This is a genomic window from Fischerella thermalis PCC 7521 (genome assembly GCF_000317225.1).
GTDB classification, from domain to species: domain Bacteria; phylum Cyanobacteriota; class Cyanobacteriia; order Cyanobacteriales; family Nostocaceae; genus Fischerella; species Fischerella thermalis.
Genome location: NZ_AJLL01000022.1, coordinates 1 through 57,671 on the forward strand (window position 1 = coordinate 1; position 57,671 = coordinate 57,671).

Consider the following 57,671-nt stretch of genomic DNA (forward strand, 5'->3'; position numbering starts at 1 on the left):
CTCTATTTTTTAGTAGCTTAAAGCTGCTTGCAGTAACGACTTTAAGCAACAATGGGTTAGGCAATATTGACTTTACGGAAGGATTGTTGTGAATTTTCAGTCGGTAATAGAGGTTTTGCATAAGTTTTGGAGCAGTCGCGGATGTTTGATTGCCCAACCATACGATATAGAGAAGGGAGCAGGAACCAAAAACCCCCATACATTTCTAAGAGCCTTAGGACCAGAACCTTGGGCTGTAGCCTATGTTGAACCTTGTCGTCGTCCTACTGATGGGCGCTACGGCGAAAATCCAAATCGATTTCAACACTATTATCAGTACCAAGTACTGATTAAACCTTCGCCTGATAATATCCAAGACATTTATTTAGACTCTTTGAGGGCTTTGGGTATCCGTCCGGAAGACCACGATATCAGGTTTGTGGAAGATAACTGGGAAGATGCAACTGTAGGTGCTTGGGGTACTGGTTGGGAAGTTTGGCTAGATGGAATGGAAATTACCCAGTTTACCTACTTTCAACAGTGTGGGGGTATTGATTGTCGTCCAGTCTCGATTGAGATTACCTATGGTTTGGAACGTTTAGCAATGTATCTCCAGGGAGTGGAGGCTATGGTTAAAATCCACTGGACAGACAACATTACCTATGGTGATGTTCACCTTCAAGGCGAGATAGAACAGTGTGTTTATAATTTTGAAGCCTCTAATCCTGAGATGCTACTGACTTTATTTAATATGTATGAGCAGGAGGCACAGCAACTAACAGAAAAAGGATTGGTTTTACCTAGCTTGGATTATGTAATGAAGTGTTCACACACATTCAACTTGCTGGATGCGAGAGGGGTCATTTCAGTTACCGAACGAACTCGCTACATTGGTAGAATTCGACATTTGGCACGCAAGGTGGCACAACTGTATGTAGAACAGCGAGAAAAACTAGGTTTTCCACTGTTAAATAAGACAGGTGGTTAAATAGGCATCTAACAGAGATTAAATAGCTCAGTGGCAAATGTAATTAAGTTATAACTTACGCATATATTCCCCTAATCTTATACCAAAGAGGTGATGTGAGGGGAAACTGGGAAAACTAAGTGATGGTGTGAGATTAAGATGGTCAACCTTACTGAGATTTTAGAACCGATCGCAGCTTGGTTCCGTTCTTTGGGAGTTCCCGAACCGATTGTACATTGGGGACATCCGGCGATGATGGGTATTGTCATTTTTGTTATGGGCAGCTTTGTGGGGTTCAGTGGCTGGCGGGGACGACTTGCTGAAGATAAAGAAGTAGCCTCGAAAAGTCGCAGTGATCATCGCAAACTTGCACCGTGGATGTTTTTGTTTATGGCGTTGGGTTACACCGGAGGAGTGTTATCCCTGGTGATGCAACATCAGCCAATTTTTCAAAGTCCTCACTTTTGGACTGGTTCAATTTTGCTGTTATTGCTGGGGATCAATGGTGCAATTTCTTTAAGTAAATTTGGTGGTAATAATCCTGGTTTACGCGCTCTTCATGCGTACTTGGGTAGTAGTGCGCTTTGTTTAATGCTTGTTCATGCCTTACTAGGATTACATTTAGGTATATCTTTGTAATCTAAATTAAGTTAAGGCGATCGCAATCGAGTATTACAAGTCCACATCAGTGGACTTTTTTACATCTATACTTAGTTTCATCTTTGTAATGCGTGGGGCCCTAACTTTTACAAAAGTCTCATGATTCAGACCAGTGGTGTAATTATTTGTCTAGCCTATATTCTTGGGTTGTTGTTTACAGCAATTCCTTGGGGCGGAGTTTGGATGCTGCTTTTAGGTATAGTAGGAGCAGTTTTTTTGCAAAGACGACGCCTACACTTACAGAAAATTTTGTCAAAAACTAAGACAGCACCACAGTTGTCTAATATTCCCCACGCCAGAGTATGGTTAATTGCTGGGGTAGTTGGCTTATTGGCGACTTTATATTTTCCACTTCGGGTTCCCCAAGTAGGGGAAAACGATATTAGTAAATTTGTTCCGCCAGAAAGTAGTAATCAAGAACAACTTTTGATTGTTCGGGGTGAGATAATCAGTACACCACGCCTCACTCGTAGTCAAAGAGGACAGTTTTGGTTAGAAGCAAACAAGCTAGATGAAGTTAAAAACGATAAAGGCCCAGTAGGTTTAGGTAAAGGTGTAACGGGTAAATTGTATGTAACAGTACCAATACTTCAGGCTACCGGATTGTATCCTGGTCAGGAAGTAGCAATTACTGGAATTTTATATAAACCCAAACCGCCATCCAATCCAGGCGCTTTTGATTTTCAGAAATATCTCCAACAGGAAGGAGCGTTTGCTGGTTTAGTGGGACGATTAGTAAATGTGTTGGATGAAGAACAACCTCAATGGGGATGGTGGCAAGTTAGAGAACGCATTGTGCGATCGCAAGTAAAATTATTGGGTGTTCCAGCAGGACCGCTTGTGAGTGCAATGGTGTTAGGTAGCAAGGCTGTTGATTTACCTTACAATACACGTGATACTTTTGTTCAAGCTGGTTTAGCTCACGCCTTAGCAGCATCTGGGTTTCAAACTTCGTTGCTTTTGGGTGTAATCCTGGGCTTAGCAAAAGGCTTTAAAAAATCAACGCAAATTACTCTGGGTAGTTTAGCTTTAATTCTATTCTTATGTTTAACAGGTTTCCAGCCTGCGGTATTAAGAGCTGTAATTATGGGATTTGCAGCTTTAATTGCTTTGGGATTAAAACGCAAAGTCAAACAATTGGGATCATTACTAGTTGCGGCAACTATATTATTGTTATTTAATCCTTTATGGATTTGGGATTTAGGATTTCAGTTAAGTTTTTTAGCAACACTGGGGTTAATAGTTACAGTCCCGGCTTTGACTGAACGTTTGCAATGGCTACCGCCTGCGATCGCTTCTTTAATTGCTGTTCCCCTAGCTGCGATGATTTGGACTTTACCACTCCAACTTTTTGTTTTTGGAGTTGTACCAACTTACAGTCTGCTATTAAATATCATTAGCACGCCTTTAATTTCAGTAATTAGTATAGGTGGAATTATTAGTGCAGTAGTTGCCTTAATTATTCCCGATGCTGGGAGTACTTTAGCTGGATTATTAAACTACCCTAGTGATTGGTTAATTAAATTAGTAGAATTTTTTAGTAGTCTCCCAGGAAATTCTTACGCTGTCGGTAAAATTGGCATTTGGCAACTACTTACTGTTTATGCACTTATTATCTTGGTTTGGGTAACAACTTGGTGGCAAAAAAGATGGTGGTTTGCCAGTTTTATTGCTTTTGGTTTGGTATTGATTCCGGTTTGGTATTCTGCTAGTACATTATTTCGGATTACAGTTTTAGCAGCTGATGATCAGCCCGTGATCATAGTGCAGAACCAAGGTAAAGTGACACTTATTAATAGTGGATATGAAGGAACAGGACGCTTTACAATATTACCATTTCTACAACAACAGGGAGTCAATCAAATTGACTGGGCGATCGCTTCAGATTTTCAACACAATGGCAATAGTAATAGTTGGTTAGAAGTAATGCAAGCTCTACCAATCAAATTTTTCTATGATTATGCCCCCTCACAAGAAAATTTTCTCATCAGTCAGGTAATTCAACAGTCAGTACAAAAGCAGAAGGGAGTTTACCAAGCTTTACCAGTAGGTCAAACACTCACTACTGATATCATCGTGGCTCAATTAATTAATCAAGAATCACCCATTTTACAAATGCAAATTCAAGGTCAGTCTTGGTTATTAGTAGGCAATATTAAATCTACAGAAATATATCAATTAATTCAAACAGGAGGACTACCTCGTCCACAAGTTTTATGGTGTTCCGGTGAATCCTTAAAAGAACTAGTGAAAGCTCTGCAACCACAAGTAGCGATCGCCACTAACGCTAATCTTGATCAAAAAGCTTTGTCAGAAATTAATCAAGGTAAAACAAAACTATACTTTACAGGAAAAGATGGGGCAATTCAATGGACTCCTCAAAGAGAATTTGAGCCATTTATCCAGACGACAGAAAATAAAACTTCTGTATTGTGAAGTTTAGGAATTATGGAGATCAATTCTCTACTTAAAGTTAAAAATACAATTAATTTTATTAAAAACACCCTGGTTCAAACTAAAGCTTTGATAGAAATCTGAAAAGACTTATCAAGTCCTCTATTTTTTTTGGGTGTAAATAAATCAATTTATGCACTTTAATAAAACAAATCACCCCACCCGCTTAGTAGTATTCTGCCTTAGTCAGGAGGATTGCAGAGGGATTTTATCTATGTGTTGTATTTTTGCAAATTTGGTATTAAGATAATATAGTGCTATAATAGAAAAGGCGTAGCTATAATTACGCTATAAATTAATGAATAATTTTTGGAGAGGTGTCCGAGTGGTTGATGGTGACGCACTCGAAATGCGTTTAGGAGAAATCCTACGGGGGTTCGAATCCCCCCCTCTCCGTTTTACCAACTTTAACTTACCAACAATTTGATTGCGTTCCTGATTAACATTTGCGCTCTGAAGATATCTTTCATTTTTCCTGGTAATACCGCCAAGTCTCGTTCCATCTTGAGTAATGCTCGTTGACTATCCGTAGCTTCCCAAATTAAATCTAAGACTTGAGTAAGCTTTTCATATGCTTCTTTTCCTGGATGGTGTAATCCTATACCATCTCGCATTTGATCAATAGCTTTGTATGGGAAGCGTGCGAGAGCATTTATCCATACTTCTTTTATTTTGAATTTCCAATAATGGGAGTTATACCAAAATCCCGTGCGATCGCTTGCAAGTCTTCCAACGATAGCTTTTCAATTTGCTCTCTTGATAACATAATGATTGTCTATCTTTAAGTAGGTGGATGTTGGTGTTGTCAGCTTTGGCGAGTCAGCAACTACAAACCATAATCATTTGATATATATACATATCAAAGAAATATATTTTTACTTTTATTAATAAATGCCCAATCCTAAAGGTAATCCAAAAAATTTACAACCATTAAGCACAGATAGAGAACAAGCTTTAACTAAAACATTAACTATCAGGGTAGATGAGACAACATACCAGGAAGTAAAAAGTAAAGATAATCCTGCTGAATTTTGTAGAGAAGCGATTAGAGAAAAATTGGATAGAGAGAAAAAAGAAAATTCCTAAATGTAATTAGTTAGTTTTGTTGGCTGCGGTGGGGGAATAATGCTACTTGGGAGTTGAGAAAAAGTAGGAGAGGAATTTTAAGGGAAGAAGCGCGATCGCACAACTGAAGTGGAACATAAAGAAAGAAACCTTTGCAGCTAAGTTGCAAGAGATGGAAATTGAAGTAGTGTTAAGGGTATTATTTAAAATTACCGGAATAGGACATGAGGCTATTAGACTTCGAGGTGAGCTAGACAATTTCTTCAAATGGTTAATACAGAAAGTCCAATCTCAACCTATTGACCAAGCTGTAAAAGATAATATTGGCAGGAACATTAAAATTGTTAATTATCATGACAAAGATATAGTAGTCTTTTGTATAAAAGCAGGGAAGAGTCCCGTCATGTATGACAACAGATACTATCAGCGAATTAGTTCAAACGTTGAAGAAGTCAAACCCGCAGGCTATCTAGAATTTTTTCCGCAGGTTTACATGAGCTTTTAAGAGGAAATATAAAGTGATTAACAAGTATTAAGTTTGGGTAACTCTATTGTGTGGGAAGTTGTAAAACTCCCACCATTCCCCCAGCAACGATAAAATCACTAAGGAATCACCTATCCTGCCTTAGTACCGATGAAAGCCGATCGCCTACAAACTTCCGAAACCACTTCACCCAAATTCCAACTTCCCGAACTCCTCGCCCCAGCTGGTAATTGGGAATGTGCCAAAGCTGCTGTCGAAAATGGTGCAGATGCAATTTATTTCGGTTTGGATCGGTTCAACGCCAGAATGCGGGCGGAAAACTTTACTGAGGCGGACTTGCCAGAATTAATGGAGTACCTGCACAGTCGTGGTGTTAAAGGTTATGTCACCCTCAACACGCTGATCTTTCCCCAAGAACTGAGAGAAGCACAACAATATATTCGCTCGATTATTGCAGCTGGTGTGGATGCGGTAATTGTGCAAGATATCGGTATTTGTCGTCTCATTCGTCACCTCTCACCTGATTTTCCGATTCATGCTTCCACTCAAATGACCATCACGAGTACTGCTGGTGTGGAATTTGCGGAATCGCTGGGGTGTAATTTAGTTGTGCTTGCCCGTGAATGTTCTCTCCACGAAATCAATAAAATTCAAAGCCAACTAGCATACAGAGGCAGTTCGCTACCTTTAGAAGTGTTTGTTCACGGCGCGTTGTGTGTTGCTTATTCCGGGCAATGTTTAACAAGCGAAGCACTAGGAGGACGTTCTGCTAACCGGGGTGAATGCGCCCAAGCTTGCCGGATGCCTTATGAGTTAATTGCTGATGGGGAAGTGGTGAATTTAGGAGATAGAAAATACCTCCTCAGTCCCCAAGATTTAGCAGGGTTAGAGGTTTTGCCTGATTTGGTGAAGTCCGGTGTAGCTTGTCTCAAGATTGAAGGGCGGTTGAAGTCTCCAGAGTATGTTGCAAATGTGACTCGTGTTTATCGGCAAGCGTTGGATCGGGTGATGGAAGAAAGGCAGAAGGCAGAGGGCAGAGGGCAGAAGGAAGCGCTTCATAATAGGGAAAAGGTTAAAGGGGCAGGGGTAAAGGAAAATATCCTTTCCGTGTCTTCTGAGGAACGGTACAATTTGGAGATGGCTTTTTCGCGGGGAATTTATACTGGGTGGTTCCGTGGAATTAACAATCAAGAATTGGTTCATGCCCGCTTTGGGAAAAAGCGAGGAGTTTACCTGGGACAAGTAATCCGCATTAATAATGAAAAGGTGATCCTCAGGCTAGAAGCACCAGTAAAACCAGGCGATGGTGTTGTGTTTGACTGCGGACATCCAGAAGCTAAGGAAGAAGGCGGACGCATCTATGCAGTAGAACAAAAAGGAAAAGAAACCATCTTAACCTTCGGACGACGGGATTTGAATTGGCGGCGACTGCATGTAGGCGATAAGGTTTGGAAAACCAGTGATCCGGAACTTGATAAGCAATTGCGGCAGAGTTTTGCCGGCGACATACCACAGTATCAGCGTCCGATTAAGATTGAGGTATACGGAGAAGTTGGACAAAATTTAGTGGCGATCGCACGTGATGAACTCGGTCATGTCGTTGAGGTAGAATCTTCTACACCACTAGTCGCAGCCCACAAAAAACCTCTGACTCCAGAACGTTTACAAGAACAATTCGGTCGTCTCGGTAATACTCCTTTCCGTTTGGGTGAATTGACAACTAACCTCACTGGAGAATTGATGCTACCCGTGAGTGAGTTAAATCGAATGCGACGAGAAATAGTCACCCAATTAGATAACCTGCGAAGAAAACCCAAGCGTTGGCAACTAAATCCCAATGCTTCCCTTTGTGACCTACTCCCCTCTCTATCACCCCACCATCCCACAACTCCATCTCTCATCGTACTAGTACGTAATCTTCAGCAACTACAAGCAGCACTCACAGCAGGCGTTGATACTATCTACTGCGAATTTGAAGATCCCCGTAAGTATCGCCAGGCGGTGGAGATGGTACGCCAACAGAGAAGATGGGGAGAAAATTTCACCCCACCACCCTATCTCAAAAGCGACTCTCCCACTCCTACGATCTGGGTTGCACCACCCCGAATTACTAAGCCTGGAGAAAATTGGATTTTACAGCAAGTGCGTTCGTGTAAAGCTGATGGCTACTTGGTACGGAATTATGACCATCTAGAATTCTTTGCTGATGAACGTTGCATTGGAGATTTTTCTCTCAACGTTGCTAATCCTCTCACAGCAGACTTATTTAAAAACCATTTTCATTTAGAACGCCTTACTGCTTCCTACGATTTGAATATAAACCAACTGGAAGACCTACTTAAAAGTAGTCCCCCTGATTGGTTTGAGGTGACTATTCATCAACATATGCCGATGTTTCATATGGAACATTGTGTATTTTGTGCTTTTTTATCTAGCGGTACAGACTTCCGTAATTGCGGGCGACCGTGTGAAAAGCATGAAGTGAAATTACGCGTAGACGCAAAGGGGCTGGTCGACAGACATCGCATTGGTGCAGAACACATTCTTCATGCTGATGCTGGTTGTCGAAATACAGTATTTAATGGTACAGCGCAAACAGGGGCAGAGTATGTACAACCTTTAATAGAGTTGGGCTTACGTCACTTCCGGATTGAATTTGTCAATGAGTCTCCTGAGTATGTCACTCAAACCATACACCAGTACCAACAATTACTGGAAGGCAAAATCACAGGTTCCCAACTTTGGCGCGAGTTGAAGTTGCAAAATCAGCTAGGTGTAACCCGTGGTTCGGTAATTCATTAGGTTGTTTCACTTAGTATTCCTAAACACAAATAATTGAAAATTTCTTTGGATAAGTGGCTTAATTTGGAAATTTCAGCAAGTTCCTAAGGAATGGTTTTTTATTTGCATTTAAAAATCAATAACGAATTTAGTTATTAAGTTATGTTATTGTTTTTGAAATATAAAAGAAAAATCATTCTAGGGTATGATGCCAAACTCGTTCAAGCTGACTCTCAACCTGGAAGCAGAGTTTTTTTTCCAGCAAGGACTTCGACGCAATAGGGTTCAAGAATTTGAAGTGGCGATCGCCAATCTCGATACAGCACTCAGGTGTAAGCCAGATTATCCAGAAGCTTGGTTCCAAAAGGGTTTTGCGTTGGGTTCGTTGGGTCGTCACGAAGACGCGATCGCTTGTTTTGACGAAATGCTGAAATTACGCAGCAATGATAGTTGGGTTTGGCATAACCGAGCTATTGCTTTAGGGAAGCTAGAACGACATCAAGAAGCACTCGACAACTTTGATCGTGCCATCGAGTTTAACCCCAATGCTGCCACTATTTGGCATAATCGCGGATTGACTTTGTGTGACTTACAGCAGTACCAACAAGCAATAGTCAGCTTTAACCAATGTTTGAAGTTACAACCAGATGCCTATTGGGCTTGGAACAACAAAGGTAATGCTCAAAGAGAACTCAGGCGTTACGAAGAAGCTCTCAACAGTTATGATCGCGCCATTGAATTCCATGTTGATAACGTCATGGCTTGGTTTAACAGAGGCGTAACATTGAATGAATGGAAACATTATCAAAAAGCAATCAAGAGCTTTGATCGTACGTTATCTATTCAGCCTAATTACTATAAAGCTTGGTTAAACAAAGGTATAGCGTGGGAACATATAGAAAATTACGATGAGGCGATCGCTAGCTACAATCAAGCTGCAAAATTGCAACCAAACGACCCTGTGATTTGGTACAACACAGCTCGTTGTTATGCCCAAAAGCATAATATCCCAGTTGCAGTTGCCAACCTAGAACAAGCAATTAGCCTTTGTCCAGAATATTTAGAAACCATCAAAAGTCACTCAGATTTTGACAAAATTAGTTCTGATCAACGCTTTCAAGCTTTGTTTCAAAGTCCTTAGTGGAAAAATTTTGAACCACTAAGACTCCAAGACACGAAGTGGTGTATGAAATCTACGTTTATAGTCTCTGTGTTGGCATCTGTTTACCTCGGTTGGTTTCGCCGAGGTTTTTTGTTGCTGTTATGTAAGCATCTAACTCTCGCTTCATTAGTTGCAATTTATAGTCATTATGACTATTTTGTTAAAAATGGCAACACTCTGCGTCCCTCAGTGCTTTCCTCAGCTACCTGGTGCGTTTTAATAAAATTACAAACTTATGCAACTTTGTACTTAGTGACGCTCAAGTAAATAATTTTATATGTTGAAATGAGCAACAATCAACAGATTTTATGCGCCAGCTTGCTCTGATTTTAGGAACCTGCTTAACTACAATTTCTTGCTTAATTACCCAACCCTTACTAGCAGAAAGTCCATCAATTCCCTCTCCTTCTGATGCCCCTTTAGAATTAGATTTGTTGACTAATCCTAGAGGCTCTATCATTACAGCTAATATCATTGACCAAGGAAAGTTGAGTGTTCCAAGTTTATGGTGGATTAAAGAAATTTCTGAAAACAAACTTCTAGATAACTGGATAGCTTATCCATTCAAAAATCAGCAAACCGCGCGAGTAGATGTGATTGTGAATCAACAAATATGGAGTTTATTAGATTATCTGGAGCGATACGATTTTGTCAATAATTTGGGAGATATTGCTAGAAGTTATGGCTATAACATTCGGGTTTTTAATTATCAAAAGGAAAGTTTAGCAAGCTATACATGCAATTTTGATACAAATCCATTATCTTGTAAGATAAAAATCAATTCTCAAAACAACTTTGGTTTAGGAAATTCTTTGTAGGAAAGTTGGTTTTTGGTTGTTGATTTTTGGTTTTTGTTTAGAATAATCATTGACAATGAATTACTAACTACTGTAAATTACAGCGTTTGTACGAAGATATTTAAACTTAGAAAATGTACTTACACAAATTACACTCTGCGAAAAGCCGCTTATGCATCTACGCCCATACCCACTAACTAATGTAGAGACGCGCTGTTTGAAGCGTCTCTACAACCAACTACTAACTAGATTTTGATTTTGGCAAAAATTGATTTATATTGAGCAGCTACAGCAAGAGGCAAAGGTTGCAAAAATTCACTTTTCCCTAAAATTTCATCGTTATTTAGTAAGAAATTACGTATTTGTTCTTGAATATTAGAAGCTCGAATATTTGTAGGAATCGGTGAATTTGTTTTAGTGAGTATAAAAATTTGCTCAGCAATGTTTGGTTGCCAACAAAAATCAATCCATTTGTAAGCTAAGTTTGCTTGGTTAATACCCATAGGTTTTACCCAAACATCTGCCCACAATGCTGTTCCTGAGAGAGGAGTGACTACAGCAAGTTGCGGATAGCGGGTTACTACCGGCAATACATCATCTGACCAACCAACCGCTAGCCAAGTATCACCAATAATCAGTGGCTCTAAATATCTTGTAGAATCGTAAAACTTTACTTGTTGATTTAAAGCACGTAGTTCTGCTTCTAAACCGGGAATTGCATCTAGATTTTCTGTATTATAAGATTTTCCCAACTTCTTTAAGACCAAACCAATGACCTCTCGAGGGTGGTTCAGCAAAGAAATGCGATCGCGTAGTTCAGTTCGCCACAAATCACTCCAGTCTGTTGGTGTCCACCCCAATTGTTGAAATTTATCACGACGATAAACTATCACTGTACTACCCCAGCGATAGGGAGCTGCCCACACTTTTCCTTGGGTATCCAAAAAACCTTGTTCGTTGCGTGTCACTAATTCTCGCCAACGTTGTGGTAATACAGCCCACTGTTTTAGCTGTTCTACTTCTAGTGGTTGAATCAGTTTCTTTTCTATTGATGTTTTGAGCCAGTAATCTCCTAATGTCACTAGGTCAGCAATATTAGGTTTTTGTGATGAGCCAAAAGGTAGATTAAACCTCAATCCCTTCTGATGATTAGCTTGAGGCTGATTGTACCAACTTTGTAATTCTTCAAATAAGCTTTGTAACTGCTCTACAGGGGCAAAATTTAAATTTACTTCCTTTTCCAAATTACGGCGGAATTGATCAACCACTTGTCCAGGAATTGAACCTTTTAATAACTGAACGCTCAAGCTAGTTTGTTTGTTACCACCACACCCAAGCAACATCTGCGCCAGAGCAAATGTCGTAGCACCTTGTAAAAACGACCGTCTGTACATTACGATTTAGAATTTGCGATTTTGATTAGATAATTTTATTAATTGTTTCAACCTCAGCTATCCTAGCTGGTTAGACAATTTGTCAAGTTTTGATCATACATCTTACTTATTTCTTGCTTTGATGCTGGCGAAAGCTAGTCTAATCAAACTAAATAGCTATTTTTTGGCTAAAACTCCTCGATATTCATCTTTCTCAATAAATAATTTTAGTTGCATTCTTAAATATATTGAGATTTATTGCTAAATGAGTACTTAAATATTTTATTTAAAAAAATAATATTGAAGCTTAAAAAATTCATAAGTATGTTTAACGTTGCCGCTATATTGAATACCATAGAGAAAAATAAGTGAATGAGCATACTAAATGGAGCCATTACAGAAGCAGATGCTATCTCTAAGTTCTAAGTTAGATTCCTTATATCAAGTAATAGAACAGCTTGATAATAAGGTATCTCAAGCTTTGTCACTTTGTCGCTTAGATGTCAAAGACGAGGATAGAGAGAATGTTCTAGAAAATAGCAATTCTAGTCGCTTTCATTTTAAAGGGCATATCAGCTTTAATCCAGAAATGGAACATAAGGATGTGATAGCAGACGAAATTTATTCAGACTCGAATCTTCAGGGAGGAGATAAGCACATTGCACCAGAAATTCAAATTCAAAGACTGACAGCCCAATTAACAGCAGCATATAATCGAATTGCTGCTTTAGAAGAGCAATTATTACTAAAGAGAATTCATTAATTTTAGTTATTGGTCAATAGTCATTTATCATTAACTTTGAATAAATGACATAAAGACTAATTACTATTGATTTAGAGCATTCGCTCAATTTGAGTTTCAATTGCTGATAAAAGCTGATTTTGCTGCCAGTTTTGATATAAATGAGCGGCAATTACCGCACCCCCAGCCCCCATACCCTCTTTGACAAATCCTTGCTCATAAGCTTGGAGTTGGGGATAACGAGAGTTAGAAAAAGTTAATTCAGTAGCGAGTAAAGGGACAGGACTACCACTACAGTTAATCAGTTGAGCTAATTCGACAGTACTACCTGTGGGATCTTCGGCTACCCAGCGAGTTGTACCCACTACTACTTGTTGCGATCGCCAAGGTAACGCATAAGTCATAGCGATCGCTCTCATGAGTGCGTATACTGCTAGCATTTGTGTTCCCCCAGCCAGTAAAACACCACAACTGCGACTTAGGGCGATCGCCATTGCTGCCGTACTTATTTGCATCGGATCGCCAACTGCGGCAACTAGTTGGAGGGGATCTACATGGGATGGGGAGATGGGGAGATGGGGAGATGGGGTGGATTCTCTGAACCTTCCCAACGCCTTACCTCCCCATCTTTCCTTCATCTTCTCAAGTCCCGCCTGTACCACTGCCAATTTTTGTGTGTGGTTACAAACAGGGTGGCTACTGTTGACTTTTCCAGCTGCGTTTATTCCCAAACCAAGTAAAATAGCCAAAGCCGTTGTCGTTCCACCGACTACACACTCACCCAAAACCACATAACTTCCTTGAACTTTGGCAGCTAAGCGTTCACCCCAAAGTAGTCCTACTTCCAATAAATGCTCTACTGTTGCTGGTTTCAAAGCATTACCGTGACTTAAACATTTAGCGGCTGCACCACCCAAATCAATAACTGGGATATTGGGAAAGTAGGGCAAACCAGCATTAAAGAAATAAACTGGAATGTGCAACGCCTCTACCACAGCCCGAGAAATTAATACGGGTGATGCTCCAGCACTCAAAGGTGGCAAAGGATACTTAGGCTTGTGTTCTGCACCGTAGTAAAGAAATTCAGCATCAGCAACGGCTGTGAATTTGCGATCCTCACTCGTGCGACCAGCTGCGGAAATTCCTGGGATTAAACCAGTTTCGGTAAAACCTAATACATAGGCAAATAAAGGTGGACAGCCACGATATTGGGCAATCCATTCCTTACCCTGCTCTATTTCGGTATAAATGCGAATCATAAAGTTTAGTTGTTAGTTGTTAGTTGTTAGTTGGTAGGTACAAACAACCAACTAACAACCAGTACTAACTATTATTCATAATCCATTAGAACTTGTACCCAGCGAGGAGGACGAGGGATGGGATTACCAAGGCGATCAAGTAATAGCCAGGCTGCTATATGGACGATAAATAGGTACAAAAAATTGTTGAATATAATTAACGCGATCGCTCCCGAATTAATCAACGATGTACTGGGGGATGCCAAAATTCCCAGCCTCAAGAAGATCCACTCCACAATTTCTGTAACTTGGTTAATAACATAGACCCAAAGGTCTTCCCCTGATAACAAAGACAGCAACCACAACCGAAAAAACACCCCTAAAGTACCCAACACAGCACCCAAGCTGATAGAAACAATCCAGGGAACACGGCGATACCAAGCAGCCCCTAAAAGTACGCCCATAAAGGCAAAGGGCATGACAAACAACAAGCTGCGGATTGGCCCCATTAATACCGACAACAGCAACCCAGAAGTTACAGCCCCCATCCATGCGGCTCTTTTGCCCCAACGTAGATAGACCAGAGCGATCGGCACTGGAAAAAATATCCGCAGTAATGGTCCTAAAGGAAAATAAAAATTAATAAACCAAATCAAGCTAGCAGTACTTGCTAAAAACGCCGTTTCCATCATCCGCAAAGGCGCATCTAGCTTTAATTGTGGTTGTCTTAAATTATTTTGTTGATCTACGGGTTTTTCTGTCATTAGTAATTAGTCCTTGGTCAATTGTCAATGGTTAATAGTTTGTTGCTAATTACTAATTGTTTACTGCGATTAACCATTAGCCATTCACAACTAACTTCACACAATCATTTTTTCTAAGGCTGACAAATCTGGGATACAAATTAGTTCCTGATCTCGTTTGATTAAACCTTTCTTTTCTAACTTCGTTAATACTCTGGTTACAGTTTCCCGCGCCAATCCACTTAAACTACTCAATTCCCGGTGGGGTAAATTAGGAATTTCGGTTCCTGTTTGCCCTTTTTTCCCCTGCCCCTCTGCTAAAAACAATAATGTATCTGCTACGCGAGACTGGCTGTCAGATTCCCGCAACCGTAAACGCCGATTTACTTGCCGTAGGCGTCGTGCCATTAATTGCGCTAACCTTACTCCTGCTAAAGGTTCTGTTTGAAGTAACTTCAGAAAATCTTGGGCAGGCATACTACCAATCACGGTTCCAGTTAGAGTAATTACATCTGTAGAACGAGGCACTTCATCTAGTGCAGCCATTTCACCAAATAATTCCCCCTTGCCGAGAATATTCAGCGTTACTTCTTTACCTTCAAGATTGTAGGTGCGAATTTTTACCCATCCCTCGATGATAAAATAAACAGAGCCTCCCCAGTCATTTTCCAGCAAAATCACCTGATTAGCTGGGTGAGTGCGAGTAACAAGATGAGTTAAAGCTACCTCGACAACAGTTTCAGGCAACCCTTGAAAAAAAGGAGCCGAATAAATCCACGGATTGACGGGTGTTTGCACGCTATATCGCTCTTCCATTACGACATCTTATTGATCATTGATCAACACTGCAATCTACACAATAGACTGCATACAAAAAGTCAGTTATTTTCTCTTTTCCTGCTTCTGCAAGAAGTTTAATACACAAAAGCATGATTTTGAGCCTTAGCTTTTTCAACACAAGACTATCCAAGATCAACAATACTCAAGCTACTTAATTTTTGCTAGCTTAAATTTTTTGGTAAATATGTCTAAGACTCAAAGTCCTGTCTTGAAGCTAGAACCCCAGGGGTAATAGCCCACAACGAGGAGATAAAAATCTCTTCCCCAATACCTGACCGATCCTTGTAAAGACTCGCCTGATGCGTAACATAATGGCAGTAGTTATAACAAAGTAAAGTATTCGCGTACCACCAGACGTGACGTACAGTTCTAGTTAAGGTGAATCAACGTGACTTTCCGCACAACCGAAATTCAAACACTAATCGCAGACATTGACAGTTTACTTTCCAACAAGCGCCTTTCCCGGTTTCTGGCCAGCGAGAAGGAACAGCCAAGACAGATATTAGAAAGAATTCGTAACTTTCTAGTGAACTGTGCGGAAACAGAGGAGAGCATCACCCCCAAGGAGGAACAGCCAAAACCACAGTCATCACCTTTATTAACAAAATTTATTAATCAAAATAATTACTCTTTGGGGTCACAACCAAATCAACCCAGCCAACAAGCAGGTAGTGAGGCAGATATACTATCGTCCTTATTGACACCATTGCAAGCAGAGTTACAAACACTTTTGCAAGAACGAGCAAATCTTGTTCAGGAAATAAAAGAATTAGAGCAAAGGCGGCTACAAAACTTTTCTTTAGCACAGCAGTTGGCAAATCAAGAACAGCTCATAGCAAATTTTTTGCAGGTGCTGACCAATCGTCTTGGGGGTAATCTCCAACCCAAAATGCCAACAAATATTCTCAATTCAACACCACAAACACCACTAGCGCTAGGGGAAGCTAGTTCTGCCAAGACGACGAACACAGACAATACAGAACAACTTGCTTTTGCTACTTCACCTATATTAGAGCCACAGGAGCAGTTGGAGCGATTAACACGTCTTGCTAGTGAATTAGATCAAAAATTACTTGCACTCGATGGAACTGTTAATGTTGTCTTTGAAGCTTTACAACGTAATATTCACACATATCATGAGTCTCTTTCCCAAGCGCTAGCAAGGATGTATAGCCAAGGCTTGCAAGGAGAACAGTTATTTGGCAACTTGATTAATAATTTGGCACAACAGGCACAACTACAATTTGCTTCTAAAGAACCATTTACTATTGATATTCAAAAACAAACACTAGCTAATGACTCAAGAACTTTACAATCCAGCAATAAAATTGAACAATTCAAAACTGATGCTCAAACAGCAGAACTTGATACAGAACTTGACCAGCTTAATCAGGATACGCCAAAATCTCCAGGCACTGCTAATGAGTTCACAATTGATCAATTACACCAAGATAATTCTGTATCAATTAGCGACGAAGTAGACCAATTATACGCTAGTTTGTTTGGGGTTGATAATTTAGCTACAACCAACTCGGAATTTTCTTCCCAAGATACAAATTTTAACGTCTTAGATTCAATTGAAAATTTACCCGGAGAAGAAATAGCAACTAATCAAGAAAAATCAGAGTTCATAGTTTCAGATTTCACAGAATTATTATCTGTGGATGAGGTAAAATTTGCAGATCAAGAAGAAGCAGATACGTTTATCCAAGAAATCTTGTTTGAAGTTGCAGACCCCACGGAATTACCTGTAGATCAACAAGCAACAATCAATCAAGATGAAGAATCAATTCTCCAGGAAGTTCTGTTTGAAGTTGCAGACCCCACAGAATCACCTGTAGATGAACAAGCAACAATCAATCAAGATGAAGAATCAATTCTCCAGGAAGTTCTGTTTGAAGTTGCAGACTCTACAGAATTATCTACAGAGGAACAAGCAACCACGAATCAAGAAGAATTAGATTTAATTCTCCAAGAAGTGCTTTTGGAATTTGCAGACCCGACGGAAGAATTACCTGTAGACGCTGCTGCTTCCGAGAGTGTGAGTATTATTGATACTTTATCTGCACCGACAATTAATCAAACACAACCAGATCAGCATTCTATTCCTACATCTGATCCTTGGTTTGACGAGCCAGATGCAGGGCTTTTAGAAAGTGGAAATATTCAAGTAGAAGATACACAAAAAGCTACTACTGAAAAGATTAGACAGCAATTATTAGAATTATGGGAAAAAATCACCTTTACGGAAGCAGATAGTGAAACTCCCTCTTTAGCAGTTGAAGAACCAACGACTGATAAAATTACGAGTCTGAATAATTTGTTATTTGATACAAGCAATGCTCAGCAGCCTTTAGCAGTAACTTCCTTTGACGAATCTGTAAGCACGACAAAATCAGAGCTAACTCCAACAGAAGTAAACAGTGGCGATCGCAGTTTAAATGATTCTTCAGATAACTATATTCCGGCTTCACCAAAAGAAAATTTATTAATACAAGCAGAAAACCAGAATGCAGCTATCACAGAAATTGAATTAGATGCAGAACAATTGCTGCAATTAGATCAGGATTTAGCTAACTTTGGTGAACAAACTAATCCTCAATTACAACCTCATACTGATTTAGAAATTCCAGACTCTGCTCATAACGCTCAATTAGCTGAAACGGAAAAAAAAGAATCTACAACAGTTTCTTCAGAACAGATTTTGCCTGGATATTCTAACTTTGTAGACGATACGGAAATTAGAGCCAATATAGGAGACTATGTTTGGTATCTGGGAATTGATATAGGGACAACGGGAATTTCTGCAACTTTATTAAATCGTTCCACAAACGAGGTTTATCCTCTCTATTGGTCAACGGAAAATCCAGCAGAAACTGTATCTCAAACACGAACATTCCGTTTACCCGCAGAAGTTTATTTACCACCTGCACAGGAACAAGATACTACAAACTCACATCTTTTTTCCGCGCAGTTAAAACCTTATTTAAAAATAGCCCTTCCCTATAAAAATGAGCAGCAAAAATGGGAGCCAGCATTACAATTTAATGAAGTTGCTACAGTTCCTCTGGTTTGGGTTGTACGATCGCTCTCCAAATTGCTGTTAACCCTAAAATTAGACCGCAGTAGCACTACTTTAGGTTTAACTGCGGCGGGAGTTGGTTTACACCAACAAATCTTCCACAGCGCCATCAACAATTTGGCTGGCGTGATCTGTACCTGTCCGTCTGACTGGTCAGAACAATATCGCTTTAATATCCGTGAAGCTTTGCTACTAAGCAAAATTATTCAGCATCCCCAACAAGTATTTTTTGTTGAAGAAGCGATCGCTAGTTTACTTTCTGAACTTGATGGCGCTAATGGTGAAATTATTCAATTCGGTAATAGCCAAGAATCTCATTGTGCCAAAACTAGTGAGCATCCTTTAGTTGGTAATACCCTTGTGATGAATATCGGTGCAGCAGCAACAGAAATGGCACTAGTTGATTTACCAGAAAGTCTGGAAGAATTAACTCACAGCGATTTTATGCTGCACAATTTTGCTTACGCTGGTAAGGGAATTGAGCAAGATATTATTTGTCAGTTGCTACTACCAACTAAATGGCGCAAACCACGTAATTCTTCCCAGGAGGGCAACAACACTACTATTACCAGTAGTCCCTTGCAATGGCAACCAATGATTGCTGGTATAGAGCAGATGAGTTTTGCGAGTTTGGGGTTGGAAGAATTAAAATTACCAAGACCAGGAGAACCTGACACGAGCGATCGCATTAAGTTACAGCAACGCCTAGAAAGTTCTGTTTTGGGTAAAGCTATTTTGGACGCAGCAGTAGCCCTCAAGTTAATTTTACAACATCAAGAATCCTTTACTTTGGAATTGGCAGACCAATGCTGGGTCTTGCAAAGGCGAGATTTAGAGAGCCAGGTATTTGTGCCATTTGTGCGGCGGCTTAACCGTGAACTCAACAAATTATTAGTAGCAAAAGGCATACCTACAGAAGCAATCAATCAAGCAATCTTGACTGGCGGGACATCTAGTTTAGCTGCTGTTTCTCGTTGGTTACGACAAAAACTCCCCAACGCAAAAATCATTCAGGATTTGTATTTGAATGAGAATGGTACTCCTAGTTGCAGTCGTGTAGCCTACGGCTTAGCTATGCTTCCTTTGCATCCCCAAGTTTTAGAAGTACCTAGACAACAGTACACTGACTATTTCCTGTTTACGGAATTGCTGCGACTCATACCAGATCGAGCCTTATCTTTTAATGAAATAATTCAGTTATTTGAGGGGCGTGGTATCAACACCCGTAGTTGTCAACAACGGCTGTTAGCATTCTTGGAAGGTGAACTACCTCCGGGTTTGCTCCCCAGCAATGTGGACTTTTCCTGGCTGAGTCTCACTTCCCGAGAAAATTTTGATTATAAAGCGATCGCTAATGCGCCTTTATTTGAAAAACAAGGAAGTCTCACATATCGCCCCAATCCCTCGCAATTACAATCTCTACGTCGTCATCTTGATGCCATCAAGGCTAGTACTCAACAATCACTAGAGGAACCCTATACTGTAAATTTCGTGATCAGCTTTTCTTCACAAAGTGTTCTCTGAATGCTTGTATCTCGGTAAGTACTCTAATTTAATGGTATGGTTTCATTGCAGACACTCAGGCTTGATAAGAAACTAAGCGAGAGAGTTTTCTCGCTTGGTTGAATTTTTGGGTGTGATGCTTTTTCTGTTTTCTTACAGTGTTCCCCGTTCCCTTTTAAGTTTTAGAAATCGACCACCGATGCACACAGATAAACACAGATGAACATCAATGGACATTGATAGATTATTTGTTGGGATTATAATCCATAATTCAATTTATCCTTTCACGCCGCTACCAGTTTCTGTCGGTACGATGTAGCGTTGTAGAAAGACAAATAATATCATTACTGGCAGAATGGAAATTACTGAGCCAGCAGCTACTAAGCGCCAATCGAGAGAAAAAGTACCTGCTAGTTTTGCTACGCCTAAAGGTAGGGTGTACAAGCTTTCATCTTGAATCACAATCAAAGGCCACAAAAAGTCACTCCAAGAACCAATAAAAACGAAAATTGCTAGAGTGACTAGTGCAGGACGAACTGCTGGTAACATTACATGCCACCATATACCTAACTCTGAACAGCCATCCATACGTGCTGCTTCTTCCATCTCTTTTGGCACACTCATAAAAGCTTGTCGTAATAGAAAAATACCAAAGGCAGAAGCTAGGCTAGGAAAAATAATGCCTAAATAAGTGTTTCTTAAACCCAACTGGACTGTCAAAATATATAGGGGGATCATCACAATTTGAAATGGAATCATAATTGTGGAAATAATTGCGATAAAAATCCAGTCTCTACCTGGAAATGAGAGTCTAGCTAAAGGATAAGCAGCCAAAGCGCAAAACAGTAAATTTAATCCCACAGTTAGCACAGCAACCAAGGTACTGTTGAATAAGTATTGTCCAAAAGGATTAGATTGCCAGACACTGACAAAGTTCTCAAAAGTTGGTTGACTTGGAAATAATTGTGGTGGTGACTGAAAGATATTTTCAGTTTGAGATTTGAGTGCAGTACTTACAAGCCAAAATAAGGGGAAAAGTGTCACTATTGCGATCGCAATTAGTATAGTATACGTCCCTATGTTTTTTACTTGTGAGTTGCGACTAGAAAAACTCATATTATTGATTGCGAATGAAGTTCACCGATATTTGATCTTATTCAAATTTTATTCACAACAGGCAATTAGACCCAGTACGCAAATTAAACCTGTTGATAGAGTCATAGCAGCTGATGTTGGATAGAAAATGAAGTGGTAGTTTCTATGACTATGTATTTTATGTCAGTCAGTACGATTGAGGTTGTTGTAACCCAAGCTGCGATCACATCACCTAGCATTAGGGAGTAAATATAAAGCAAAAACATGCTTTTATGCTTGGACGTGAGTAAAAACTCCCAGAATCCATTACAAAAATTTATGAGGAATTTTATTAATAAAAGTTAAAAAATATAGTCAAAAGAAAAATACCAGTCGTTACACCGAAAAAATCCGCAACCGCACTTTGCTTTGCTTTTACCTAACTTCTGTAATAATTTTTAGTTGGGTTGTAAGACTCTAAGCCAGAAAATTTCAAAACAAAGATGTATAATCGCATACCACTTTTCTGTGAACTTCCGCAGTAAGTAGGAAGACATTAGACACTGATTAATTATATTTATAAAAAAATAGAAAAAATGGTTTCTCTTGCAGATTTTACTTGAAGTCAAAAGGGAAGGGAGGCGCGGGGATAAGAGGACAAGGCAGACAAGGGAGACAAGGGAGATACAACTAATCCTCAATCCCCAATGTCCAATCCCTGCTCCCCGACCTGAATTTATCAAAAAGCGTGTAGCGAGGAGATAAAAAAAATGCGAGCTTGGTTGTCCAAATTCATCCAGCGCAAACGTCGTCGGTTTTGCGCATCTTTGGTGCGAACATATCGCGAGATAAGTTCTGCTTCTGTTGATGAACTCTGGCAAAAGCTAGTTAACTTGGCAGATGTCTCCTGGCATCCATTGCTTAAGAGTACCAATGTTCCTTATGGGTTAGTACCCAAACCAGGGCTTATTTACAAAGCGGTGACACGGTTATCACCCATTCCCATACATATTTTTGTAGAACGTGTCAATCCTAGAGAATTATTAAGCATCAGAGTACTAGCAATTCCTGGTGTTGAAGAACGGGTCAGTTACAAAATAGAGTCTACAGTTTGTGGTACTTATTTGTCGTATTCTGTAACATTACGTGGTTGGTTATCACCATTGATTTGGTTATTCTCTCGCCCTTATACCGATCGCGTTGCCAAAGCTTTGATTGAGGCAGTAGAAAAGGGCACACTACCAACAGTTCCAGGGAAGAGAAAATCTCTTAACGACAGTTGTTTTGATTTTTAGAATTTGGTTAGTGGTTAGTGGATAGTGGTTAGTGGTTGATGACTAATAACAATTACCAGTCACCCATTACCAATTACCCATTACCTACTAACTACCAACACTTTCAAATTAAGATGCAAGTAGATAATCATTGCAGTTTGTTAAAAATGATTGCGGCAGTAAGCGTGAAATAAATTTATGAACGATGTTCTCGATTCTCAGTCAGTCTTAGAAGTGTTGCGACCAGTTCAAGATCCAGAACTTCGCAAAAGCCTGGTAGAAATGAATATGATTCGTAACGTCAAAATAGATGCAGGCAAGGTCAGTTTTACTTTGGTATTGACTACACCTGCCTGTCCGTTACGTGAATTCATCGTAGAAGACTGTCAAAAAGCAGTCAAAAAGCTGCCAGGAGTTACAGATGTATTTGTAGAAGTCACAGCGGAAACTCCTCAGCAAAAAAGTTTACCCGATCGCACTGGTGTGACTGGGGTCAAGAATATTATCGCTATATCCAGTGGGAAAGGTGGCGTCGGTAAAAGTACAGTGGCTGTGAATGTAGCAGTTGCTCTAGCACAGGCAGGAGCCAAGGTAGGTTTACTGGATGCCGATATTTATGGCCCCAATGATCCAACTATGCTTGGTCTAGCTGATGCTCAGATTGTAGTACGTACCTCTGATCAAGGGGAAATACTCGAGCCAGCTTTTAATCATGGAGTCAAACTAGTGTCAATGGGCTTTTTGATTGACCGCGACCAGCCCGTAATTTGGCGTGGGCCAATGCTGAATGGCGTGATTCGTCAGTTTCTCTATCAAGTGCAATGGGGAGAACTGGACTATTTACTCGTGGATATGCCACCAGGAACAGGAGATGCTCAGTTAACATTGACACAAGCAGTCCCAATGGCAGGGGCAGTAATTGTAACAACACCACAAACCGTTGCTTTGTTAGATTCTCGCAAAGGTTTGCGCATGTTTCAACAGATGAATGTACCTGTTTTGGGTATTGTAGAAAACATGAGTTATTTCATTCCTCCAGATATGCCAGAAAAGCAGTATGACATATTTGGTTCTGGTGGTGGCTCTAAAACAGCAGCAGAATTGGGAGTACCCTTATTAGGATGTATACCTCTAGAAATCTCTACTCGCATTGGTGGTGACAACGGTGTACCAACAGTAGTAGCCGATCCAGATTCAGCGAGTGCCAAAGCATTCAAAGCGATCGCTCAGACAATCGCAGCCAAAGTATCAATTGCTGCTCTAACGTAAAAAATGGAAAACATAAGAAAATGTAATTTTTGTCTGGGTAGAAAACTACGGGTCGGAATACAGATTTTTAGTACTCAGTAAATTTAAAATCTAAAAACTAAAGTCTATAGTCGCCCAATGTTGTTAAAAAGGTCACGTTCTTCACTTTTACAAATTCGCTGGAAATATTGGTTTAAGCCTTGGCAGCAAATGGACTGGTTGTTGTTGTCTTTGCCAGTCGGCTTGACAATATTCGGCGGCATTATGATCCGTAGTACCGAATTGAATCAAGGACTCACTGATTGGTGGTGGCACTGGTTAATTGGTGGGATTGGTTGTGTAATTGCTTTATTGCTGGCCCGTCTACGTTATGAAAATCTGCTGCAATGGCACTGGATTACTTATACACTCACCAATATCAGTCTCACTGCTGTAATGATAGTTGGTCACAGTGCCAAAGGCGCCCAGCGATGGGTGAATATCTTTGGTTTCAATGTCCAACCGTCAGAATTTGCCAAAATCGGGGTAATTATCACCCTAGCGGCGTTATTACATAAACGTACTGCTGCCAACCTGGATAATGTATTCCGCGCTTTGGCAATTACTGCTATTCCTTGGGGATTAGTATTTATACAGCCAGATTTAGCAACATCACTTGTGTTTGGTGCGATCGTCTTAGGGATGTTGTACTGGGCAAACGCTAACCCAGGCTGGCTGATATTAATGATTTCTCCCATTATTGCCGCAATTTTGTTCAGCATATCTTGGCCCTTTACGATCGCTTTTTCAGAAGATCTCAAATTTGGACTATTGGGACTAATTTGGTCAGTAGCAATGGGCATTGTGGGTTGGCGCACCCTCCCTTGGCGGCGATTTTATCTGAGTGCGATCGGCGCATGGGGTTTGAACATGTTTGGTGGTGAATTAGGGCTATTCGCCTGGAACCACGTATTGAAGGACTATCAAAAAGATCGACTCACTTCATTTATTAACCCCAATGCTGATCCCCTTGGTGCTGCTTATCACCAAATCCAATCTCGTATTGCCATCGGTGCAGGAGAATGGTGGGGATGGGGCCTTTTTAAAGGGCCTATGACGCAACTGAATTTTGTCCCTGAACAGCATACAGATTTTATTTTCTCTGCCGTAGGTGAAGAATTTGGTTTCATTGGCTGTTTGGTAGTGTTGGCAGTCTTCTGCTTAATTTGTCTGCGCTTGTTACACGTCGCCCAAACTGCTAAAGACAACTTTGGCTCTTTGTTGGCTATTGGGGTTTTGTCTATGATCGTTTTTCAGATGATAGTCAATATTGGCATGAACGTTGGTTTAGCACCAGTGGCAGGAATTCCCCTCCCTTGGATGAGTTACGGGCGTTCAGCAATGTTGAAAAACTTCATTGCTTTAGGGATAGTCGAGTCAGTGGCGAATTTTCGTCAAAGGCAGAAGTATTAGTTAGTTGTTTGTTGTTTGGAACAATCAACAACCCACAACCAACTATCAACTACTAACCAATCACCAATCACAAGTATTAAGCTAATAACAGGAAACAAGCGAGGATAAAAACCATGATCCTGCCTGGAGCAACTGTTCGTGTCAAGAATCCAGCAGACACCTACTATCGATATGAAGGACTTGTACAGAGAGTCAGTGATGGCAAGGTTGCTGTACTGTTTGAAGGTGGTAACTGGGATAAACTAGTTACCTTTCGTCTCTCTGAATTAGAAGCTGTAGAAACAACCGCCGGACGTAAAAAAGCAAAATAGTCAAAAGTCCAGAGTCAATGGTCAATAGTCCACAACTTTTCGACCATTGACAATTGACCATTGACAATTGACCATTGACCACTATGCGCCTTCCCCTGCCACAATTTAATCGAGGCGATCGCCATCCTAACCATTTTGCAGAGGTGGTCGCAACCAGTACATGCGAGTTTTTAGCGCAGTGTTTGGAACCGGAAGACTTAAGTTTTCCCCCCATGCCTCCCTTTGGTAGCTGGGTTTGTTCTGTGGATGAAGAGTCGGGCAACCAGATTTATGCTGTGGTATATTATGCCACAACTATGCCGATAGATTCTGTACATAGACCAGTGGCTTTGGGATTATCGTTGCAGGAATTGCGGGAGGAACAACCCCAAATTTTTGCTATGCTCAAAACAGAATTTCGTGCTGCGATCGTGGGTTTTGCAGTCACATCAAATGAACGGAATTCTAGTAGTAATTTGTATCAATATTTACCACCACGTCCACCACAAATTCATCAACCAGTTTATAGATGCGAACCAGAAGCAATCATTAAATTTACAGAACAACTAGATTTTTTGCGGACTCTACTTACTGTAAATGGTGCGCCAGTAGATTCTTTAACCGCAGCAGCTATTCGGGAAGTGTATTGGTTACGCAAAGCTGACCGACAATGGTTAGTTCAAGCTGGACGTACTCTCAGCGTGCTGCTGAAAGATGACTATGATCGCCTACGGTTTATTTTGAATCAAATCAACCCATAGGTAGTTTTCCAATCATTAGCTTAGTTAAGCATAGTAGAATTTTTATATTTGTCTTCTGAGTAGATTTTGATCAGTGATCAGTTATCACTCTATTGTTATAAGTACAGTAAAAAGCATTTGTTTATATCTGAATTCTTATCTCCAGGGGCTTACAACCTTTTTGATAAATCTAAATCTTTGATAACTGATAACTGTTCGTTGTCTCACCATCACCCCTGCTAGTCCTACCTATGGAACTAATGTTACACGTTCTTGCTGTTGAACCTACTGCCCAAGTTCTCGCTAAAGAACCCATTATTCCTTTTGCTATTCTGCTAGTAGTCATCTTAGTGGTCCCAATCATCTTTGAGCGACTACGACTACCTGGTTTAGTTGGTTTGGTGTTATCAGGGATATTACTAGGTCGTCATGGCTGGAATGTATTTCCCACTGAAACACCAACCATGAGTTTGCTCTCAGACATTGGGTTAGTTTACTTGATGTTTGTAGCGGGTTTAGAAATTGACTTAGAAGAGTTTCGCCGCAAAAAGATTCCTGCTTTTGGCTTTGGCAGCTTAACCTTCAGTTTACCTTTGGTAGTAGGAGTGTTCCTCAGTCGGAGTTTTGGGTATGAATGGAATGCTGCTATATTCATTGGCTCGATTGTGGCATCCCACACCCTTTTAGCATATCCTCTGATTAATCGCTTAGGAGTCACAAGCAACGCAGCAGTCAGGACAACGATTGGGGCGACAGTGATTACTAACTTAGGTGCATTACTGGTATTAGCTTTATGTTTAGTTGCAAACAGCGATAATTTGAGCTTTTGGCAAGTTCTTCCTTTTTTTAACTCGTTGATTGTCTACACAATCGTTGTTTTAATTGGCTGCAATTGGATAGGTAAAGAATTCTTTCGTCGTGCAGGAGATGACGAAGGAAATCAGTTTTTGTTTGTCTTATTATCTGTTTTTCTTGTTGCTTTAGTAGCTCAATTTCTCGAGATAGAAAAAATTGTCGCTGCTTTTTTAGCTGGTTTGGCAGTAAATGAAGCTGTTGGCGAAGGGCCAGTCAAAGAAAAGGTTGTTTTTGTTGGCAGTATACTATTTATTCCTATTTTCTTTGTTCACCTGGGCTTACGCATTGATTTGCCTACTTTTTTTAGTAGTTTGATCACACTTCAGTTCACAATTTTATTGGTGGTGAGTTTATTTGCTAGTAAATTTATTGCTGCTTTCGCGGCAAAATTACTTTACCACTACAACTTGCAGGAAACGTTAACTATGTGGTCGCTGTCATTACCTCAAGTGGGTGTGACATTAGCCGCAGCTTTAGTAGGGTATGAAAATGGCTTACTCTCACCAATATTATTAAACAGCGTCGTTGTCTTGATGTTGGTGAGTTCAATTGTAGGCTCATTCATGACTAGTCGGTTTGCTGTTGGTCTAACTGCTTCAGTTATCAAAGAACTACCATTTACTAATCAAACTCACATCGATGCTGGAAAAACAGACAGCAGCCCTTCCACTATAGTTGTGCCAGTTTATAATCCTCAAACACAGCAATATTTGATTGAAATGGCGGCTTTATTGGCACGTCAGGCAAAAAATGCGAGGATTATACCATTAGCTATTGCTACGGCTGTGGCCCATATGGATGCTCCCCAGTTAGAAACGTCTATAGAACGTGGTGAACGTTTACTGCTAAAAGCTACAGCCTTAAGTAGAGTCTTGGGTGTGGAAGCACAACCACTACTGCGAATTGATGATGCTTTTGCTCAAGGAATTAGCAGGGCAGCACGTGAACAAAAAGCTGATTTAATTTTGATGGGTTGGGGTAAGCGAACTGGGTTAAGGGCACGTTTGTTTGGGAATGTAATTGATAGTGTTCTATGGTCTTCCCATTGTCCAGTGGCTGTAACTCGTTTGCTGGAATCACCGAGAAAAATTCAGCGGATTTTAGTTCCGGTAGAAAATTTTATGGCACCAGCATTGCAACCTATACAATTTGCACAAATTCTTGCAGAAGCAAATCAAGCACAGGTAACTGTGTTGAGTGTCTGTGAACGCCGTACTAGTTCCAGTAAAATTGCATCCAGGCGATCGCAGCTTTCTCAAATAGTATCAAATGTATCTTCAGCTCATCCACCAGAAATTCAAATTATCGCCCATGAAAATGTTGCTCAAGCAATTTTACAGGCTGCACGATTATATGATTTAGTTGTCCTACCTTTTGTACGTAATCGTACTAGTCCGGGTGGGTTAGCAATTAGTGATGTGACAACTTATTTAGCTAGACAATTAACCTGTTCTATTGTCATGCTGGGAGAACCACAGCGTACTGAAAAATCAGTAACTGTACCAGTCGGTGTTCCTAGCCCTATCCCTGTAACTTAAAATATTTTGCTCCCTTCTGGGCTTCAAAGGCAGAACCTATACAGGAATGAACCAAAAGCTTACTTTAATTGAACCACCAAGACGCCAAGACGCCAAGGGTTCGTACTTTAAGAGAAATAGTATTATTGAAGATTGTGATTAGTAATACTTAAATAAACTAAGTAAATTTGTATCGAGATCACCTTCAAGGTGTGATTTTGCGCAGTGCAACCACTTGTTTATTCCATTAATTTTTATGGTGGTTGATAAGTTTGTAGTTAAGACTTTAGCCCTATCCTCCAAAGGTGCTTGAACGCTCACTACCTAGCACTAAATACTGTGCAGTCGAGTTTTGATATTCATATGGTTATTAACGCCAATACATACATTTTGCGGCTCTTACCTACACCAAGTACCACAGAACAGCTGCCCTACTTTAAAAATCTTTATCTTCTTGAAGATTTCATGAAATATTATCAGTGGCTTCGGTATTCTTGAAAGATGTTTGATAACTTTGCATAAAGAATTGTTTAGCATTTGAATAAAATAAATACTCACGTACAAAAATTTTTACCAAAAATATTTCTGTGAGTACTACAGCTTGTGCTGTATTTTTATTCCCATTATGGGTACTCTAAGCACAAGCGCGATCGCGACTAATAATATCGTAACTACCTAGAAGACTATGAGAATTTTGGTGACGGGCGGTGCTGGGTTTATTGGCTCACATTTAATTGACCGATTAATAAATGAGGGACACGAAGTCATTTGTTTAGATAACTTTTATACAGGTCATAAGCGCAATATCCTCAAGTGGATGGATCATCCGTATTTTGAATTGATCCGTCATGATATCACTGAACCAATTCGGTTAGAGGTAGATCAAATCTACCATTTAGCTTGTCCAGCCTCCCCAGTGCATTACCAATACAACCCCGTCAAAACCGTGAAAACCAACGTTATGGGTACGTTGAATATGTTGGGGTTAGCAAAGCGGGTGAAAGCACGCTTTTTGTTGGCTTCCACCAGTGAAGTTTACGGCGATCCAGAAGTTCATCCCCAAAACGAAGAATATAGGGGTAGTGTTAATCCCATCGGGCTACGTTCATGTTACGACGAAGGCAAGCGTATTGCTGAAACTCTAGCATTTGACTATTACAGACAAAACAAAGTTGATGTTAGGGTTGCTCGCATCTTTAACACTTACGGTCCTCGAATGTTAGAAAACGATGGTCGGGTAGTAAGTAATTTTGTCGTTCAAGCTTTGCGGGGTATTCCTTTAACGGTGTACGGAGATGGTTCACAAACACGTAGTTTTTGTTACGTATCAGACCTAGTAGAAGGACTGATGCGGCTTATGAATAATGAGTACACAGGGCCAGTTAATTTAGGAAATCCTGACGAATACACAATCCTAGAATTGGCTCAGGCTGTGCAAAATCTCGTCAATCCTGATTCACAAATTAAATTTGAGCCACTACCCGCTGATGACCCGCGCCGCCGTCGCCCCGATATTACTCGAGCGAAGACTTGGTTAAATTGGGAACCTACCGTTCCGCTGCAAGAGGGGTTAAAACTGACTGTAGAAGATTTCCGCGAACGTATAAAAAATGGTCAATAGTGATTGGTTGTTTGTTGATAGTTGATTGTTGGTTGGAACAACTAAACAAATAAAACAAACAATGAAGGGAAACTTCTTTTTGAACATTTAACCCCAAACTAAAGCGAGGAATTAAGTAAAATGCGTGTTTGTGTAATTGGTACTGGTTACGTTGGTTTGGTTACAGGCGCTTGCTTGGCTCACATTGGTCATGATGTAATTTGTGTAGATAACAACGAAGAAAAAGTTAAGTTAATGAAGTCTGGGCAATCACCTATTTTTGAACCTGGGCTTTCAGAAATCATGCAAAGTGCCATCAGTGCTGGTAAAATCCAGTTTACGACCGATCTTGGTGCAGGAGTCAATCACGGAGAAATTCTGTTTATTGCTGTAGGGACACCACCCTTACCGACTGGCGAAAGTGATACTCGTTATGTGGAAGCTGTGGCTCGTGGTATTGGCACTCACCTTAATGGTGGCTATAAAGTAATTGTCAACAAATCTACTGTACCGATTGGTTCTGGTGACTGGGTAAGAATGATTGTTTTGGATGGTATTGCTGAACGGCAAAAAACACTCGTACCTGCTGGCGGGGTGCGTGATGATGAACAGTTACCAGAAATTACAGCCCAGTTTGATGTCGTCAGTAACCCAGAATTTTTGCGGGAAGGTTCAGCAGTTTATGATACTTTTAACCCAGATCGCATTGTTCTAGGTGGCAATAGCTCCAAAGCGATCGCGATGATGGAACAATTATATGCTCCAATTGTGGAGCGTAAATATGCTGAGGATCAATCTTTACCTCCAGTACCAGTGTTGGTAACAGATTTGAGTTCAGCAGAAATGATTAAATATGCTGCTAATGCCTTCTTAGCAACCAAGATAAGTTTTATTAACGAAGTTGCTAACATTTGCGATCGCGTCGGTGCTGATGTTACCCAAGTCGCCAAAGGTATCGGTTTAGACTCCCGGATTGGGAATAAATTCTTGAATGCTGGTATTGGCTGGGGTGGTTCCTGCTTCCCCAAAGATGTTGCAGCCCTGATTCACACCGCCGATGACTACGGCTACGAAGCCCAGTTACTCAAAGCCGCCGTCAGCGTCAACGAACGTCAGCGCTTGATTGCTGTGGAAAAACTCCAACAAGCCCTGAAAATTCTCAAAGGTAAAACTGTGGGACTACTCGGTCTTACCTTTAAACCTGATACCGATGACATGCGCGACGCCCCTGCACTCAACTTAATTGAGCAGCTTAATAGACTAGGAGCAAAAGTCAAAGCATATGACCCCATTGTTTCCCAGTCTGGTTTGCGTGATGGTCTTACTGGTGTGTTAGTTGAAACCGATCCACAAAGACTAGCTGATGGTTGCGATGCTTTAGTGATTGTAACCGAATGGCAGCAGTTCAAAACTCTTGACTACGCTCAGATGGCAAAATTAATGAACCACCCCGTCATGATTGACGGTCGTAACTTCCTCGACCCAGAAATGATGCTGAGGGCTGGCTTCCAATATATTGGTGTAGGTCGATAAACAGTCTTTCCAAGACTTTTTGTTGCGTGTCTTTGGAAAAAATAAATATTCTTTCAACACTCCCATCTCTTTCACCGAGGTGGGAGTTTTAATTTTGGTGCAAGATATTTGACTGCAGCTTTCATAATCATGTCCAGCAAAAATCTCCTGAAATTATAGTCAGGAAATTATCAATCTTTGGCAATTACTATGTCTGTAGATTTAATTACAGCATATGCTTCTCCTCCGACAGCCAATTCTAATTCTTCGCTTGAGACTTTCGTGATCACAGAGGTGAGCTGGACTTTGTGAACAATCTCTAGTGTGACTTCACTGTTGACTGGCCCATTCACAATTTTAGTAACAACTCCTTTAAGAACATTTCGGGAACTTACTTTTAATGGTTTCTTTTGAGTAGTAACTTCTGCTGAGTTAGTGCTAGCATCTTCTTCTTTGGGCATAGTTGGTAATGAAGCTAGAGAAACTGAAGACACTGGAGACTCTTTGTTCAAACTGCGTACAAATTCCCGTAGAACCTCTGTCTTTGTGCGTTGAGATTGCTGACAAAACTCCTCCAGCATTTTTCGTTCCTCCTCAGAGGTTTGAAATGTAATCCATCCTTGTTCTTTTCTTGGCATAACCTTACCAAATCAGTTGGTATTTTGTTGGTAATTTTGGTAGTATCCTACCAACCGTTGATTTTATAAAAAATCTCTCAAGCTGTTGTCCTATCAAAGGAAAAGCTTTTTGATTTTAATTTTCGCAGCATTTATTAATTTACTGCTGGCAATTTGTTTGCGATCATTTACTCTGTTCACATTATTAGCATAATCAAACACCAACTTAACTTGTCTGTGCTGGCTTCTCAATCTTGGTAAGTGAAAAAAGATGAGCCAGAATACCGTCAGTCTTTATACTTATCGTCAGTACCAATTCCGTTAAAATTCGGGATCTCCACCTCTCCCAATTCCCGATCAGCAATCTCTAATCCCCAATCCCTAATCCTCAATCCTATTACATTGTTTAAAGTTATGTAGCCTTTTGATTACGACAGCTAAGCCACTGCGGTAAACTAAGCCTTGATATATGATTCTTTCGCGGAGAAGAACACCTCATTTAGGAGTTTTTTAATGTCTCATACCGTAAAAATCTACGATACCTGCATTGGCTGCACCCAGTGTGTCCGCGCTTGCCCAACAGATGTGTTGGAGATGGTTCCTTGGGATGGCTGTAGAGCTGGTCAAATAGCTTCTTCCCCCCGTACAGAAGATTGTGTGGGTTGCAAGCGCTGTGAAACTGCTTGTCCCACCGACTTCTTGAGCATCCGGGTTTATCTAGGAGCTGAAACAACTCGCAGTATGGGTCTGGCTTACTAAAAGCCAGAAAAAGCCCACACCATACCTGATTGTGTCAGGTCGGTGTGGGAGCAGTCACTTTATTAATTAGCAAACTTTTTTAAAAGATAGGGTAGACATTAGGCTTCTTATAGAGGTTTAATGCCTACCCTATAAATTTATCGTTTTTTTATAAAACTTAAAAAATCTTAGTATTTAATCAATAGTCATTGGGGATTGGGTGGAGCAAATTTTGGGAAAGGCGATCGCATCTTATTTGATGTGTGCCTACGGTCGTGGGGAACGGTGAGTTTCCCAATCTCCGATCCCCTGACTTAGCATCTATACTGGAATTTAATCATCCTGAAAATTGTAGTGGTGTGAGTAATGTGCGGTATCGTCGGTTATGTAGGGACTCAAGCGGCGACAGAAATTCTCTTATCTGGGCTGGAAAAACTGGAGTATCGAGGTTACGATTCAGCGGGAGTTGCTACGATTTGGGAAGGAGAAGTTAATTGCGTCCGAGCTAAAGGCAAACTATCTAACCTACGTTCCAAGTTAGAACATTTACAAACTCCTGCCCAAATTGGCATTGGTCATACTCGCTGGGCTACTCACGGCAAACCAGAAGAGTATAATGCTCATCCGCATATGGATACAGCAATGCGCGTGGCAGTGGTACAAAATGGCATTGTGGAAAACTACCGCGAACTACGCGAACAACTCAAAAACCAAGGACATCAGTTTCGCTCAGATACAGATACAGAAGTTATACCCCACCTAATCGCTCAATTTCTCAAAGAAGAAATGGCCCTAGGACAGATTAATTCTGATTCTCTGTTCTTGGAGGCTGTGCGAAAAGCTGTTAACGAATTACAAGGTGCGTTTGCGATCGCGATCATCAGTGCTGACTACCCCGATGAATTAATTGTCGTTCGTCAACAGGCTCCCATAGTCATTGGTTTTGGGCAAGGAGAGTTTTTCTGCGCCTCCGATACTCCCGCGATTATTTCTCATACCAAGGCGGTGCTACCCCTGGAAAATGGCGAACTGGCCCGTCTCACTCCTTTGGGCGTAGAAATTTATAACTTTGCTGGTCAAAGGTTGAAAAAACACCCCCGTCTACTCAGCTTGAATCCGATGATGGTGGAAAAACAAGGATTCAAGCACTTCATGCTCAAGGAAATCTATGAGCAACCAGGAGTAGTGCGGGCAACTTTAGAAGCATACTTTAACACTGATTGGCATCCAGAAAACAGTAGCAGTTCTCCAATCAATATTGGTTTACCAAGTGAACTATACGCAGATATAGAACAAATTCAAATTGTAGCTTGTGGTACTAGTTGGCACGCTGCTTTAGTCGGTAAATACTTACTCGAACAACTAGCACAAATTCCCACTCAGGTACAGTATGCCTCTGAATTTCGCTATGCTCCCTCACCCTTGACACCTAATACTTTAACTATTGGCGTTACTCAATCAGGTGAAACTGCTGATACACTAGCAGCCTTGGCAATGGAACAGGAACGCCGCCAAGGTCGAGAACCAAAGTATCAAGCACGACTTTTAGGTATTACCAATCGTCCCGAAAGTAGCTTGGGGCATATGGTTCCCCATATTATTAATACCCTTGCTGGTATTGAAATTGGAGTAGCAGCCACCAAAACTTTTATTGCGCAATTGATGGCGTTTTACGCTTTAGCCTTGGATTTGGCTTATAGTCGCCAAACGCTTCCCTATGAAAGCTTAGAAGATATCCTCAAAGGATTGCGGCAAATTCCCAAAGAAATAGAAGCAACTTTGGAAAGTCAGGAAAAATTAACCGAACAATTAGCCCATGAATTTGCTGAAACCACAGATTTTATCTTTTTGGGTAGGGGAATAAATTTCCCCATTGCTTTGGAAGGAGCATTGAAATTAAAAGAAATCAGCTACATTCATGCTGAAGGATACCCAGCTGGAGAAATGAAGCATGGTCCCATTGCTTTACTAGATGCAAAAGTGCCAGTAGTAGCGATCGCTATGCCTGGTAGTGTCTATGAAAAAGTAATCTCCAACGCCCAAGAAGCAAAAGCCCGTGATTCTCGCTTAATTGGTGTTACCCCCGTCAAAGATGGAGAAGCAGGAGAAATTTTTAACGATTTAATTCCTGTCTCTTTTGTAGATGAATTACTTTCTCCCATCCTGACGGTAATTCCCTTGCAATTACTGGCTTATCATATCGCCGCCCGGCGTGGTTTGGATGTTGATCAGCCTCGTAATCTTGCTAAGAGTGTGACCGTAGAATAGTATGAAATTATACTGATATACAATTGTGGAAAGATAATATAGTTGTAAAATTTATCCTGTAGGTGCATATGCAAACATCTACAGGAGTTTTTCTAGCTAGAAAAAAGCAAGATTGCACACAAGCCAAATATGAGCGTTACTGTAAGGAAGGTCTCAACGGAACCGTATTGCTTTATCTTTCCATTATTCTTGTTTATCGAGCAGTGATTACTCGTGTGAATAGAAGAATTGTCTATGACTAATACAGTCTGATTTTTTAACGTTTCACAAAATTTATCAATACAAGCTATGACAAAGTGGATTCAGTTGAAAAATTATATCAAAGCTCGAACAGTATTAAACATCTTCATCTGATGAAAAAGAATGTAGAGACGCGCCATGAAAAGAATGTATAGACACGCTGTTTGAAGCGTCTCTACAAGAATTTTGGATAACGCATAATTAATGTCTATTATTTAGACCTGTTTAAAAATCAGGAAATGGCTGTACAATCTGCATAATAATGTAATCTATATAAAGATGAGAACAGTGTGCAACAAGCACTGGAAATTACAAATATGCGATCATTAGCAGAGCAAAAATTAGATACTTTGTCTGGTGTAAAACGACAGCAAGCCTGGATTGCAATAGCGCTGACGCAAGATACAAATATTTTGCTTTTGGATGAGCCGACTACTTTTTTGGATTAGGCGCACCAGATAGAAATTTTAGATTTTAGGTAACTACAAACAACAAACAGTCGTGACAACAACATCAAAACCTCCTAGAGTATCTAACAAGCGTAGGAATTCAGCCCATCCTTTACATCGCTTGCTAGACTATGGAAGCCAATATCGCCAACAAATTTGGCAAGCAACAACATTTTCTATCATCAATACGATTTTAGACTTAGCGCCACCATGGTTGATTGGGACTGCGGTAGATATTCTCGTAAAGCAGCAAGATTCTGTACTTGGCAAGTTGGGAATTCAAGATATATTTTGGCAATTTTTGTTCCTGTCATTTCTGACTGTCATTATTTGGATATTCGAGTCACTTTCTCAGTACGCCTATGATCGACTTTGGCGGAATTTAGCACAAAATATTCAGCATCGTTTACGCTTAGATGCCTACAATCATGTACAAGAATTAGATTCAGCTTACTTTGAAGAAAGCAGCACAGGCGGTTTGATGTCAATTTTGAATGATGATATCAACCAACTAGAAGACTTTTTGAATTTTGGAGCGCATGAAATTATCAGCATTAGCACATCAATCATCATTTTAATTGGTGGTGCTTTCTTGATTTTGCCTCCCTTCATTAGCCTAGCAGCAATGTTACCAATGCCATTTATTGTTTGGGGTTCCTTTAATTATCAAAAGCGTCTGGAAGATCGTTATGCTGAGGTACGAGAAAAGGTAAGTTTTCTCAACTCACGACTAGCAAATAATCTCACTGGTATTAACACAATTAAGAGTTTCACTGCTGAAGAATATGAAAGTGCTAGATTGGCAGGAGAAAGTGAAGCATATAGAAGAAGTAATATCAAAGCAATTAAACTTTCTGCTGCATATATTCCTTTAATCAGAATGCTAGTTTTATTAGGGTTCACAGCCTTACTATTTTGGGGAGGTATGGCAACATATGCTGGTGTGATATCTATTGGTAACTACAGTGTTTTACTAGTTTTAGTACAGAGATTATTGTGGCCCTTAGTAGAACTAGGAGAAATCTTTGACAAATATCAAAGATCAATGGCTTCTACCAATCGTGTCATGGATTTATTAGATACTCCCATAAATATTATTAGGGGAGATATATCTTTACCAATTGATAAAGTACGTGGTGAAATTGAGTTCAAGGAAGTCACTTTTGCCTATAAAAATAGAGAACCAGTCATTAAAAAACTATCCTTACATATTCCAGCAGGAAAAACGATTGCCATTGTTGGTTCTACAGGTTCCGGAAAAAGTACTTTAGTTAAATTAATATTGCGATTTTATGACATTTCTTCTGGAACTATTACTATTGATGGAATTGATATTCAACAATTAAATTTACGTGACTTGCGTCGTAGTATCGGCTTGGTAAGTCAGGATGTATTCTTATTTCATGGAACCGTTGCAGAAAATATCGCCTACGGAACTTTTGACGCTACCCATGAACAAATAATTGCAGCTGCAAAAATCACCGAAGCTCATGATTTTATTATGCAACTCCCTCAAGGTTATGAGACAATAGTTGGAGAACGAGGTCAAAAATTATCTGGAGGACAACGCCAAAGAATTGCTATAGCCCGGGCTGTTTTAAAAAATCCCCCTGTATTAATTTTAGATGAAGCTACATCTGCGGTGGATAACGAAACGGAAGCTGCCATTCAGCGTTCTTTGGAACGGATCACTTTGAACAGGACGACGATCGCGATCGCCCATCGTCTTTCTACTATCCGTAATGCTGATTGCATTTATGTGATGGAATATGGGCAATTTATAGAGTCAGGAACTCATGAAGAATTGTTGGATAAGAATGGGGTTTATGCTAGTTTGTGGCGAGTGCAGTCGGGTGTGAGTTAACAGTCAATAATGATTGAATCCCAGCAATAAATGTGAATTAGGGAAAATATCTAGCCAGGAATAAATTAACCAAAATAGTAAGAGTGATTGGATAATTAGGCGTTGCTGAATCAAAATATGAATCAAGCGATCGCAATAATTCAGAGGAGTAAGGGGCATCTTGAGTGTGACTGAACCATACTTAAGATAATATTTCTAAACATGCGCGCTTGGTTTGTTGCAAGTAACCTTTTGGAAGCATCAATAAACTGACGACCACATTTCACACAAATGTAATCTTGTTTACCTCTTTGTTTTCCGTTTTTGCGAATGTGGGTTGATGCACACCTTGGACATTCCATAGCGATCCCACTAATTCATATTTCTATGAACTTCATCATCACTGACTTCTTCTATTGCACCCACAGTTGCACATCCGGCATGGTTGACAAGTACATCAATGCGTCCAAACTTGGCGATCGCCTTTTTCGGCGTTGCTGAATCAAGATATGAATTTACAATTCACGGGTATGACCAGACGTAGACCAGACGTTGTAGAGACGTAGCATTGCTACGTCTCTACAACGATTTGGTATCGAACTACAAAAATGTATGCACACATAATTCATGACCAAATTCAGCAACGCCCCTAATCATGCGTGGGAAATAGTGTTGGGGTACGACCAAGAAAAAATCATGAGCGATCGCGCTGCTAAAGCTGTTGTACAAGCCATAAGTCAAGCAGAGGAAACTGCTCGTTAACTTTACCTTTGCAAAACTTTAATACTTTCAATCTAATTACTGCAAGTAGGTAAAGCATATGCCTTACCTACAACTACCCTATTGCACATACTCTCATACACCAATGCAAGACATAATTTTTTTGTCCAGAAGAATCTAACTTCTACTCTAATTGCTTAGAAAATTTTGCTCTCATAAATTGTAAAAAATCTGAATGTATTGTTGAATTTGGCTTTCAATTGGCGCACGTTTAATTTCTCCCTCACAATAACCTCTTCCCTAAGCATGAATCGCCATTGCTTTTCTTCCCAGAGTAGAACGCGAAAGAAGAGCAAAAGAATAATCTTTTTTCCTCTTTCTTTTTGCCCTTAGGGCCTTTGCGGTTTTTTATTTACACAGTTTGTAGAATTGTCCCTACTTGGGAAGAAGCCCGAAGTTTGATTTTGGTGCATCGATAAGGTGTGCGAGATGGTCAACCCTCTGAGGGTGTCAGTTACTATCTGATTTGACTCAAAGTCACGACAGCCAATAGCATCTTCTGTACAAGCCATGATTGGATTGACTGTGCATTTTAGGCGATGATCATTGGTGAAATAAGCACAACCACTACAAGGTACTTGATGTAGTTTCTTAACATGCTTAATTCCTTTCTTCATGGAAATCAAGATACTACAGAAACCCGAAATCAAAATTGTCCAAGCACATAAACCAAAAAACAACTTACTCAGCAGCATAAATCATCCTCTAAATTTCCCAAAAAATAGCCCGCAGCTAACAGCTGTAAAGCGCAGGCATGAATCTTATTGAGCTAGTGTTGGTGTCAAAATCCGAGAATTGAGAAAATAAAAATTATGAGTTTTTAGTTCTTAATTAACACCTCAAACTGAGCAAATATTTGTGTAAATTCAATTCGTTATTCTTGTTTGCTAATTCCTAATTCAATTGACGGTAACGCCAATAATGCCAGAAATAACCTGCAAGTGCTAATATTCCCAAAAAACACTGAATTGTTGCTAGAACATCACGCTCATCACCGTAAAACTCTTTAGGATAAACAGTTTCGTTATATCCAACAAATACAGCAGATATAAAACCCATCAAAGCTAAACCTAGCAAACTATAAGACAGAATTTCCTCACCATTGTCTATTGGTAAAAATTTTCTTACCCAAGTAAATGGTGGTACAAGAATATGCCACACACCACCAAATATTAAAATTAAACCAATCCAAATATGACCACCTACAACGTCTTCTAAGTTATCAACACTTGCCATTCCCAATAAAGTCCAATTACCATCTTTTAGTCCCACCAAATAACTAAATATTTTGACTGGGTCTAAATTCGGGTTACTAATCAAACGCACATCTCCTAAATGGGTATCATAAACTCCTCCAAAAAACATGGCTTTTAGAACTAATAAGAATGCACCAAAACCCAAAACAATCAGGTGATGTCCTAAGATTAAACCCAGTTTTTGCGAGTCATTCCACTCATAGTGAAATTTGGCAACTTGTCCGCCGCTACTGTATAAAATTTGTGGGCCGCGAAAAACATGAAACAAACCACCTGCCCCCAAGACAGCAGATGCAATCAAATGTAAAATGCCAATCACAAAATAAGGATAAGTATTGATGACTTCACCCCCAGCACCTACGCCCCATCCTAAAGTTGCTAAGTGGGGTAACAAAGTCATTCTCTGCTCATACATTGGTATGTCGGGAACAAAGCGCGTTACTTCTGAGATGGTAATTGCTCCTGCCCAAAACATAATTAAACCTGCATGAGCCACATGAGCTCCTAATAGCTGACCAGACAAATCTATTAAACGAGCATTGCCAATTAACCAAGATGAGTTTGTATTAGCTGCAAAGGTTTTATCAGTCGATATTGCCACTGTTCAACACCTTTTGAATATGGATTTTACAAGTTTTAATTTGAGATCTCATACCCAAAAAAAACAGGTATAGCCCCTTTGGGGTGGGAGAAAGAAACGCCCGTTGTCCATTCCCTGTTCTCTTCTAAAGTCATATCTTGCACCTATTTTTTTGAGCGCCAAGAAATAAATTTCAAGAGCTTTTAGCCGAAGTCTACTAAAGTAGACTCATCTTATTGCTCAGTCATCTTCAGATGACTTTTGCTATTAGCCTAGAACTTTAGTTCTAGGCGTACTTAGAATTAAGATGCAAGATATGTGTACAAGCTTTACGAGCTTGTTTCAATTGCACTCAATGCTCTTTCAACTCGTTTGAAGTCAAAACCAATAGCTCGTAGTGCGTGCCACAAGTGACCTTGCAGGAAAAAGAAAGCTAGGAAGAAATGAGTGTTTGCTAACCATGCTCTGGAAGTGTAATTTCCATAAGGTAACTGAATAGTGTCAGCAAAATAGGGACAAACACCAAACTTGATCTCTAACGCAGAGCCGTAAAATTCCACAGGATAAGCTAGGGTGTTAACTGCACAAAAGTAAGCTGCAACAAAACCTGCTAAGGCAATACCACCCAAAGAATAAGAAAGAATTGCTTCACCAGAGAAAATGAGTAGTTTCTTAGCCCAAGGTAGAGGCTTGACAAGAATGTGCCAAACGCCGCCAGCAATCAAAAGTAAGCCAACGTAGATATGTCCACCAACTACGTCTTCTAGATTGTCGACACTAGCAAAGTGAGTTTGATAGCCAAAGATGACGAATGGGTTGAGAGTAGGTTCAGTAACTACCCGGACATCATGAATTGTGGTGTCATACAGTCCACCCCAGAACATGGCTTTTGCTACTAACAGCAAAGCGCCAGCACCTAAGAAAAGTAGATGATGTCCCAAAATAAAGCCAAGTTTATTGGGGTCATCCCATTCAAAATGAAATTTACGCGCACGACCTGTTGCATCTTTTAGGTTCTCAGGACCCTTAAGAGTATGAAAAATCGCACCTGCACCCAAAACTGCTGATGAAATGATATGCAAGGCTCCAATGACAAAATAGGGATAAGTATCGACAACTTGACCACCTGCTCCCACACCAAAACCTAAGGTAGCTAAGTGAGGCAATAATATTAGTCCTTGCTCACCCATTGGTATATCTGGTTGATAGCGTGAAAGTTCAAACCAGGTAAAAGCCCCCGCCCAGAGAGTTGTTAAGGCTGCTTGTGCAACGTGAGCGCCAATAAATAAGCCAGAAAGATTGGCAAAACGAGCGTTACCTGCCCACCAATCATATTTGACTTTGGGATTATCGTAAGTTTGCATTGCCTAGCTGTTTACTCCTTATTGCTAGTAATAATCAAAAACTATTTGCCCTAGTCTAAGGAAACACTTGCTTGTAAAGGTATTTACAAGCAAGCTATTTACTTGTTTGCTTGGACGTTGAGAGGAAAGAAACACAATTGAACCGTGGAAGATTCTGCCTAACTATACAAAAACAAACTCAATCCATAAGCAGATTTTGCAAATGGAATTGTACCCTGCTGAATCTGTTGAGCGTAATGAGCAACAGTCCATGATTTAGAATTAAGTTTATTGAGAATTAGTATTAACAAGCAAGAGTATTTACAAAATGTAATAATTACCAGATTACTGAAAGTCCAAAATCTATATCTTTTCAAATAGGTGAAAACGTCTGTCCTGGGAACGTTTGCTTGATTTATCTGAGATATTGCACTGTAGAGCGATCTTAAAGAGATAGATTAATATTAGAAGTAAAATTTACTCTGCATAATTATGCTACCAAGTCCGGCTAATTACTTACGATATGATTCTGATGCAGTTGGGCATTGGGAATTGATTTTTCCCATTACCCATTATTAATTACCAATTACCGGCTTTCACAGATATGATAAGTCTTCAAACGCACAACTATAGTGAACAACAAGATCCCCGACTTCTTAAAGAAGTCGGGGATATGGCTCTCTCATTTTCACTTTTGCAGATAGGATTGCTGTAGATAAACAACTAAACTCGATTTAGTGGGGGGATTCAGATCCCCACTAATTGCCTTCTAACTCCTGTTTTATTCAATTATCTTAGATGCAGTCGATGAAACGACTTAAGCAGCAACAGGTTCCAACAATTGGATGTTAGAAAAGATAAACTCTTGAACAGAGGGTTGGTTCTTGGTATCGGTGCTGATAAAACGGCGATTCAGAATAAAGTAATTACCAACCTTTTCGTATTGATCTTCAAATTCACTCCTACCACCTTTTTGTTCGCCTGTTTGTGGGTCATGGTATACAGAGTCGTAAGTGTGAGAGAGGTAGCCTTCTCCAGTGTCATGCACGCTAAAGGTGTTAATTGTGACAACAACACCGTGGATATGACGATGAACAAGGCTGACTATGTTATTGCGGACTTTGTATTTATCGCCTGCGGACTTACCACCAACGATAATTTCAACAGCGCCTGTCTCATCGGTATCACCGTAGCTAAAAGTATTGGCTCCGTGGGTTTCTTCAAAGCTACGACGGATACGATGAACAGCTATTTCCCAAGCTTGATGATTAATCGCCTGCTTGGCTTGTTCATCTTCTACTTCAAACACTTCTGCTTTGAGATTGGCGTTAACTCGAATTTTGCCTGTAAATACCTGCTCATCTTGTTTGTAGGTTATATCTGCGGTGTATCCAGGGAAATTATGATCCCAAGTGTAACGGTTCTCGTAGGCAGCGCGGAAGAGTTCTTGAGCAGATACTTGTGTTGCAGTCATTGGTTTCTCGTATATTTGTTAGTTTATGTTAGTTTTTTAGCTTTGCTAGTATTAGCTAGCATAGAAGTAATTCTAAAGCCCGCCTAGTCCCCAAGTGGGTACACTCTATGGTTAGTTCTCTCCACAGTCTCTTTGATGCGATCGCCAAAGCTAATAACGAACAAGAACTACGACTCGCTGTGACGAACACAGTCGGGGAGCATTTTCGTGTGGAACGTTGGGGTCTATATCTCTGTGATGACCTATCTACAGCAGAAAACGTTGAGGTACAAAAGATTCCGGAAGTCTGTTTAGAAGGAAATCCGGTTGGACGTTATGTGGTTGAACGTCATGCACCCGCCCATGAAGAACTTATTTTAGCCCCTGGAGACTGGCAAGATATTTGCCCACGCCACGATCACGCCCACGTCATGAGTGGACCGATTGTTTGTGATGGTCGTCTGGTAGGAACGCTCAACCTCGCCCGCGCTGAGGGTCATCCTCCTTTTGACGCCAACGATTTAGCTGATTTGAGTGCTTTGTGTTTACATTTGTCAGCCAAGCTTGCAACATTGAGGGCGAAACCAAAAACCTTCAATTCCCCCTTAGTTGGTCGCCTGACACCACGAGAGTTAGAAATTGCTGAGTTGGTAGCCCAGGGGTTAACCAATGGGGAAATTGGGGAAAAGCTTTTTATTACCCAAAATTCGGTGAAGCAAGCGTTGAAAAGAATGTTTCGCAAGCTGGGTGTTTCCGCAAGGGCGGAAATGGTGGCGAAGTTGCAGGATGTGATTTTATAGTAATTATCCCGGTGATAAGAAATCACATTCTTACACCAAGACGTGATCGCTATTATTTCTGTATTTTTTGTGTTAAAAAATTACGCTTCTTGATCCAGTACTACCCACATTCCGCAGGTAAGTGAAGAGATTGATGGTTGACTTTCTGTGAGATATGCCATACAAAGTATAATCTTTTTTTAACCTCTAAGTATGATTTTCCTTAATCTGTATCATGTTTTCTAGTTTCTAGAGATATTTCACCAAAAGTATTTACTGAATTTAGAGGTTGTATGACCAGGGGTAACCACGTTATCTTCATTCACCCAGATGGAACTAGTCCATCTCACTACGCATTTGCACGGTTTGTAGATCTAGGTCCAGATGGTCGGTTGAATTGGGATAATCTTGACTATGCTGGTGTCTATTTGGGTCATATGAAAGACCAGCTTGGCGGAACTTCTAATGCTGGTGCTGTCACTCATGCTACTGGCGCTAAGGTTTACGCAGAATCTTTTGGCTTAAATGAAGATGGCTCACCAATCAGTTCACTTTCTGGTAACACTGGTAAAACCATAGTACAGGAAGCGATCGCAGCTCAAAAAGTAACCGCCTTAATTCAGTCCGGTGCTATTTATGAGCCGGGTACAGCGGCTTTTGTAGCTCAGGTAGGTGAACTTGAAGTTGATGGTAGAAGGATTCCACCCCGTCAACAAACTGCTGAGATTGCTAAGCAGGTAATTTTATCAGGTGTAGACTTTATTCTGGGTGGTGGCGAACTCAACCTTTTACCTGTAGGTACAGACGGCTTCCATGCAACAGCAGAAGAACTGAATGCTCTAAGTACCAGTCCTATTCAACGCCCCACAGAAAACCTCATTGAACTAGCTAAGAGCAAGGGCTACACTGTTGTTTACACAGAGGAACAACTGCGTGATTTGCTCGACCCATCTAAGTATCCCACTCCACCAACCAAGGTTCTGGGTGTTTTTGCTCCGGTTCATACCTTCAATGATCGTCCAGAGGAAGTTTTAGCAGAACGAGGACTACCTCTATACGTAGAAACAGCACCGACAATCGCAGAAATGCTGGAAGTCACCCAGCAATTGATGGAAAAACACCCCAACTTTGACAATGGTTCCATCGCCATTGTCGAAGAGGAAGGAACTGATAACTTTGGTAATAACAACAATGCTTCTGGTACGTTAGAAGCTTTGCGGCGTAGCGACGCTGCCATCGGTATAGCGCAGAATTTTCTCCAGAAGTACAATAATACCTTGATACTGACCGCTGCTGATAGTGACGCAGGTGGTTTACAAGTACGCGATCCACTGAATGCCGACAGACCAGTAGGTAACATCAACAATAACCCTACCACAGAACCACGTCCAGTTCCTCTGGACGGTATCACTGGCGCCAACACTTTACCCTTTGTCAGTGCGCCAGACGCAGACGGCGATGTCTTTAATTTCGGTATTGGTTGGGCAGGTACACCAGACTTTAGCGGTTCGATTGTTGCGAAAGCAGAAGGTCTCAATGCCCACAAACTGCCTGCTACAGTAGATAATACTGGTATCTACGAGTTGATGTATGAAACTCTATTTGATACCGAACTGGAATCCCGCAACCCAGCACCAAAACTAGCACCAAAAGCTACCAAAAATACCGGCAATGTCATCTTTATTCACCCTGATGGAACTAGTCCTTCCCACTACATGGCATTGCGAAATATTGACAAAGGTCCAGATGGCAGACTCAACTGGGATAGAATGTCCCATGCGGGTGTGTACTTAGGACACATGGAAGACCAGTTAACTGGTACATCCAATGCTGGTGCTGTCACCCACGCCAACGGCGTGAAGGTATTCGGAGAATCTTTTGGTTTAAATGAAGACCAATCTCGTATTACCCCAGCTTCTGGTAAAACTGGTTACACGATACTAGAAGAGGCGATCGCTGCTGGAAAAGCTACTGCCTTGATTCAATCTGGGCACCTAGCCGAGCCGGGTACTGCTGCTTTTGTTGCAGAAACTACCAACCGCTTTGGTGACAATGTTCGAGCTAGGGATAAGTACGCTGAAATCATCGAACAGGTTATCCGCTCCGGTACCAATGTCATCATGGGTGGTGGAGAATTATACATGTTGCCAGTGGGTACTACTGGATTCCATGTCACCGCTAAAATTGATGCTTCTGAAACCCGTCCCGAACGCCGCCCAAAAATCAACTTAATTGAACTAGCCAAATCCTTGGGCTACACAGTTGTTTACACAGAGGAACAGCTCAACCAGGTAGTCAATAGTCCAAATCCTCCCGAGAAACTCTTGGGTGTGTTTGCCGCTATTCATACCTACGACGACCAAACAGAAGAAGAACTGGGATTAAACACCCCTGACCCCTCACCACTGTACGTTTCCACAGCACCGACAGTCGCTGAGATGCTGGATGCTGCTTTAAAGATTATCTCTAAAGATCCAGATGGTTTCTTCGCCGTGGTCGAAGAAGAGGGAACAGATAATTTTGGTAACAATAACAACGCTGCTGGTACAATCGAAGCAGTACGGAGAGCAGATGCTGCTATTGGCGTAGCGATGAACTACGTTGATAATCAAGACCCCAACACCTTAGTAATCACGGCTGCTGACAGTGATGCTGGTGGTTTACAAGTGTTTCAATATACGCCATACAGCCGTCCTAGTGGTAATATCACCAGTGAACCAGAGCTAGCAGATAGCGAGCCTAGCGTACCTTTCATCAACGTAAATCCCACAACTAGTAACACCACTCGCAACTTCTTGGATGGTGAAAAAGGTAGCACAGCTAGCCTTGAATACCCCTGGATTCCTTTCTCTGCTCAAGACAGCATAGATGGGCCGATGGGCAACTTTGGCATAGCATGGGTTGGTACTCCCGATTTCCCCGGTAGTATTGTTTCCAAAGCCTATGGCATGAATTCAGATAAACTTCCCAGTACTCTGGACAACACAGAAATCTACGCTCTCATGTATGAGACACTATTTGGTGTTGCACCAGAAGTAGCTGCTGCTCAGCGAGAAACTCAACTCATATCTGGAACCCCTGGAGATGATTTCCTTTTTGCAGGTGCTCCTGATAGTCAGTTTGATGGAATCAATGACATTGTTTTCTTGGGTAGTGGTAACGACGAAGTTGATTTACGATTAGTAGTTTCTCCCATTGCTGGTAACAATCGTATAGATTTGGGTAGCGGCGATGATGTCATTTTTCTCAACAAGAATGATCGCGTTTTTGGCGGTAGTGGTGATGACATCTTTGATGCAGCTTATGGACAAGGTGGTAATCGTATTTCTGGTGGTGCTGGCGATGATATTTTCTTCCTTGGTAGTGGCGATCGCATCTTGGGTGACCATGGTAATGATCAATTCTATGTCCAATCCGGTGGTGATAACCAAATTAGCGGAGGTGAAGGCCAAGATCAATTTTGGATTGTCAGCAATGAACTGCCCCAAAGTGCTAACACAATTCTTGATTTTGAGATAGGTCGTGATGTCATTGGTATTCTTGGCAGTACTGGCTTAGGCATTAGTGCTGATACTCTATCGCTGAATGTATTGAATGGTAACACTGAAATTGCTTTCGGCAATCACACTCTGGCTATTCTCAATGGTGTTACAGGTATAGATACTAACACTAGCTTTGTTTTTGCTTGATAGTTATTACCTTATTAGTTAACAGTGATTAGTTATCGATCACTGTTAGCTAATCTACCTCAGTACGTGTTGAACTGAAGTTCAACCCTCATAGCCCAAGTCCGTTAAAACGGACTCAAATGTATATCCAATAGGCTTTAGCTTATTTGAGGTCAATACTCTGGGGCTTTTAGATTAGACTAAGTTTCAAAAAGCAACTATCGGGACTTAGGCAAAAAAAGAGGTTAAAAAGGCTAAGAAACAGAATATGGTAACAATACATCATTCCTATTAGAACTAGAAAAGCGAAAATTAAAGTATTTAGGAGGAGTAGCCAAAAATCGAAAGGTCACAATTAGTGAGCCAGAAAATAATCAACAAACGATTTAGCCCACAAGCAATCAAGATGACCACGTTTAGCTGTAGCATTTTTTATCTTAATGTTTTTTCAACTTAGCACAAAGCGATCGCATCCTCACATTAAAATGCGATTGGTGCAATTTTTGGCGTCGCTGAATCAAAATATGAATTTACAATTTACGGGTGTGACCAGACGTAGCATTGCGTACAGACGTAGAGACGTAGAGACGTAGCATTGCGTACAGACGTAGAGACGTAGCATTGCGTACAGACGTAGAGACGTAGCATTGCGTACAGACGTAGAGACGTAGCATTGCTACGTCTCTACAAAATGTAGACAAACACAATTCATGACCAGATTCAGCAACGCCCAATTTTTAATCCCCATTAGGGGGATGTTTGCAGTAGACGGCGGTGCAAGACAAACAACTAAATTGAACTTGAGGTAAAAGTTTTGTATCTAGAATTGCTGGAGTAGATCACCCGAAGTCTGCTGTTAGATAAGTGCTTACTAAAGTAAATACGATACAATTCACGACTGATGCTTATTCCATCCATCTGAAACTTCACCAACCCCATACTCTCTAATTGATGAGCAATCATTGGTTCTAAATAAATACTGGGTTCTGAACTGACTAAGGCTGCAAAAGCTTCTAGCAAGTTAGGATTTTCTTGCAGCATTACCAGTAGTCGCCGCAAATGAGTGCGATAAATTCCTGCTTCTGTAGCTGCTTGTTGCAACAGTTGCGATAATGAAATTTCTTGACGGCAAAGGTGGTAAAGAGCAATCCGCACCAAAGCTGGATGTCCACCAACCATTGCCATCAATTGTTCAGTTTCCTTGCTCTGCTGCCAATTGAGTCCATGACGTTTTGCCAATTCCTCAATTTGTGAGTGAGTAAACTCAGGTAACTGTAGTGGTAACCCTACGTTGCATAGAGATTGACACAGATTTAGGGGTATGTAAAATTCTGTAGAGTAGGTCATAACGAGCCGTAGTTTTTGCCATGTCTCCTCTTGTTGGGCTTCTTCATGCCACGAACGCAACAAAGGGATAAATTCTTGAGCTAATTCAGAGTATTCAAAAACTCGGTTTAGTTCGTTTAAAGCCAAAACCACGGGAGTATCAACAGACTCCATCAGATAGTTTTTGAAGTATAAGCTACAGCTTACCTTGCTACCAGTTTCTTGATCCCAGTATTCATCTAGTTTGGGTTCTAATTTCAGTTGCACAGAGACACTTTTACACAACCATCGCAAGAATCTATCAAGGTTGCTGAGAATGGCGACATCAACTTGATTGAAATCTAAACTCACAATTCGATAACCCAAAGCTTTGGAGCGTGCCAAAATCCTGAACATGAGGGAGGTTTTCCCCATTTCTTTAGGAGCTTTGATGCGAATCACGCATCCCGGTTGCGTAATTTCTCGATAAGCCAGTTCTTCAATTGGAGGACGAGGAATGTAATATATCGAATCTAGGGGTACAGGACCACTAGGATATTTCAGGACATTAGCCAGAGATTGGTAACTACTACAATCTTTTGTTGAATTTTGTATTTGTCGCCCTTCTATTTCAACCACATGATGCTGACTAGAATAAATATTTACCTCTTCTTGATGATCATAGTCAAGTGATCTATAAAATTCACCACTTTTATCTGAACAAGTGTAATCTTCTTTTCTTAACTCAAGATTAAAGGCACTGAAGCAAAATTTCAAAGTCCGCTGATCTAGCCCAGTAGTAAGAGACCATAGGCGACTAATAGTTTTTGTAGATACTTTCATCCGCTCACTGAGTTCTTCTTGAGTAAAACGTTCTCCATTGTTTTCTTGTACTTCTGCCAACTCAATCGCAGCTTGTAAACGCTTCAACCCTATGGCAGTTAAGATGACACCGCGAATACGTTTTGTTTTTTGGTTTTCCATATATCTGTAGATAGATGCGTATCTACTTAAATTGATATAATTGGCTAGATTAATTTATTTTATTCATTTTATGTACATGCTCATTCTAACTTCAACTCCTCTGTTTAGAGAAACTTAAAGTTAAACAATTAATAATCTTAGATCTGATTCAAAATATTAACTTCTCAGTCTACAAACTTCCTTATGATATTCATTTATATCTGATTCATTTCAGATACTCAAATATATCATCTAGGGGAAAATAACATTTGATATTGAGGTAATTAATTAATAATATTTTTATTTTAAAAAATAAAAACCTGTAACTCCAGAATAATAAATATACCAAACAAATAGATATATTTATTATTAAAAATTTTATGGTTTTATGCAGTTTTGCTCATTGAATTATCTTTAATTATTTGCTCCGATATGATATGACAAATTTATTGGTATTTTTATATATTTATCATAATAAAGCCTTATGGTTTATTATCTGTGTAACTACATGGTTGCAACCATATATTTGCTTGATATTAACAACCAAAGCAGATTGTCGCTCGACGAAACTCCCAGATATAGAACATTCATTTTTATCTTTAGTTGTAGTTTGCTTAAGTTTTTTATTGATTCAAAAAAATGTGTAAGTATCTAACTATCTTTTTTCCTTTGCTATAGAGCTTTTTGGCTTGAATTGTATATGAGATTACTAACAAAAATAACTCTGTAGATAGATTCACGCTCGCAGGATTTTTTAGATAAATTCTTAAGGAGTTTTTATGATTGGTTGTAAGTGAAGGTTAGTCCTTCATGAAAATTCTATTAGTCGAAGACGATCTATCTATAGGTGAATTTCTCTCAACCACACTGATTGCCTATCGATATACCGTCGATCTTGCCACAGACGGTCAACTTGGATTGGAATTAGCTATCCAAGGAGAGTACGCCGTCATCGTGCTGGATGTTATGCTTCCTAAACTCGATGGATTGAGTATATGTCGTAAGTTACGTGAGCAGAGATGCCAAACCCCAATCCTCATGCTAACAGCAAAAGACTCAGACGAGGATGTTGTTGTCGGTCTAGATATGGGAGCAGACGATTATGTAACAAAGCCCTGCGAACCTTCTCAGCTGATAGCGCGAATTCGTGCTTTGTTGCGTCGTCAAGCAACTGCAATGTCTTCTTCAGTTCTGCAATGGGGAAAATTGTGTCTCGATCCAAACTTGATTCAAGTAACTTATCAGCAACAACTCATTACCCTTAGCCCCAAGGAATACAGTTTACTAGAGCTTTTTTTACGGTATCCTCAACGCATCTTTAGCCGTAGCGCCATTATTGATCACCTGTGGTCAATTGATGAATCACCTACAGATGCTGCGGTGACGAACTTGATTAAAGACCTGCGGCGTAAACTGAAAGCAGCGGGGATGATGGAGGAGCTAATTGAGACAGTGTATCGGTTGGGATACCGATTAAAGGTTGCACCAAACGGAGACATACAAGAGAAACAAGATCAAGCAGAACCGGAAGATGAGAAACAGACTGATCTAGAGCCAGAGGGCTTGGGTCTGATTGAGGAGGTAGCAAAGGATTTTCAGGCTTCATTGGCAGAAAGAATTGAAGTTTTGGAAAAAGCCGTGCGATCGCTCCAGGTTGGCAATTTTGACTCTGCACAACGAGAACATGTCATCGACGAAGCACATCGATTAGCAGGTGGTTTAGGGACGTTTGGATATGCTAAAGGCTCAGAGTTAGCGCGAGCCATTGAACATCTATTGACAGAGAAATCTGAATTTGGCAAGCAAGAATTGAACCAATTTCTGCAACTGCTAGCACAGTTGCAACAAGAAATCGATCAGTCACCAGTCTCTGGTATGATCTCCCAGCCACAAACCGGGATCATGCCTTTAGTATTGGTGATTGACGATGACCATCTTTTCTGTGAGTCACTACGACAAGCCGCACCCATGCGAGGACTGCAAATCGAGATTGCTGACAAGTCAACTCCACTGCATCAAATCACCAACAATCCTCCTAGTGTGATTTTAGTCAGTTTTGATCGTAATTCCATGGCGGCGAGGTTAACTTTACTGGAAAAGTTGAAAGTACATTTTCCGGCAATTCCAGTACTTACCCTAGCCGAGGAAGATCGTTTAGACACTCGAATTACCGTTGCTCGTTTGGGAATGGGTCGTTATCTTGTCAAACCCACCACCACAGATGAGGTATTTGAGGCGATCGCCAAAATTTTGCCATCACCCACTATCCCCAATGCCAAAGTGATGATTGTTGATGATGACCCGGTGCAACTGAAAGCCTTAAAAGCTCTGTTGCAACCTTGGGGAGTTCAGGTGACATGTGTTGGCAATCCGCAACAGTTTTGGCAAGTGTTAATCTCTACCGAACCAGATTTGCTGCTGTTAGATTTGGAAATGCCCAAATTTAATGGATTTGAACTGTGTCGGGTTGTGCGGCAAGACTCAAAATACGCAGATTTGCCCGTACTCGTTGTCACTGCTCATACTAGTACTAGCTCTATTCAGCAAGTGTTTGCAGCCGGAGCAGATGAATTCATTGCTAAGCCTATCGTTGGACCAGAACTAGTGACTCGTGTACTGAGCCGGATTAAACGAACTCGAATGCAACAACAACTGCTGCGCTGCCAGCAACAGCAATTGCAAGTATCTCCAAAAGAAACAAAAATTGATTTATTAACTCAAGTGGCAAGTCGTCACTATTTGGCTGAATTCCTGGAGCAGCAATGGCAACGCCTCATCCACAAACGAAGTTGGCTTTGTTTAATTATCTGTGATATCGATCATTTTCAGGCTTATAATTATCACTACAGCTATCAAACTGGGAATACTTGTTTGCAACAAGTAGCCCGGACGATTTGCCAATGCATTGACCCTAGCCGCGATTTAGTGGCCCGATCTGGTGCAGACGAATTTATGATTGTTTTGCCAGATACGTCTTTGGATAGTGCGTTGCAGGTCGTAGAGCGAATTCAGCAGGCGATCGCTACTCTGCAAATTTCCCATCCCTCCTTGACCAGAAATAGCCACATCACCTTAAGTTTCGGTATCACAGGTGCTATACCAACCCCAGAAAAATCTTATAGAAATTTGATTGCGACCGCCAATCAAGCACTTTATACTGCAAAGGCAAGAGGGTGTAATACCTACTGTTTGTATCCTTTGTAAATAAAATCAGCGTGTAATTCCCTAATTGACATGGCTATTCTAACTCAAATCCCCGCAACTCCCATTTCCCTTGTGTATCCAAGTGTAGGAGAACATGAGCAAATCCCCATCACACTTACTGGCTGAGGCAGAGAAAGCGCAAGTTCTGGGTAAATTTACTGAAGCAGAAGAATATTATGAACAAGCGATCGATACAGCAAAAGCAAATGGATCTCTGCAAACAGAAGCTTTAGCGTATGAATTAGCTGCGAAGTTTTATCTCGAGCGGGGTAGGTTGAGGTTTGCTCAGAATTACATAAAAGAGGCACACTACGCTTACACACGCTTAGATGCAAGGGCAAAAATAAAAGAGTTAGAAACACAATATCCCCAGTTACGATCTGAACTATCAGCAGCCGACAGCCACACTTCAACAGATTTAGAAGCTGTTATTAGAGCAAATCAGGCAATTGCGAGTGAAATTGAACTCGAGCGATCGCTCAGTGTCTTGATGAAAATTCTGATTGAGAATGCTCAAGCACAAACGGGTTATTTAATTTTGCCTTGCCAAACAGCATCAACAAGCACAGAAAAATGGGCGATCGCAGCCTCTGGCACAATAGATATTGCCACAAACGAGCAAATCATTGTATTGCAATCTCTGGCGATTGCTGATCACCTACCTGCATCGGTGATTGATTATGTGATCCAGACTTTAGAAAGTGTAGTTGTGGATGATGCTACCCGTGAGGGCAACTTTATTAATGATACTTATATTCAACAACACCAAACTAAATCAATATTGTGTGTGCCACTGCTTCATCAAGAAGAATTGCTCGGCATTGTATATCTGGAAAATAATATTACTAATGGGGTATTTACAAAAGAGCAATTAAAAGTAATAAAACTACTATCTGCCCAGGCAGCAATTTCACTTCACAATGCCAAACTGTACAACCAATTGCGTGAAAGTGAACAACAATTACGCACCAGAGAGCATCGACTAAATCAGATTCTTGAAGCGATGCCGATAGGAGTGACAGCACACAATACCAATGGTGAGTTCATTTACAGCAATCTCAAGGCACAGCAGTTACTGGGGATCACCGCTCCACTAGAAGTCACAACAGAGCAATTATTACAGGTTTTTCAAGTTTATCAAGCTGGAAGTGATCAGCTTTACCCCACTGACCAACTACCCATCGTGCGTGCTTTTGCAGGTGAATCCGTCAAAATTGATGATATGGAGTTGCGTCAAGCTGATAAAACTGTGCCTTTAGAAGTTTTGACAACTCCCATCTTTGATGAGACAGGCGCAGTCATTTATGCGATCACAGCTTTTACCGACATTACCGAACGCAAACAAGCACAGAAACTCTTAGCCAAATATAATCAAACTCTAGAAGCTCAAATTGCCGAACGCACAGAAAAACTACAGCAGCAGCACGAAATTTTGCAAACGCTGTTTGACCACATGCCTGTAATGTTGAAACTTCGGGATCAAACGGGTCAAACTGTATTAATTAACCGGGAATATGAGCGTGTTCTAGGTTGGTCTTTGAGGGAAATTCGCGAGAGTGATTTCTTAGCAGAGTGCTATCCTGATTTGGAACAACGTCAGCGGGTTGAGGAACATATCCAGGCGGCGACTGGAAAATGGCAGGATTTCAAAACCAGGTGTCGGGACGATCGCTACGTGGATACGACCTGGGCAAATATCCGACTGAGTAATGGCTGGACAGTCGGGATTGGCAAAGATATTAGCGATCGCAAGCAACTAGAAGCAGCGTTGCAAGCATCGAAAGCGAAACTCAAAGATATCCTCAACTCCGCCCAAGCTTCAATTGCCAGTTTTCGTGTTTACCCTGACGGCACTTGGGAGCCTGATTACCATTCTACAGGCTGTGAAACCGTTTTTGGCTATACTCCCCAAGAATTTACTCCGGCAGTTTGGTCATCACGGGTTCCTGCCGAAGATTTGGCAGCTATTATTGAACAGCGGTCAACAGCGATCCCCAAAGGAGAAGCGCTGACAGTAGAGTATCGTTTCTATCACAAAAATGGCTCTCTACGATGGATTACAGAGACCTTAACTTCTCGCTGGGATCAAGTCGGGGGTTGCTGGGTCGTGACAATGGTTGCAGTTGACATCACTGCTCATAAGCAAGCAGAGCAAGCATTACAGGAAGCTTACAGGAAATTAGAAGAATACAGCACTAACCAAGAAGCAGTAAATCAGGAGTTGCAACGCACTCTCGAGGATCTACAGGTACTTGAGGAAGAACGGCAAGAACAGAATCACCAGTTGCTGATTGAGCAACAGCGCTATAGAGATTTGTTTAACTTTGCCCCGGATGGATACTTAGTTACAGATGCACAAGGGAGAATTTTAGAAGCAAACCATGCGATCGCAACGCTACTTTCTGTAGAATCGGGATTTTTAACTGGCAAACTCTTAGTTAGTTTTATTCCAGCATCTGCTCGGCGAGCATTTCGTACGCAATTAAATCATTTATCCTCACTCCCAGATAAACAAACCTGGGAACTCAGCCTGCAACCCCGTCAGGGTGAGCCTTTTCCTGTTGAAATTACAGTTGCTCCTGTGCGTGATGCCCAAAAACTCATTGCTCTACGTTGGCTGATTCGAGATATTACTGAACGCAAACAAGCCGAAACAGCCCTGCGAGAAAGTGAGGAGCGATTTCGTGAAATTGCAGAAAATATTAACCAACTTTTCTTTGTCTGGTCTGCGGATTCTCAACAGTTTCTTTATATTAGTCCTGGGTATGAAAAGATTTACGGACTAACTTGTGAGAGCCTTTATCAAAATTCCAGATCCTGGCTAGAGGTGGTGCATCCAGATGATCGCCCATCAGTATTGCAGTCTCTCGATCAACAGTATCAAGGCAAACATGCTCAGCGAGAATATCGGATTATTAAATCGGATGGCACAATTCGCTGGATGTTTGCCGAAGTGTTTCCAATTTTTGATCAAACAGGAAACCTTTTACGCTACATCGGATTAACAGAAGATATCACTGAGCGTAAACGTGCTGAAGAAGCTTTGCGTCAACGGGAGCAAGAATTTCGGGCATTAGTGGAAAATGCCCCGGATGTGATTTCTCGAGTTGATCGAGAGTATCGCTTTTGCTATATCAATCCTCGTGTTGAACTAGAAACAGGCATTCCGCCAGCACAGTGGATTGGTAAGACTGAGTTAGAAATGGGTTTCCCCCAAACCATTGTCAACCCATGGCACGCAGCCTTAGAGCATGTGTTTGAGACCAAACAGGAGCAGATTTATGAAGCTGAGTTTCCCTGTCCTGAAGGAATAAGTTATTGGCTTTGTCGTCTGGTTCCGGAATTGGCTGAGGATGGTTCCGTTGCAACAGTTCTGAGCATTGCGCGAAATATCACTGACCGCAAACGGGCAGAGGAAGCGCTACGAGAAAGTGAACAGTTTTTACGCAGTATCTACGAAGGCATTGCTGCTGGGGTGTGTATCGTTGATGTGCTAGAAGATGGCAGCTTTCGCTATGTTGGCATTAACCCCGCCCACGAGCGTATGTCTGGACTTTTATCAGCAGAAGTTGCAGGCAAAACCCCCGAACAAGTGTTTTCACCAGAAGATGCACAGGCTGTGACTGCTCGTTATCGTGCCTGCATCATAGCTAGAGAACGAATCACTTATGAAGAGCGTCTAGTATTTAAAGGCAAAGAAACCTGGTGGATTACGAACCTGAGTCCGTTGCAAAACGAGAATGGGCAAATTTATCGTTTGATTGGCAGTTGCTTCAACATTACCAGGCGGAAAAAACTGGAGCAGTCTTTGCAATTACAAGCAGAACAGGAACGCCTACTCATCACCATTACTCAGCACATTCGTCAATCACTCGACCTGGAACAAATTTTGAGAACTACAGTAGTCGAAGTCCAGCGAACTCTCCAGACCGACCGCGTATTGATCTTCCGCTTAAATCAAGATGGTTCCGGACAGATAATCGAGGAAGCCGTGGTTCCAGAGTATCCCATGACATATCAAATGCGTTGGGTCGACGAATGTTTCCCTGATGACTGTTATGAGTACTATCGCCAAGGAAACCCTCGTATTTTACCAGATGTGGCCAAGGATGAGTGGGGGGCGTGTCTGGTTGAGTTTATGCAGCAAATTGGGGTGAAATCAAAAGTGGTTGCCCCCATTATCCAAACCTTGGAAGATTCTTCGACTAGGGTTTGGGGATTGCTCATAGTTCACGCCTGCTCCCACTACCGCCAGTGGCAAGCATCTGAGGCAGAGTTTTTACAGCAAATCAGCAACCAGTTAGCGATCGCCATTCATCAAGCAGATCTGTATTATCAGTTACAAATTGAATTAGCTGAACGCAAACAGATGCAATTAGTATTGCAGGAACGCCAAGCAATACTACGGGCGATCGGGGACAATCTGCCTAAAGGATTCATTTTCCAAATTGTTCATGTTCCAGATCAGGGAGTTTACTTCTCCTACATTAGTGCCGGAATTGAAGACCTAATTGGGCTGAAGCCAGAAGCAATAATCCAGGATGCTAATGTTCTCAGGAACTTAATTCATGAAGAAGACAAACCTGTCCGCCAAAAGTTAGGCCTGAAATCTCTCAAAACGCTGTGTATTTTTGAGATGCAGATGCGGTTTCGCAGCTTACGAGGAAACATTATCTGGTTAGATGTGCGCTCAACGCCCCGACGCTTGCGGGATGGTCGGACAGTTTGGGATGGCGTAGGTATAGACATCACC

General features: G+C 40.9%; 39 protein-coding genes, 1 tRNA gene and 3 pseudogenes (1 of these 43 running past the window's edge). 30 read left to right on the forward strand and 13 right to left on the reverse strand.

Features of this window, described 5'->3' with window-relative positions; all coding sequences use genetic code 11:
* Nucleotides 1–88: 88 nt before the first annotated feature.
* From glyQ to UYK_RS0104885, 4 genes are all read left to right on the forward strand, one after another.
* On the forward strand, nucleotides 89–967 hold the full coding sequence (gene glyQ, locus UYK_RS0104870; RefSeq protein ID WP_009458156.1) for a glycine--tRNA ligase subunit alpha: 879 nt from the start codon (nucleotides 89–91) through the stop codon (nucleotides 965–967).
* A gap of 138 nt (nucleotides 968–1,105) precedes the next feature.
* Nucleotides 1,106–1,585 (forward strand): DUF4079 domain-containing protein, encoded by a 480-nt coding sequence (locus UYK_RS0104875; protein WP_009458155.1) that lies wholly within the window; start codon nucleotides 1,106–1,108, stop codon nucleotides 1,583–1,585.
* 120 nt (nucleotides 1,586–1,705) lie between these two features.
* Nucleotides 1,706–4,042 (forward strand): ComEC/Rec2 family competence protein, encoded by a 2,337-nt coding sequence (locus UYK_RS0104880; protein WP_009458154.1) that lies wholly within the window; start codon nucleotides 1,706–1,708, stop codon nucleotides 4,040–4,042.
* A gap of 329 nt (nucleotides 4,043–4,371) precedes the next feature.
* A tRNA-Ser gene (locus UYK_RS0104885) sits at nucleotides 4,372–4,456 on the forward strand.
* Nucleotides 4,457–4,467: 11 nt separating this feature from the next.
* Here UYK_RS0104885 and UYK_RS0104890 read toward each other — a convergent pair.
* Nucleotides 4,468–4,674, reverse strand: a complete 207-nt coding sequence (locus UYK_RS0104890; RefSeq protein WP_009458153.1) for a hypothetical protein — start codon at nucleotides 4,672–4,674, stop codon at nucleotides 4,468–4,470.
* Nucleotides 4,675–4,951: 277 nt separating this feature from the next.
* Between UYK_RS0104890 and UYK_RS0104895 the strand changes: the two genes are divergently transcribed.
* The 6 genes from UYK_RS0104895 (at nucleotide 4,952) to UYK_RS0104915 (ending at nucleotide 10,370) form a co-directional block, all read left to right on the forward strand.
* The gene (locus tag UYK_RS0104895; RefSeq protein WP_009458151.1) at nucleotides 4,952–5,146 is read left to right on the forward strand and encodes a hypothetical protein; all 195 of its coding nucleotides are present in this window, start codon (nucleotides 4,952–4,954) and stop codon (nucleotides 5,144–5,146) included.
* A 151-nt stretch (nucleotides 5,147–5,297) separates the two neighbouring features.
* Nucleotides 5,298–5,630, forward strand: a complete 333-nt coding sequence (locus UYK_RS0104900; protein WP_009458148.1) for a hypothetical protein — start codon at nucleotides 5,298–5,300, stop codon at nucleotides 5,628–5,630.
* A gap of 129 nt (nucleotides 5,631–5,759) precedes the next feature.
* Nucleotides 5,760–8,411, forward strand: a complete 2,652-nt coding sequence (locus UYK_RS0104905) for a U32 family peptidase (protein WP_009458147.1) — start codon at nucleotides 5,760–5,762, stop codon at nucleotides 8,409–8,411.
* Nucleotides 8,412–8,598: 187 nt separating this feature from the next.
* Nucleotides 8,599–9,531, forward strand: a complete 933-nt coding sequence (locus UYK_RS0104910) for a tetratricopeptide repeat protein (protein WP_009458146.1) — start codon at nucleotides 8,599–8,601, stop codon at nucleotides 9,529–9,531.
* A gap of 45 nt (nucleotides 9,532–9,576) precedes the next feature.
* A complete protein-coding gene (locus UYK_RS25945) occupies nucleotides 9,577–9,819 on the forward strand; it encodes a hypothetical protein (RefSeq protein ID WP_146003488.1) in 243 nt (80 codons plus the stop codon).
* Between the two features lie 41 nt (nucleotides 9,820–9,860).
* Nucleotides 9,861–10,370: a hypothetical protein gene (locus UYK_RS0104915; protein ID WP_016871015.1), complete on the forward strand. Its 510-nt coding sequence runs from the start codon at nucleotides 9,861–9,863 to the stop codon at nucleotides 10,368–10,370.
* A gap of 224 nt (nucleotides 10,371–10,594) precedes the next feature.
* On the opposite strand, the gene UYK_RS0104920 is transcribed toward UYK_RS0104915, so the two are convergent.
* Complete coding sequence (locus tag UYK_RS0104920; protein WP_009458144.1) at nucleotides 10,595–11,743, reverse strand: extracellular solute-binding protein; 1,149 nt, start codon at nucleotides 11,741–11,743, stop codon at nucleotides 10,595–10,597.
* A 364-nt stretch (nucleotides 11,744–12,107) separates the two neighbouring features.
* Here UYK_RS0104920 and UYK_RS0104925 point away from each other — a divergent pair, with 364 nt between their 5' ends.
* Entirely contained in the window at nucleotides 12,108–12,485 is a 378-nt protein-coding gene (locus UYK_RS0104925; protein WP_026086367.1) for a hypothetical protein, read from the forward strand.
* A 71-nt stretch (nucleotides 12,486–12,556) separates the two neighbouring features.
* Here UYK_RS0104925 and cobT read toward each other — a convergent pair whose 3' ends face one another.
* From cobT to UYK_RS0104940, 3 genes are all read right to left on the reverse strand, one after another.
* Nucleotides 12,557–13,723 carry a nicotinate mononucleotide-dependent phosphoribosyltransferase CobT gene (gene cobT / locus UYK_RS0104930; protein ID WP_016871026.1) on the reverse strand — a complete coding sequence of 389 codons (1,167 nt, stop codon included), beginning with the start codon at nucleotides 13,721–13,723 and terminating at the stop codon, nucleotides 12,557–12,559.
* A 71-nt stretch (nucleotides 13,724–13,794) separates the two neighbouring features.
* Entirely contained in the window at nucleotides 13,795–14,466 is a 672-nt protein-coding gene (locus tag UYK_RS0104935) for a DUF2232 domain-containing protein (RefSeq protein WP_009458141.1), read from the reverse strand.
* Nucleotides 14,467–14,562: 96 nt separating this feature from the next.
* Entirely contained in the window at nucleotides 14,563–15,261 is a 699-nt protein-coding gene (locus UYK_RS0104940) for a Crp/Fnr family transcriptional regulator (protein ID WP_009458140.1), read from the reverse strand.
* Between the two features lie 412 nt (nucleotides 15,262–15,673).
* Between UYK_RS0104940 and UYK_RS0104945 the strand changes: the two genes are divergently transcribed.
* On the forward strand, nucleotides 15,674–19,891 hold the full coding sequence (locus UYK_RS0104945; protein ID WP_016871027.1) for a hypothetical protein: 4,218 nt from the start codon (nucleotides 15,674–15,676) through the stop codon (nucleotides 19,889–19,891).
* Between the two features lie 255 nt (nucleotides 19,892–20,146).
* Here UYK_RS0104945 and UYK_RS0104950 read toward each other — a convergent pair whose 3' ends face one another.
* Complete coding sequence (locus UYK_RS0104950) at nucleotides 20,147–20,986, reverse strand: carbohydrate ABC transporter permease (RefSeq protein ID WP_009458137.1); 840 nt, start codon at nucleotides 20,984–20,986, stop codon at nucleotides 20,147–20,149.
* Nucleotides 20,987–21,714: 728 nt separating this feature from the next.
* Between UYK_RS0104950 and UYK_RS0104955 the strand changes: the two genes are divergently transcribed.
* The 8 genes from UYK_RS0104955 (at nucleotide 21,715) to UYK_RS0104990 (ending at nucleotide 31,453) form a co-directional block, all read left to right on the forward strand.
* Nucleotides 21,715–22,239, forward strand: a complete 525-nt coding sequence (locus UYK_RS0104955) for an SRPBCC family protein (RefSeq protein WP_009458136.1) — start codon at nucleotides 21,715–21,717, stop codon at nucleotides 22,237–22,239.
* Nucleotides 22,240–22,416: 177 nt separating this feature from the next.
* Nucleotides 22,417–23,487 carry an Mrp/NBP35 family ATP-binding protein gene (locus UYK_RS0104960; protein ID WP_009458134.1) on the forward strand — a complete coding sequence of 357 codons (1,071 nt, stop codon included), beginning with the start codon at nucleotides 22,417–22,419 and terminating at the stop codon, nucleotides 23,485–23,487.
* 117 nt (nucleotides 23,488–23,604) lie between these two features.
* Nucleotides 23,605–24,918 carry a rod shape-determining protein RodA gene (rodA, locus tag UYK_RS0104965; protein WP_009458132.1) on the forward strand — a complete coding sequence of 438 codons (1,314 nt, stop codon included), beginning with the start codon at nucleotides 23,605–23,607 and terminating at the stop codon, nucleotides 24,916–24,918.
* Between the two features lie 113 nt (nucleotides 24,919–25,031).
* On the forward strand, nucleotides 25,032–25,229 hold the full coding sequence (locus UYK_RS0104970) for an NAD(P)H dehydrogenase subunit NdhS (protein WP_009458130.1): 198 nt from the start codon (nucleotides 25,032–25,034) through the stop codon (nucleotides 25,227–25,229).
* Nucleotides 25,230–25,312: 83 nt separating this feature from the next.
* Nucleotides 25,313–25,969 carry an HAS-barrel domain-containing protein gene (locus UYK_RS0104975; RefSeq protein ID WP_009458129.1) on the forward strand — a complete coding sequence of 219 codons (657 nt, stop codon included), beginning with the start codon at nucleotides 25,313–25,315 and terminating at the stop codon, nucleotides 25,967–25,969.
* A 230-nt stretch (nucleotides 25,970–26,199) separates the two neighbouring features.
* Nucleotides 26,200–28,341, forward strand: coding sequence for a cation:proton antiporter domain-containing protein (locus tag UYK_RS0104980; RefSeq protein WP_009458125.1), 2,142 nt, complete (start codon nucleotides 26,200–26,202; stop codon nucleotides 28,339–28,341).
* Nucleotides 28,342–29,005: 664 nt separating this feature from the next.
* Nucleotides 29,006–29,941 (forward strand): UDP-glucuronic acid decarboxylase family protein, encoded by a 936-nt coding sequence (locus tag UYK_RS0104985; protein ID WP_016871031.1) that lies wholly within the window; start codon nucleotides 29,006–29,008, stop codon nucleotides 29,939–29,941.
* Between the two features lie 120 nt (nucleotides 29,942–30,061).
* Nucleotides 30,062–31,453, forward strand: a complete 1,392-nt coding sequence (locus UYK_RS0104990; RefSeq protein WP_009458121.1) for a UDP-glucose dehydrogenase family protein — start codon at nucleotides 30,062–30,064, stop codon at nucleotides 31,451–31,453.
* Nucleotides 31,454–31,623: 170 nt separating this feature from the next.
* Here the strand turns inward: UYK_RS0104990 and UYK_RS0104995 are convergent, their stop codons facing one another.
* Entirely contained in the window at nucleotides 31,624–32,070 is a 447-nt protein-coding gene (locus UYK_RS0104995) for a TOBE domain-containing protein (RefSeq protein WP_009458119.1), read from the reverse strand.
* A gap of 492 nt (nucleotides 32,071–32,562) precedes the next feature.
* Between UYK_RS0104995 and psaC the strand changes: the two genes are divergently transcribed.
* The 4 genes and pseudogenes from psaC (at nucleotide 32,563) to UYK_RS0105015 (ending at nucleotide 37,608) form a co-directional block, all read left to right on the forward strand.
* A complete protein-coding gene (gene psaC / locus UYK_RS0105000) occupies nucleotides 32,563–32,808 on the forward strand; it encodes a photosystem I iron-sulfur center protein PsaC (protein ID WP_009458117.1) in 246 nt (81 codons plus the stop codon).
* 345 nt (nucleotides 32,809–33,153) lie between these two features.
* Nucleotides 33,154–35,055, forward strand: coding sequence for a glutamine--fructose-6-phosphate transaminase (isomerizing) (gene glmS, locus UYK_RS0105005; protein WP_016871032.1), 1,902 nt, complete (start codon nucleotides 33,154–33,156; stop codon nucleotides 35,053–35,055).
* A 515-nt stretch (nucleotides 35,056–35,570) separates the two neighbouring features.
* A pseudogene (locus UYK_RS0105010) lies at nucleotides 35,571–35,741 on the forward strand (ATP-binding cassette domain-containing protein); the annotation flags it as partial.
* Between the two features lie 55 nt (nucleotides 35,742–35,796).
* Nucleotides 35,797–37,608, forward strand: a complete 1,812-nt coding sequence (locus UYK_RS0105015; RefSeq protein WP_009458111.1) for an ABC transporter ATP-binding protein — start codon at nucleotides 35,797–35,799, stop codon at nucleotides 37,606–37,608.
* Nucleotides 37,609–37,798: 190 nt separating this feature from the next.
* Here the strand turns inward: UYK_RS0105015 and UYK_RS27120 are convergent.
* Nucleotides 37,799–37,949: pseudogene (locus tag UYK_RS27120) on the reverse strand (IS1/IS1595 family N-terminal zinc-binding domain-containing protein); the annotation flags it as partial.
* Between the two features lie 265 nt (nucleotides 37,950–38,214).
* Here UYK_RS27120 and UYK_RS27500 point away from each other — a divergent pair.
* Together UYK_RS27500 and UYK_RS27125 are read left to right on the forward strand one after the other, a co-directional pair.
* Nucleotides 38,215–38,349, forward strand: coding sequence for a hypothetical protein (locus UYK_RS27500; RefSeq protein ID WP_009458107.1), 135 nt, complete (start codon nucleotides 38,215–38,217; stop codon nucleotides 38,347–38,349).
* A gap of 116 nt (nucleotides 38,350–38,465) precedes the next feature.
* A pseudogene (locus UYK_RS27125) lies at nucleotides 38,466–38,561 on the forward strand (SAM-dependent methyltransferase); the annotation flags it as partial.
* Between the two features lie 700 nt (nucleotides 38,562–39,261).
* Here UYK_RS27125 and UYK_RS0105025 read toward each other — a convergent pair.
* The 3 genes from UYK_RS0105025 to UYK_RS0105035 form a co-directional block, all read right to left on the reverse strand.
* Entirely contained in the window at nucleotides 39,262–40,224 is a 963-nt protein-coding gene (locus UYK_RS0105025) for a chlorophyll a/b binding light-harvesting protein (RefSeq protein WP_009458105.1), read from the reverse strand.
* Nucleotides 40,225–40,532: 308 nt separating this feature from the next.
* Nucleotides 40,533–41,567, reverse strand: a complete 1,035-nt coding sequence (locus tag UYK_RS0105030; RefSeq protein WP_009458103.1) for a chlorophyll a/b binding light-harvesting protein — start codon at nucleotides 41,565–41,567, stop codon at nucleotides 40,533–40,535.
* Nucleotides 41,568–42,363: 796 nt separating this feature from the next.
* The gene (locus UYK_RS0105035) at nucleotides 42,364–43,020 is read right to left on the reverse strand and encodes a DUF3386 domain-containing protein (RefSeq protein WP_009458101.1); all 657 of its coding nucleotides are present in this window, start codon (nucleotides 43,018–43,020) and stop codon (nucleotides 42,364–42,366) included.
* 107 nt (nucleotides 43,021–43,127) lie between these two features.
* Here UYK_RS0105035 and UYK_RS0105040 point away from each other — a divergent pair, with 107 nt between their 5' ends.
* Entirely contained in the window at nucleotides 43,128–43,799 is a 672-nt protein-coding gene (locus tag UYK_RS0105040; protein WP_009458099.1) for a LuxR C-terminal-related transcriptional regulator, read from the forward strand.
* Between the two features lie 272 nt (nucleotides 43,800–44,071).
* Nucleotides 44,072–47,467: an alkaline phosphatase gene (locus UYK_RS0105045; RefSeq protein ID WP_016871034.1), complete on the forward strand. Its 3,396-nt coding sequence runs from the start codon at nucleotides 44,072–44,074 to the stop codon at nucleotides 47,465–47,467.
* A gap of 509 nt (nucleotides 47,468–47,976) precedes the next feature.
* On the opposite strand, the gene UYK_RS25960 is transcribed toward UYK_RS0105045, so the two are convergent.
* Nucleotides 47,977–48,180, reverse strand: coding sequence for a hypothetical protein (locus UYK_RS25960; RefSeq protein ID WP_157221811.1), 204 nt, complete (start codon nucleotides 48,178–48,180; stop codon nucleotides 47,977–47,979).
* 55 nt (nucleotides 48,181–48,235) lie between these two features.
* The gene (locus UYK_RS0105050; protein WP_016871035.1) at nucleotides 48,236–49,735 is read right to left on the reverse strand and encodes an AAA-like domain-containing protein; all 1,500 of its coding nucleotides are present in this window, start codon (nucleotides 49,733–49,735) and stop codon (nucleotides 48,236–48,238) included.
* Between the two features lie 789 nt (nucleotides 49,736–50,524).
* Between UYK_RS0105050 and UYK_RS0105055 the strand changes: the two genes are divergently transcribed.
* On the forward strand, nucleotides 50,525–52,918 hold the full coding sequence (locus UYK_RS0105055) for a response regulator (RefSeq protein WP_016871036.1): 2,394 nt from the start codon (nucleotides 50,525–50,527) through the stop codon (nucleotides 52,916–52,918).
* 94 nt (nucleotides 52,919–53,012) lie between these two features.
* Nucleotides 53,013–57,671 carry the 5' portion of a PAS domain S-box protein gene (locus UYK_RS0105060; protein WP_016871037.1) on the forward strand. It continues 1,560 nt past the right edge of the window, so the window shows 4,659 of its 6,219 coding nt (coding positions 1–4,659); it begins with the start codon at nucleotides 53,013–53,015; its stop codon lies beyond the right edge, outside the window.

What these genes read in the sequence shown, in the direction of transcription:
- UYK_RS0104900 (WP_009458148.1), top strand. Translation starts at nt 5,298, where the DNA reads ATGGAAATTGAAGTAGTGTTAAGGGTATTATTTAAAATTACCGGAATA.
- UYK_RS0104895 (WP_009458151.1), top strand. Translation starts at nt 4,952, where the DNA reads ATGCCCAATCCTAAAGGTAATCCAAAAAATTTACAACCATTAAGCACA.
- UYK_RS0104975 (WP_009458129.1), top strand. Translation starts at nt 25,313, where the DNA reads ATGCGCCTTCCCCTGCCACAATTTAATCGAGGCGATCGCCATCCTAAC.
- UYK_RS0104970 (WP_009458130.1), top strand. Translation starts at nt 25,032, where the DNA reads ATGATCCTGCCTGGAGCAACTGTTCGTGTCAAGAATCCAGCAGACACC.
- UYK_RS0104995 (WP_009458119.1), bottom strand. Translation starts at nt 32,070, where the DNA reads ATGCCAAGAAAAGAACAAGGATGGATTACATTTCAAACCTCTGAGGAG.
- UYK_RS0104985 (WP_016871031.1), top strand. Translation starts at nt 29,006, where the DNA reads ATGAGAATTTTGGTGACGGGCGGTGCTGGGTTTATTGGCTCACATTTA.
- UYK_RS0104950 (WP_009458137.1), bottom strand. Translation starts at nt 20,986, where the DNA reads ATGAGTTTTTCTAGTCGCAACTCACAAGTAAAAAACATAGGGACGTAT.
- UYK_RS0104940 (WP_009458140.1), bottom strand. Translation starts at nt 15,261, where the DNA reads ATGGAAGAGCGATATAGCGTGCAAACACCCGTCAATCCGTGGATTTAT.
- UYK_RS0104935 (WP_009458141.1), bottom strand. Translation starts at nt 14,466, where the DNA reads ATGACAGAAAAACCCGTAGATCAACAAAATAATTTAAGACAACCACAA.
- UYK_RS0105045 (WP_016871034.1), top strand. Translation starts at nt 44,072, where the DNA reads ATGACCAGGGGTAACCACGTTATCTTCATTCACCCAGATGGAACTAGT.
- UYK_RS0105050 (WP_016871035.1), bottom strand. Translation starts at nt 49,735, where the DNA reads ATGGAAAACCAAAAAACAAAACGTATTCGCGGTGTCATCTTAACTGCC.
- UYK_RS27500 (WP_009458107.1), top strand. Translation starts at nt 38,215, where the DNA reads ATGACCAAATTCAGCAACGCCCCTAATCATGCGTGGGAAATAGTGTTG.
- UYK_RS0104915 (WP_016871015.1), top strand. Translation starts at nt 9,861, where the DNA reads ATGCGCCAGCTTGCTCTGATTTTAGGAACCTGCTTAACTACAATTTCT.
- UYK_RS0104875 (WP_009458155.1), top strand. Translation starts at nt 1,106, where the DNA reads ATGGTCAACCTTACTGAGATTTTAGAACCGATCGCAGCTTGGTTCCGT.
- UYK_RS0104890 (WP_009458153.1), bottom strand. Translation starts at nt 4,674, where the DNA reads ATGCGAGATGGTATAGGATTACACCATCCAGGAAAAGAAGCATATGAA.
- rodA (WP_009458132.1), top strand. Translation starts at nt 23,605, where the DNA reads ATGTTGTTAAAAAGGTCACGTTCTTCACTTTTACAAATTCGCTGGAAA.
- UYK_RS25945 (WP_146003488.1), top strand. Translation starts at nt 9,577, where the DNA reads ATGAAATCTACGTTTATAGTCTCTGTGTTGGCATCTGTTTACCTCGGT.
- psaC (WP_009458117.1), top strand. Translation starts at nt 32,563, where the DNA reads ATGTCTCATACCGTAAAAATCTACGATACCTGCATTGGCTGCACCCAG.
- UYK_RS0104990 (WP_009458121.1), top strand. Translation starts at nt 30,062, where the DNA reads ATGCGTGTTTGTGTAATTGGTACTGGTTACGTTGGTTTGGTTACAGGC.
- UYK_RS0105030 (WP_009458103.1), bottom strand. Translation starts at nt 41,567, where the DNA reads ATGCAAACTTACGATAATCCCAAAGTCAAATATGATTGGTGGGCAGGT.
- UYK_RS0104920 (WP_009458144.1), bottom strand. Translation starts at nt 11,743, where the DNA reads ATGTACAGACGGTCGTTTTTACAAGGTGCTACGACATTTGCTCTGGCG.
- glmS (WP_016871032.1), top strand. Translation starts at nt 33,154, where the DNA reads ATGTGCGGTATCGTCGGTTATGTAGGGACTCAAGCGGCGACAGAAATT.
- cobT (WP_016871026.1), bottom strand. Translation starts at nt 13,723, where the DNA reads ATGATTCGCATTTATACCGAAATAGAGCAGGGTAAGGAATGGATTGCC.
- UYK_RS0105040 (WP_009458099.1), top strand. Translation starts at nt 43,128, where the DNA reads ATGGTTAGTTCTCTCCACAGTCTCTTTGATGCGATCGCCAAAGCTAAT.
- UYK_RS0104880 (WP_009458154.1), top strand. Translation starts at nt 1,706, where the DNA reads ATGATTCAGACCAGTGGTGTAATTATTTGTCTAGCCTATATTCTTGGG.
- UYK_RS0104960 (WP_009458134.1), top strand. Translation starts at nt 22,417, where the DNA reads ATGAACGATGTTCTCGATTCTCAGTCAGTCTTAGAAGTGTTGCGACCA.
- UYK_RS0104955 (WP_009458136.1), top strand. Translation starts at nt 21,715, where the DNA reads ATGCGAGCTTGGTTGTCCAAATTCATCCAGCGCAAACGTCGTCGGTTT.
- UYK_RS0104980 (WP_009458125.1), top strand. Translation starts at nt 26,200, where the DNA reads ATGGAACTAATGTTACACGTTCTTGCTGTTGAACCTACTGCCCAAGTT.
- UYK_RS0105055 (WP_016871036.1), top strand. Translation starts at nt 50,525, where the DNA reads ATGAAAATTCTATTAGTCGAAGACGATCTATCTATAGGTGAATTTCTC.
- UYK_RS0104910 (WP_009458146.1), top strand. Translation starts at nt 8,599, where the DNA reads ATGCCAAACTCGTTCAAGCTGACTCTCAACCTGGAAGCAGAGTTTTTT.
- UYK_RS0104925 (WP_026086367.1), top strand. Translation starts at nt 12,108, where the DNA reads ATGGAGCCATTACAGAAGCAGATGCTATCTCTAAGTTCTAAGTTAGAT.
- UYK_RS0105035 (WP_009458101.1), bottom strand. Translation starts at nt 43,020, where the DNA reads ATGACTGCAACACAAGTATCTGCTCAAGAACTCTTCCGCGCTGCCTAC.
- UYK_RS0104905 (WP_009458147.1), top strand. Translation starts at nt 5,760, where the DNA reads ATGAAAGCCGATCGCCTACAAACTTCCGAAACCACTTCACCCAAATTC.